At 69.2% G+C, this 52,998-nt stretch carries 61 protein-coding genes and 1 pseudogene (2 of these 62 only partly in view); 28 read left to right on the top strand and 34 right to left on the bottom strand.

What is annotated here, in order from left to right:
* Nucleotides 1-231, bottom strand: partial view of a hemolysin III family protein gene (locus ACFV9C_RS14495; protein ID WP_380193744.1) — the beginning only. 465 nt of this gene lie to the left of the window's left edge; the window shows 231 of its 696 coding nt (coding positions 1-231); the start codon lies at nucleotides 229-231; the stop codon falls past the left edge of the window.
* Nucleotides 232-492: 261 nt separating this feature from the next.
* Between ACFV9C_RS14495 and ACFV9C_RS14500 the strand changes: the two genes are divergently transcribed.
* A complete protein-coding gene (locus tag ACFV9C_RS14500; RefSeq protein WP_344192808.1) occupies nucleotides 493-1,272 on the top strand; it encodes an isoprenyl transferase in 780 nt (259 codons plus the stop codon).
* Nucleotides 1,273-1,402: 130 nt separating this feature from the next.
* On the top strand, nucleotides 1,403-4,798 hold the full coding sequence (locus tag ACFV9C_RS14505; RefSeq protein WP_380193745.1) for a phosphocholine-specific phospholipase C: 3,396 nt from the start codon (nucleotides 1,403-1,405) through the stop codon (nucleotides 4,796-4,798).
* On the opposite strand, the gene ACFV9C_RS14510 is transcribed toward ACFV9C_RS14505, so the two are convergent.
* A complete protein-coding gene (locus ACFV9C_RS14510; protein ID WP_380193746.1) occupies nucleotides 4,770-5,849 on the bottom strand; it encodes an NYN domain-containing protein in 1,080 nt (359 codons plus the stop codon). The two genes, ACFV9C_RS14505 and ACFV9C_RS14510, sit on opposite strands and share 29 nt — an antisense overlap.
* Before the next feature lie 403 nt (nucleotides 5,850-6,252).
* Here ACFV9C_RS14510 and ACFV9C_RS14515 point away from each other — a divergent pair, with 403 nt between their 5' ends.
* The 3 genes from ACFV9C_RS14515 (at nucleotide 6,253) to ACFV9C_RS14525 (ending at nucleotide 9,108) form a co-directional block, all read left to right on the top strand.
* Entirely contained in the window at nucleotides 6,253-7,584 is a 1,332-nt protein-coding gene (locus ACFV9C_RS14515; RefSeq protein WP_380193748.1) for a PhoH family protein, read from the top strand.
* 171 nt (nucleotides 7,585-7,755) lie between these two features.
* The gene (locus ACFV9C_RS14520; RefSeq protein ID WP_380193749.1) at nucleotides 7,756-8,457 is read left to right on the top strand and encodes a hypothetical protein; all 702 of its coding nucleotides are present in this window, start codon (nucleotides 7,756-7,758) and stop codon (nucleotides 8,455-8,457) included.
* A 9-nt stretch (nucleotides 8,458-8,466) separates the two neighbouring features.
* Complete coding sequence (locus tag ACFV9C_RS14525) at nucleotides 8,467-9,108, top strand: hypothetical protein (protein ID WP_380193750.1); 642 nt, start codon at nucleotides 8,467-8,469, stop codon at nucleotides 9,106-9,108.
* On the opposite strand, the gene ACFV9C_RS14530 is transcribed toward ACFV9C_RS14525, so the two are convergent.
* Complete coding sequence (locus ACFV9C_RS14530) at nucleotides 9,093-9,473, bottom strand: DUF3224 domain-containing protein (RefSeq protein WP_380193751.1); 381 nt, start codon at nucleotides 9,471-9,473, stop codon at nucleotides 9,093-9,095. The two genes, ACFV9C_RS14525 and ACFV9C_RS14530, sit on opposite strands and share 16 nt — an antisense overlap.
* Before the next feature lie 79 nt (nucleotides 9,474-9,552).
* Between ACFV9C_RS14530 and ACFV9C_RS14535 the strand changes: the two genes are divergently transcribed.
* The 3 genes from ACFV9C_RS14535 to ACFV9C_RS14545 are packed head-to-tail and all read left to right on the top strand — an operon-like array spanning nucleotide 9,553 to nucleotide 11,805.
* Nucleotides 9,553-10,953: a class II fumarate hydratase gene (locus ACFV9C_RS14535; RefSeq protein ID WP_380193753.1), complete on the top strand. Its 1,401-nt coding sequence runs from the start codon at nucleotides 9,553-9,555 to the stop codon at nucleotides 10,951-10,953.
* Nucleotides 10,950-11,615 (top strand): DUF402 domain-containing protein, encoded by a 666-nt coding sequence (locus ACFV9C_RS14540; RefSeq protein ID WP_380193755.1) that lies wholly within the window; start codon nucleotides 10,950-10,952, stop codon nucleotides 11,613-11,615. Before ACFV9C_RS14535 ends, ACFV9C_RS14540 begins: the two co-directional genes overlap by 4 nt.
* A 31-nt stretch (nucleotides 11,616-11,646) precedes the next feature.
* Entirely contained in the window at nucleotides 11,647-11,805 is a 159-nt protein-coding gene (locus tag ACFV9C_RS14545; protein ID WP_380193756.1) for a hypothetical protein, read from the top strand.
* 1 nt (nucleotide 11,806) lies between these two features.
* On the opposite strand, the gene ACFV9C_RS14550 is transcribed toward ACFV9C_RS14545, so the two are convergent.
* Both ACFV9C_RS14550 and ACFV9C_RS14555 read right to left on the bottom strand, forming a co-directional pair.
* Nucleotides 11,807-13,471 (bottom strand): fumarate hydratase, encoded by a 1,665-nt coding sequence (locus tag ACFV9C_RS14550; protein WP_380193757.1) that lies wholly within the window; start codon nucleotides 13,469-13,471, stop codon nucleotides 11,807-11,809.
* Between the two features lie 78 nt (nucleotides 13,472-13,549).
* A complete protein-coding gene (locus ACFV9C_RS14555) occupies nucleotides 13,550-13,858 on the bottom strand; it encodes a hypothetical protein (RefSeq protein ID WP_380193758.1) in 309 nt (102 codons plus the stop codon).
* A 93-nt stretch (nucleotides 13,859-13,951) separates the two neighbouring features.
* Between ACFV9C_RS14555 and ACFV9C_RS14560 the strand changes: the two genes are divergently transcribed.
* Nucleotides 13,952-14,647, top strand: a complete 696-nt coding sequence (locus ACFV9C_RS14560; protein WP_380193759.1) for a DUF1707 domain-containing protein — start codon at nucleotides 13,952-13,954, stop codon at nucleotides 14,645-14,647.
* Here ACFV9C_RS14560 and ACFV9C_RS14565 read toward each other — a convergent pair.
* The 4 genes from ACFV9C_RS14565 to ACFV9C_RS14580 form a co-directional block, all read right to left on the bottom strand.
* Nucleotides 14,633-15,127 (bottom strand): hypothetical protein, encoded by a 495-nt coding sequence (locus ACFV9C_RS14565; protein ID WP_380193761.1) that lies wholly within the window; start codon nucleotides 15,125-15,127, stop codon nucleotides 14,633-14,635. The genes ACFV9C_RS14560 and ACFV9C_RS14565 overlap by 15 nt on opposite strands.
* A gap of 314 nt (nucleotides 15,128-15,441) precedes the next feature.
* Nucleotides 15,442-15,948, bottom strand: coding sequence for a hypothetical protein (locus ACFV9C_RS14570; RefSeq protein WP_380193763.1), 507 nt, complete (start codon nucleotides 15,946-15,948; stop codon nucleotides 15,442-15,444).
* A gap of 129 nt (nucleotides 15,949-16,077) precedes the next feature.
* Entirely contained in the window at nucleotides 16,078-16,857 is a 780-nt protein-coding gene (locus tag ACFV9C_RS14575; protein WP_380193765.1) for an ABC transporter ATP-binding protein, read from the bottom strand.
* Complete coding sequence (locus ACFV9C_RS14580; RefSeq protein ID WP_380193767.1) at nucleotides 16,845-18,167, bottom strand: 2-isopropylmalate synthase; 1,323 nt, start codon at nucleotides 18,165-18,167, stop codon at nucleotides 16,845-16,847. The genes ACFV9C_RS14575 and ACFV9C_RS14580 overlap by 13 nt, the downstream gene beginning before the upstream one ends.
* Nucleotides 18,168-18,349: 182 nt before the next feature.
* Here ACFV9C_RS14580 and ACFV9C_RS14585 point away from each other — a divergent pair, with 182 nt between their 5' ends.
* Complete coding sequence (locus ACFV9C_RS14585; RefSeq protein WP_380193769.1) at nucleotides 18,350-19,018, top strand: FadR/GntR family transcriptional regulator; 669 nt, start codon at nucleotides 18,350-18,352, stop codon at nucleotides 19,016-19,018.
* Here the strand turns inward: ACFV9C_RS14585 and ACFV9C_RS14590 are convergent.
* The 3 genes from ACFV9C_RS14590 to glpX are packed head-to-tail and all read right to left on the bottom strand — an operon-like array spanning nucleotide 19,007 to nucleotide 21,455.
* Nucleotides 19,007-19,480, bottom strand: coding sequence for a hypothetical protein (locus ACFV9C_RS14590; RefSeq protein WP_380193770.1), 474 nt, complete (start codon nucleotides 19,478-19,480; stop codon nucleotides 19,007-19,009). The genes ACFV9C_RS14585 and ACFV9C_RS14590 overlap by 12 nt on opposite strands.
* Before the next feature lie 2 nt (nucleotides 19,481-19,482).
* A complete protein-coding gene (locus tag ACFV9C_RS14595; RefSeq protein ID WP_380193771.1) occupies nucleotides 19,483-20,424 on the bottom strand; it encodes a carbohydrate kinase in 942 nt (313 codons plus the stop codon).
* A complete protein-coding gene (gene glpX / locus ACFV9C_RS14600) occupies nucleotides 20,421-21,455 on the bottom strand; it encodes a class II fructose-bisphosphatase (RefSeq protein ID WP_380193772.1) in 1,035 nt (344 codons plus the stop codon). Before glpX ends, ACFV9C_RS14595 begins: the two co-directional genes overlap by 4 nt.
* 69 nt (nucleotides 21,456-21,524) lie before the next feature.
* Between glpX and ACFV9C_RS14605 the strand changes: the two genes are divergently transcribed.
* A complete protein-coding gene (locus tag ACFV9C_RS14605) occupies nucleotides 21,525-22,160 on the top strand; it encodes a DUF4245 domain-containing protein (protein ID WP_380193774.1) in 636 nt (211 codons plus the stop codon).
* Between the two features lie 172 nt (nucleotides 22,161-22,332).
* Nucleotides 22,333-22,977, top strand: a complete 645-nt coding sequence (locus ACFV9C_RS14610; RefSeq protein WP_380193775.1) for an NTP transferase domain-containing protein — start codon at nucleotides 22,333-22,335, stop codon at nucleotides 22,975-22,977.
* Nucleotides 22,978-23,064: 87 nt separating this feature from the next.
* Here ACFV9C_RS14610 and ACFV9C_RS14615 read toward each other — a convergent pair whose 3' ends face one another.
* Entirely contained in the window at nucleotides 23,065-23,385 is a 321-nt protein-coding gene (locus tag ACFV9C_RS14615; protein ID WP_380193777.1) for a DMT family transporter, read from the bottom strand.
* Nucleotides 23,386-23,448: 63 nt separating this feature from the next.
* On the opposite strand from ACFV9C_RS14615, the gene ACFV9C_RS14620 reads away from it, so the two are divergent.
* Entirely contained in the window at nucleotides 23,449-24,075 is a 627-nt protein-coding gene (locus tag ACFV9C_RS14620) for a TetR/AcrR family transcriptional regulator (RefSeq protein WP_380193779.1), read from the top strand.
* A gap of 24 nt (nucleotides 24,076-24,099) precedes the next feature.
* Here ACFV9C_RS14620 and ACFV9C_RS14625 read toward each other — a convergent pair whose 3' ends face one another.
* The 3 genes from ACFV9C_RS14625 to xseA are packed head-to-tail and all read right to left on the bottom strand — an operon-like array spanning nucleotide 24,100 to nucleotide 26,023.
* Entirely contained in the window at nucleotides 24,100-24,546 is a 447-nt protein-coding gene (locus ACFV9C_RS14625; RefSeq protein ID WP_380193780.1) for a GNAT family N-acetyltransferase, read from the bottom strand.
* Nucleotides 24,547-24,596: 50 nt separating this feature from the next.
* Nucleotides 24,597-24,812, bottom strand: coding sequence for an exodeoxyribonuclease VII small subunit (locus tag ACFV9C_RS14630; RefSeq protein ID WP_380193782.1), 216 nt, complete (start codon nucleotides 24,810-24,812; stop codon nucleotides 24,597-24,599).
* Entirely contained in the window at nucleotides 24,809-26,023 is a 1,215-nt protein-coding gene (xseA, locus tag ACFV9C_RS14635) for an exodeoxyribonuclease VII large subunit (protein WP_380193784.1), read from the bottom strand. Before xseA ends, ACFV9C_RS14630 begins: the two co-directional genes overlap by 4 nt.
* A 269-nt stretch (nucleotides 26,024-26,292) precedes the next feature.
* On the opposite strand from xseA, the gene ACFV9C_RS14640 reads away from it, so the two are divergent.
* Together ACFV9C_RS14640 and ACFV9C_RS14645 are read left to right on the top strand one after the other, a co-directional pair.
* Nucleotides 26,293-26,436: a hypothetical protein gene (locus tag ACFV9C_RS14640; protein WP_380193786.1), complete on the top strand. Its 144-nt coding sequence runs from the start codon at nucleotides 26,293-26,295 to the stop codon at nucleotides 26,434-26,436.
* A gap of 146 nt (nucleotides 26,437-26,582) precedes the next feature.
* A complete protein-coding gene (locus ACFV9C_RS14645; protein ID WP_380193788.1) occupies nucleotides 26,583-27,614 on the top strand; it encodes a 4-hydroxy-3-methylbut-2-enyl diphosphate reductase in 1,032 nt (343 codons plus the stop codon).
* Here the strand turns inward: ACFV9C_RS14645 and ACFV9C_RS14650 are convergent.
* The 3 genes from ACFV9C_RS14650 to ACFV9C_RS14660 form a co-directional block, all read right to left on the bottom strand.
* A complete protein-coding gene (locus ACFV9C_RS14650) occupies nucleotides 27,607-28,245 on the bottom strand; it encodes a hypothetical protein (protein WP_380193790.1) in 639 nt (212 codons plus the stop codon). The genes ACFV9C_RS14645 and ACFV9C_RS14650 overlap by 8 nt on opposite strands.
* Before the next feature lie 3 nt (nucleotides 28,246-28,248).
* On the bottom strand, nucleotides 28,249-28,761 hold the full coding sequence (locus tag ACFV9C_RS14655) for a SigE family RNA polymerase sigma factor (protein ID WP_380193792.1): 513 nt from the start codon (nucleotides 28,759-28,761) through the stop codon (nucleotides 28,249-28,251).
* Between the two features lie 201 nt (nucleotides 28,762-28,962).
* Nucleotides 28,963-29,325 carry a winged helix-turn-helix transcriptional regulator gene (locus ACFV9C_RS14660; protein WP_380193794.1) on the bottom strand — a complete coding sequence of 121 codons (363 nt, stop codon included), beginning with the start codon at nucleotides 29,323-29,325 and terminating at the stop codon, nucleotides 28,963-28,965.
* Nucleotides 29,326-29,404: 79 nt separating this feature from the next.
* Here ACFV9C_RS14660 and ACFV9C_RS14665 point away from each other — a divergent pair, with 79 nt between their 5' ends.
* Nucleotides 29,405-30,019 (top strand): NAD(P)-dependent oxidoreductase, encoded by a 615-nt coding sequence (locus ACFV9C_RS14665; protein WP_380193796.1) that lies wholly within the window; start codon nucleotides 29,405-29,407, stop codon nucleotides 30,017-30,019.
* On the opposite strand, the gene ACFV9C_RS14670 is transcribed toward ACFV9C_RS14665, so the two are convergent.
* The 10 genes and pseudogenes from ACFV9C_RS14670 to ACFV9C_RS14715 all read right to left on the bottom strand — a co-directional run bounded on the left by ACFV9C_RS14670 (nucleotide 30,003) and on the right by ACFV9C_RS14715 (nucleotide 37,874).
* Nucleotides 30,003-31,118, bottom strand: a complete 1,116-nt coding sequence (locus ACFV9C_RS14670; protein ID WP_380193799.1) for an aromatic ring-hydroxylating dioxygenase subunit alpha — start codon at nucleotides 31,116-31,118, stop codon at nucleotides 30,003-30,005. The genes ACFV9C_RS14665 and ACFV9C_RS14670 overlap by 17 nt on opposite strands.
* Before the next feature lie 7 nt (nucleotides 31,119-31,125).
* The gene (locus ACFV9C_RS14675) at nucleotides 31,126-31,575 is read right to left on the bottom strand and encodes an SRPBCC domain-containing protein (protein WP_380193800.1); all 450 of its coding nucleotides are present in this window, start codon (nucleotides 31,573-31,575) and stop codon (nucleotides 31,126-31,128) included.
* Nucleotides 31,572-31,910 (bottom strand): ArsR/SmtB family transcription factor, encoded by a 339-nt coding sequence (locus ACFV9C_RS14680; protein ID WP_380193802.1) that lies wholly within the window; start codon nucleotides 31,908-31,910, stop codon nucleotides 31,572-31,574. Before ACFV9C_RS14680 ends, ACFV9C_RS14675 begins: the two co-directional genes overlap by 4 nt.
* Nucleotides 31,911-31,949: 39 nt before the next feature.
* Entirely contained in the window at nucleotides 31,950-33,122 is a 1,173-nt protein-coding gene (locus ACFV9C_RS14685) for a glycoside hydrolase family 64 protein (RefSeq protein ID WP_380193803.1), read from the bottom strand.
* Nucleotides 33,123-33,239: 117 nt separating this feature from the next.
* Entirely contained in the window at nucleotides 33,240-33,785 is a 546-nt protein-coding gene (locus ACFV9C_RS14690) for a DinB family protein (RefSeq protein ID WP_380193805.1), read from the bottom strand.
* A 54-nt stretch (nucleotides 33,786-33,839) separates the two neighbouring features.
* A complete protein-coding gene (locus ACFV9C_RS14695; RefSeq protein WP_380194578.1) occupies nucleotides 33,840-35,009 on the bottom strand; it encodes a DNA recombination protein RmuC in 1,170 nt (389 codons plus the stop codon).
* 71 nt (nucleotides 35,010-35,080) lie between these two features.
* Nucleotides 35,081-35,308 carry a methyltransferase gene (locus tag ACFV9C_RS14700; protein ID WP_380194580.1) on the bottom strand — a complete coding sequence of 76 codons (228 nt, stop codon included), beginning with the start codon at nucleotides 35,306-35,308 and terminating at the stop codon, nucleotides 35,081-35,083.
* 22 nt (nucleotides 35,309-35,330) lie between these two features.
* Nucleotides 35,331-36,056 (bottom strand): annotated as a pseudogene (locus ACFV9C_RS14705) (methyltransferase); the annotation flags it as partial.
* 8 nt (nucleotides 36,057-36,064) lie between these two features.
* Nucleotides 36,065-36,850, bottom strand: a complete 786-nt coding sequence (locus tag ACFV9C_RS14710) for a polysaccharide deacetylase family protein (RefSeq protein WP_380193807.1) — start codon at nucleotides 36,848-36,850, stop codon at nucleotides 36,065-36,067.
* Nucleotides 36,851-36,926: 76 nt separating this feature from the next.
* Nucleotides 36,927-37,874 (bottom strand): DUF817 domain-containing protein, encoded by a 948-nt coding sequence (locus ACFV9C_RS14715; RefSeq protein ID WP_380193809.1) that lies wholly within the window; start codon nucleotides 37,872-37,874, stop codon nucleotides 36,927-36,929.
* On the opposite strand from ACFV9C_RS14715, the gene ychF reads away from it, so the two are divergent.
* On the top strand, nucleotides 37,864-38,940 hold the full coding sequence (ychF, locus tag ACFV9C_RS14720; protein ID WP_380193811.1) for a redox-regulated ATPase YchF: 1,077 nt from the start codon (nucleotides 37,864-37,866) through the stop codon (nucleotides 38,938-38,940). The two genes, ACFV9C_RS14715 and ychF, sit on opposite strands and share 11 nt — an antisense overlap.
* A 14-nt stretch (nucleotides 38,941-38,954) precedes the next feature.
* Here the strand turns inward: ychF and ACFV9C_RS14725 are convergent, their stop codons facing one another.
* The 3 genes from ACFV9C_RS14725 to ACFV9C_RS14735 all read right to left on the bottom strand — a co-directional run bounded on the left by ACFV9C_RS14725 (nucleotide 38,955) and on the right by ACFV9C_RS14735 (nucleotide 40,150).
* Entirely contained in the window at nucleotides 38,955-39,398 is a 444-nt protein-coding gene (locus ACFV9C_RS14725; protein ID WP_380193813.1) for a DUF3592 domain-containing protein, read from the bottom strand.
* A gap of 70 nt (nucleotides 39,399-39,468) precedes the next feature.
* Nucleotides 39,469-39,789, bottom strand: a complete 321-nt coding sequence (locus ACFV9C_RS14730; protein ID WP_380193815.1) for a hypothetical protein — start codon at nucleotides 39,787-39,789, stop codon at nucleotides 39,469-39,471.
* Between the two features lie 100 nt (nucleotides 39,790-39,889).
* Entirely contained in the window at nucleotides 39,890-40,150 is a 261-nt protein-coding gene (locus ACFV9C_RS14735) for a helix-turn-helix transcriptional regulator (protein ID WP_380193817.1), read from the bottom strand.
* A 45-nt stretch (nucleotides 40,151-40,195) separates the two neighbouring features.
* Here ACFV9C_RS14735 and map point away from each other — a divergent pair, with 45 nt between their 5' ends.
* From map to ACFV9C_RS14750, 3 genes are read left to right on the top strand one after another with little or no spacing between them, the layout of a single operon-like run.
* Complete coding sequence (gene map, locus ACFV9C_RS14740) at nucleotides 40,196-40,963, top strand: type I methionyl aminopeptidase (RefSeq protein ID WP_380193819.1); 768 nt, start codon at nucleotides 40,196-40,198, stop codon at nucleotides 40,961-40,963.
* Nucleotides 40,963-41,334 carry a hypothetical protein gene (locus ACFV9C_RS14745; protein ID WP_380193821.1) on the top strand — a complete coding sequence of 124 codons (372 nt, stop codon included), beginning with the start codon at nucleotides 40,963-40,965 and terminating at the stop codon, nucleotides 41,332-41,334. Before map ends, ACFV9C_RS14745 begins: the two co-directional genes overlap by 1 nt.
* Before the next feature lie 39 nt (nucleotides 41,335-41,373).
* Complete coding sequence (locus ACFV9C_RS14750) at nucleotides 41,374-42,075, top strand: GntR family transcriptional regulator (RefSeq protein ID WP_380193823.1); 702 nt, start codon at nucleotides 41,374-41,376, stop codon at nucleotides 42,073-42,075.
* A gap of 500 nt (nucleotides 42,076-42,575) precedes the next feature.
* Here the strand turns inward: ACFV9C_RS14750 and ACFV9C_RS14755 are convergent, their stop codons facing one another.
* Nucleotides 42,576-43,520 (bottom strand): carbamate kinase, encoded by a 945-nt coding sequence (locus ACFV9C_RS14755; RefSeq protein WP_380193825.1) that lies wholly within the window; start codon nucleotides 43,518-43,520, stop codon nucleotides 42,576-42,578.
* A gap of 128 nt (nucleotides 43,521-43,648) precedes the next feature.
* Between ACFV9C_RS14755 and ACFV9C_RS14760 the strand changes: the two genes are divergently transcribed.
* From ACFV9C_RS14760 to ACFV9C_RS14775, 4 genes are read left to right on the top strand one after another with little or no spacing between them, the layout of a single operon-like run.
* Complete coding sequence (locus ACFV9C_RS14760) at nucleotides 43,649-44,539, top strand: DUF2877 domain-containing protein (protein WP_380193827.1); 891 nt, start codon at nucleotides 43,649-43,651, stop codon at nucleotides 44,537-44,539.
* Complete coding sequence (gene fdrA / locus ACFV9C_RS14765) at nucleotides 44,536-46,071, top strand: acyl-CoA synthetase FdrA (protein WP_380193829.1); 1,536 nt, start codon at nucleotides 44,536-44,538, stop codon at nucleotides 46,069-46,071. The genes ACFV9C_RS14760 and fdrA overlap by 4 nt, the downstream gene beginning before the upstream one ends.
* A complete protein-coding gene (locus ACFV9C_RS14770) occupies nucleotides 46,068-47,492 on the top strand; it encodes a DUF1116 domain-containing protein (protein ID WP_380193831.1) in 1,425 nt (474 codons plus the stop codon). The genes fdrA and ACFV9C_RS14770 overlap by 4 nt, the downstream gene beginning before the upstream one ends.
* A 10-nt stretch (nucleotides 47,493-47,502) precedes the next feature.
* Nucleotides 47,503-48,777, top strand: coding sequence for a cytosine permease (locus tag ACFV9C_RS14775; protein WP_380193832.1), 1,275 nt, complete (start codon nucleotides 47,503-47,505; stop codon nucleotides 48,775-48,777).
* On the opposite strand, the gene ACFV9C_RS14780 is transcribed toward ACFV9C_RS14775, so the two are convergent.
* Entirely contained in the window at nucleotides 48,768-49,703 is a 936-nt protein-coding gene (locus tag ACFV9C_RS14780) for a helix-turn-helix transcriptional regulator (RefSeq protein ID WP_380193834.1), read from the bottom strand. The genes ACFV9C_RS14775 and ACFV9C_RS14780 overlap by 10 nt on opposite strands.
* 62 nt (nucleotides 49,704-49,765) lie before the next feature.
* On the opposite strand from ACFV9C_RS14780, the gene ACFV9C_RS14785 reads away from it, so the two are divergent.
* From ACFV9C_RS14785 to ACFV9C_RS14800, 4 genes are all read left to right on the top strand, one after another.
* Entirely contained in the window at nucleotides 49,766-50,734 is a 969-nt protein-coding gene (locus tag ACFV9C_RS14785; protein WP_380193835.1) for an ATP-binding cassette domain-containing protein, read from the top strand.
* A complete protein-coding gene (locus tag ACFV9C_RS14790) occupies nucleotides 50,731-51,483 on the top strand; it encodes an ABC-2 family transporter protein (RefSeq protein ID WP_380193837.1) in 753 nt (250 codons plus the stop codon). Before ACFV9C_RS14785 ends, ACFV9C_RS14790 begins: the two co-directional genes overlap by 4 nt.
* Complete coding sequence (locus ACFV9C_RS14795) at nucleotides 51,480-52,259, top strand: ABC transporter permease (RefSeq protein WP_380193839.1); 780 nt, start codon at nucleotides 51,480-51,482, stop codon at nucleotides 52,257-52,259. The genes ACFV9C_RS14790 and ACFV9C_RS14795 overlap by 4 nt, the downstream gene beginning before the upstream one ends.
* Before the next feature lie 131 nt (nucleotides 52,260-52,390).
* Nucleotides 52,391-52,998: the 5' portion of a class I SAM-dependent methyltransferase gene (locus ACFV9C_RS14800; protein WP_380193841.1), read on the top strand. 115 nt of this gene lie beyond the right edge of the window; the window shows 608 of its 723 coding nt (coding positions 1-608); the start codon lies at nucleotides 52,391-52,393; the stop codon falls past the right edge of the window.

Raw genomic sequence — 52,998 nt, forward strand, 5'->3', positions numbered from 1 at the left:
CCGGTGGTACAGCGCGGAGATGCCGAACAGCAGCATCGCGCCGACCGTGTACACCGCGGCCGCCCAGCGGGCGTTGGCGTGCGGTGCGAGGCAGATCAGGACGATGCCCGCGGCGGTGGCGAACGGGAACGTACCGGCGTGCAACCATCCGCGAAGTTTCGGCTTCAGTGGTCCGAGGCGGCCGGACAGCTTGTGGGCGAGTTCCTGAGGCTGGGCGCTGGTAGCGGACATCGCCGTCCTTTCGAGGGGTGCCGGGCGGGGGTGTACCTACGCCACCGTAACCTACGCAACCGTAGGTTCAATGGTCCAGAAGGATGAAATGTAGGCGACGTCACCCGGACGACGCGACACCTCCGCGTGTTCGATGCACGAACTTCAAGGAAAGTTCGACCTTGCTGACAGCTTGCTGTGAGGCACTCCAGGGCCTCTCCGGCCGGGGCGGATCTGGGCTAGCCTCGTGGTCGAGAAGTCATTGAGGAGAGCACCCTGCCCATGCGGACACCTGGCAAGCAGAAGCTGCGCGACGCGGTCTACGGACTGTACGAACGCCGGCTTACCCGATCGCTGTCGCCGGACCGGATCCCGCGGCACATCGGCGTCATCATCGATGGCAACCGGCGCTGGGCCCGGCAGGGCGGCGACCCGGTGTCGCGCGGTCACGAGGCCGGGGCCAACAAGATCTCCGAGTTCCTGTACTGGTGCGATGAGGTCGGGGTCAAGGTGGTCACGGTCTGGATGCTGTCCACCGACAACCTGACCCGGCCGGCCGACGAGCTGGAGCCGCTGCTCCGGATCATCGAGCAGGCTGTCGAGGAGCTGACCGCGATCGGCCGCTGGCGGATCCACCCGGTCGGCGCGCTCGACCTGCTGCCGGGCAGTACGGCGGAGGCCCTGAAGGCGGCCGAGACCGCGACCCAGGACGTCAACGGCATGCTGGTGAACGTCGCCGTCGGGTACGGCGGCCGCCGCGAGCTCGCCGACGCGGTCCGCTCGCTGCTCCTGGAGGAGGCCGCGAAGGGTATCTCGATCGAGGAGCTGGCCGACCGGGTCGACGTCGAGCACATCGCCCGGCACCTGTACACGAAGGGCCAGCCGGACCCCGACCTGGTCATCCGTACGTCGGGTGAGCAGCGGCTCGGCGGCTTCCTGCTCTGGCAGAGCGCGCTGAGCGAGTTCTACTTCTGCGAGGCGCTCTGGCCGGACTTCCGGCACGTCGACTTCCTGCGGGCGATCCGCAGCTACGCCCAGCGCGAGCGCCGCTTCGGCACCTAGAGTGCATTGGTCCGGACCTATTCACCAGTTGTCCGGACCAATTTCAGTGCCGTGATCGCCTCGCGTTCACGGCTTGTTCGCCTGCGCTGAACAGGCTCCTGGACGACCCCGTGAGATCGGAGAAGTCCGGATGACCACCGTTTCCCGCCGTACGGTGCTCGGCGGTGCCGTGGGTGCCGCCGTACTGGCCGCCCTGCCGCCCAGCCTCCAGCAGGCCCTCGCCGCGCCGAGCCGTCCCGGGCGGCTCGAGGACATCGAGCACGTCGTGATCCTGATGCAGGAGAACCGCGCCTTCGACCACTACTTCGGTACTGCCGCCGGCGTCCGCGGCTACGGCGACCGTACTGCGGTCCGTGGCGTGAACGGCCTGCCCGTGATGTACCAGCCCGACCCGTCTCGCCCGGAGGGCTGGCTGGCTCCGTTCAGCATGAACGCCGCGCACACCAACGCGTACCGCCAGGGCGCTGCCGACTTCGGGTACGCGACCTCGATGAGCGCCCGCAACGAGGGCATCGCCGACGGCTACGTGACCCGCCGTGGCAGCGGCTGGCTCGGTCAGGGGTACTACGAGCCCGCCGACATGCCGTTCTACGCCGCCCTGACCTCGGTCTTCACGGTCTGCGACGCCTACCACGCGTCCATGGAGACCAGCACGAACCCGAACCGCGAGCACTTCATGACCGGCACCAGCGGCGGTACCGTCCGCGACCTGCCGCTCTTCGACAACACGGAGATCTCCGGCGGCTACGAGTGGACGACGTACGCCGAACGGCTCGAGGCGGCCGGGATCACCTGGAAGACGTACCAGGCGCTGGACAACTTCGACGACAACGCGCTGGCCTGGTTCTCGGCGTTCGTCAAGGCGAAGCCCGGGTCGTCCCTGTACGAGCGCGGCATGCGGATGGTCGGTAACAGCAGCCAGCAGGGCGATGCGTTCGCGATGGGCGCCGCGCTGGTCAAGCAGTTCGCGGACGACGTACAGGCGGATCAGTTGCCGCAGGTGTCGTGGCTGGTCGCTCCTGCCGCGCTGTCCGAGCACGCGTCGTACACACCGCCGAACGGCGAGCACCTGACCGCACAGCTGCTGGCTGCGCTCGCCGACAACCCAACGGTGTGGGCGAAGACGGCGTTCATCCTCAACTACGACGAACACGGAGGCTTCTTCGACCACATGCTGCCGCCAACGCCGCCTGTGGCTGCTGGCCGCGGTAAGAGCACGGTCAGCCCGGACGGCGAGGTCGTCGTACGCGTCCAGCGTTCAAACGGCAACACGGGCTACCGCGTTGTGAGTCAGAGCGGTCAGTACCGCGTCCGTGCCGCAGACGGGACGCTGACGTGGTCGGACACGCTGCCAGCCGGCGAGACGCAAGTAGGCGGGCCCACCGCGCTAGGGCTCGGTACGCGCGTGCCGATGATCATCGCCTCGCCCTGGACCCGCGGTGGGGTCGTCGACTCGACCGTGTACGACCACACGTCGGTGATCCAGTTCCTGGAGCGGCGCTTCGGCGTACTGGAGCCGAACATCAGCCCGTGGCGCCGGGCGATCACCGGCGACCTCGTGTCGGCGTTCGACTTCTCCGGAGCCGAGCCGCAGTGGCCGCAGCTCCCGGACACGAGTGGCAACCGGAAGAAGAGCGACGACGCTGCGGGACGCCCTGCGCCGACCGTGCCGAGCCCGCAGACCCCGCCGCGCCAGCAGCGCGGTACGAAGACGTTGCGACCGCTGCCGTACTCGCTGACGCTGGCCAGCCGTGTCGAGGCCAACCGCGTCACCGTGGACTTCGCGAACCACGGCACGCAGGCAGCCGTCATCGCGACGTACCCGGAGCCGGGGGAGAAGCCGCGGTTCTACACCGTCGAGGGTGGCAAGCGGCTGGATGACGTGTGGAGCTACGGCCCCAACGGTTTCGACCTGCGCATGCACGGCCCGAGCGGCACGCTCTGGCACGTACGGGGTCGTGACGGGTCGCTGGACGCCACGGTAGAGCTCAACGACGCCGTACTGCTCGTGAAGCTCGTCAACCACGGCCGCAGGTCAGAGACGTTCCAGGTCGGCGATCTCGCGTACGGCGAGGGCATGCGAACCGTCGTCGTACCGGCCGGGGCGTCCCGGGCTGTGCCGGTCCGGATCGGCTCGCACGGCTGGTACGACGTGGCGGTGACGGTGACGGGTGACGCGTTCTTCCTGCGGCGGAGCGCGGGGCGGCTGCCTGGCCGCAGTACGGGCACGACTGACCCGGCGTTGGGGCTGCCGGACCCGGTGACCGCCTGGCTGAGGCTGCCCAGCATCGTCCCCGGCCGGCCGACGACCCTGATCGCCAACCTGTCGTACTCGGAGACCGTGACTGGGCTGACCGCCGTACTGGACGTTCCTGTGGGCTGGACCGCCAGGCAGACGGCGACGGCGACCTGGGAGGTGACTGCGCCCATCGGTACGACCGATCAGGACCTGCGACGGGTGCGTATGTTCCTGCACGGGCGGGCCGGTGAGCGCTTGGTGGTGACCGAGGCTGCGGCCATCCCGAAGGTCGCCGCTGTGCTGGGCGCTTCCCTGGGGTTGGGCAAGGTGTCGACGACCATCGACGAGCAGGTGATCGTTCCTGGCAAGCAGACGCCGGTTACAGCGACTCTGACCGCTGCTGACGACGTGACTGCGCTCTCGGCCGCCCTGACCGTTCCTGCGGGCTGGGCTGCCACTCTGGTCGCTGCAGCGCCCGCAACGCTCGCGGCGGGTCAGACGGCGACACCTACCTGGCAGGTCACCTCGCCGGCGAACCTGACCAACCAGGACCCGCGCGCTCTGCAGGTCGCCGTACAGGCACAGGCTCGCGGCCGGCAGGTCACGGCAACAGCCACGACCACACCGATGGTCGGGCCAGTGATGACCGGGCACCTGCTGGACGAGGACTTCGAGTCGCTGGGCGACCAGCTGCAGACGTCACTGGACCGCCCCGCGCCGGCGACGCTGCTGGGCTGGACAGCCACGCCTCCCGCGGGCTGGTCGGTAGTGAACGCGCCAGGAATGCCGCAGGGCACGCGTGAGCTGCAGGGCTGGACGTTCATGACCAAGCGGCTGCACAGCACCGGCGCACAGGACCGTGACAAGTTCACGCTTGGCCTGGGCGTGCTGGCCGTCGCGGACCCGGACGACTGGGACGACACCGGCAACCCGTCGGCCCGTGGCGCGTTCGACTCCACGCTGGTGTCGCCCGCGGTACAGGTCCCGAGCGGTACGTCGAAGCTGTACCTGGTCTTCGACTCGCACTACCGCCAGGAGGCGCCGCAGAAGGTGTTGCTGACGGCGTCGTTCGACACAGGTACCACGGTTGACCTGCTGCGCTACAGCAGCGATGCCACGGGCAACGACAACGCCGGCAAGGACGTGGAGAACAAGGAGATCCGCAAGGAGATCGCCGTACCGGCCGGAGCAACCGCTGTGACCCTACGGTTCCGCGTGTACGACGCCCGCAACAACTGGTACTGGGCGATCGACCACATCAGGCTGGACTCGAAACCGATCGGTTGAGCTCGACCAACGCAGGCGGTGCGGTCCCGCGACCGCACCGCCTGCACGTCGCCCGGCGGCGCAGGTAGTAGGCGTACGTCGCGGCACCCAACGCCGCGCCCCAGACGGTCCAGAGGACGCCCGGGGCATTGGTCGCCCAGTTGTCGCCATCGAGTGGCGCCTGGGCGTTCATCAGCCCAGCCGGGATCAGTACGACGGCCACCACCGACGCGGGCAGGATCGCCAGCAGCGGCGGGACCCTACGACCAGCCTTGAACCAGATCCACCGCGGGTAGACCTCGCCCCATCGGTGCACCAGTCCGTGCGTGAGTACGCCGCCGCCGAGGCCCAGCACGGCCAGCCCGAGACCCATTTCGAGCATCCCGGGCGTGTCGGCCATCATCCGATGGAAATCGTCGCTGATCCCGACCGGCCAGCCGAAGTACCAGGCGATCCGGGTGAACTCGTACGGCAGATTCGCCACCACCGCGACAGTGACCGCCCACTTCCCCCACCGCAGCGCAGCCTCCGGGCGAGTCCAGGCGTGCTCCGCGGCGCCGCGCCCGCAGGACACGCACAGGTCACGGCTGCGGCGGTGGTACGCGATCGCAGTCGCCGCCCAGAGCACACCGCCGACGAACAGGATGATCAGATTCACGCGGTGCCAGTACAGGATGTCACCGACACCGCCCTGAGGCCCCGGTACGCCGGTGAAGGCAAACACCACCAACGCCGGTGCCAACGCGACAACAGCGATCAGTGTGTAGTCAGGAATCACCAGGGCGAGCCCGACTGCGAGTACTGCGGCAACCGTCTGCAGGAGCCGTCCACGCGGTCGTGTACGCGTCATCACGAGCGACAGCACCGCACCGGCCAGGCCGATCGTTGCCATCACCGGCGCGACCACACGGTACGGCGTACCCTCCAGAATCGAGGCTGTGGCGCGGTCGTCCGGGACCGGCGCGAACGGGTAGCCCGCGCCGCCGAAGGACAAGTACAGGCCGAGCACGCCGTACCCGAAGGACCAGATCGCCGTGGCGTAGCCGGTCCACGCCGGCCAGTTCTTTCGCATGTACCGAGCGTCGCTGCATGGAGGCGGGTACCGGATCACCCAAGGGAGTGACCGAGCTCCCTCCGGCGGCTGAAGGTGTAACGCCGTGTTAACCCCGTGGCCGGGCGTGTCGGGCTGCGCCGTTTGCGGGAGCCTCCTACGCTGGCAGAGACGGTCGGAGGGGAAGCCGGCTGTCACGGGAGGCCCGATCAGTTTGAGAATCTCGTTCCAGCCGGTTGCCCCATGAGGGGCCGAACGGAGTCCCCGAGACCTGTGGTCTCGAACTCACTGATCGCCGTTGCCGCTCACGCGGCGGCGCGGACGGGGCCAACACCGGGCCCCGAGGGCGGCACCCGACCCATCACCTAACCACTGGCGGGCCGGGGCGAGGGTGTACGTCACGGCCTAGAAGAGGACGTGCGACATGGCCATCCACGCCAAGGCGTCAAGTACCTCATCCACACCGGACCAGCGCACCTTCGTGCTGGACACCTCGGTGCTCCTGTCCGACCCGCACGCGATGTTGCGGTTCGACGAGCACGAGGTCGTCGTCCCGGTGGTCGTCGTCACCGAATTGGAGGCCAAACGGCATCACCCGGAACTCGGCTACTTCGCCCGTACCGCGCTGCGACTGCTCGACGAGCTCCGGATCCTGCACGGACGTCTGGACGCACCCCTGCCAGTGGGGGAGAAAGGCGGAACGCTCCGGGTCGAACTGAACCACACCGACCCGGAGACGCTGCCGGCCGGGTTCCGGCTCGGCGACAACGACAGCCGGATCCTGGCCGTGGCCTGCAACTTCATGGCCGAGGGCAAGGACGTCACGCTGGTCTCGAAGGACCTGCCGATGCGGGTCAAGGCGTCGGCGTGCGGCCTGCAGGCCGAGGAGTACCGGGCCGAGCTGACCCTGGAGTCCGGCTGGACCGGGATGGCCGAGCTCGAGGTCGGTACCCAGGTCGTCGACGACCTGTACGAGAACGGCGCGGTGGAACTGCCGGAGGCCGGGGAGTTCCCGACCCATACCGGCCTGGTGCTGCTGTCCGACCGGGGCAGCGCGCTCGGCCGGGTGATGCCGGACAAGCGGATCCGGCTGGTCCGCGGCGACCGGGAGGCGTTCGGGATCCGCGGCCGGTCCGCGGAGCAGCGGGTCGCGCTCGACCTGCTGCTGGATCCCGACGTCGGGATCATCTCGCTCGGCGGCCGCGCCGGTACCGGCAAGTCAGCGCTCGCGCTCTGCGCCGGCCTGGAGTCGGTGATGGAGCGCCGCCAGCACAAGAAGGTGATTGTCTTCCGGCCGCTGTTCGCGGTCGGCGGGCAGGAGCTCGGGTACCTCCCGGGCAGCGAGGCCGAGAAGATGGGGCCGTGGGCACAGGCCGTGTACGACACGCTCGGCGCGCTCACCAGCGGTGACGTGATCGACGAGGTGATCGACCGCGGCATGCTCGAGGTGCTGCCGCTGACGCACATCCGCGGCCGGTCGCTGCACGACGCGTTCGTGATCGTCGACGAGGCCCAGTCGCTGGAGCGCAACGTACTGCTCACGGTGCTGTCCCGGGTCGGCGCGAACTCGCGGGTCGTGCTCACCCACGACGTGGCCCAGCGGGACAACCTGCGGGTCGGCCGGCACGACGGCGTGGTCGCCGTGGTCGAGCAACTGAAGGGTCACCCGCTGTTCGCGCACGTCACGCTGACCCGCTCGGAGCGCTCGCCGATCGCGGCGCTGGTCACGGAGATGCTGGACGACCTCCAGCTGTAAGGAGTGTCGTTGTAGTTCGGTCATAACTATCTGTAAAGCAAAGGTAAGAACGGTGCGGTCGCCACGCGGCGGCCGCACCGTTGTTCCGTGACCTGCTTGTGATCACGGACGGTTTACGCCAGAGTATGTTCTCGTTGCAGCCGACGGGGGTCGGGTTTCTCGGAAGGACAGATGAAAGCGAAGCGCTCCGTCGCGGTTCTTGCAGTCACCGGAATCGCCGTGGTCTCCGTTGTCGCCGGTGTCGACCTCTTCAGCTCTCCTGGGAGCAGCAGTGCGTCGGAACAGGTGTCCGGGCGGGCCGAGATGGCCGTCATCAACAGTGGCAAGGTGCTGGCCAGCGACGACAAGCCGTCAACCGGGCCGAAAGCCGCCGACGACGCGGCTGCTGACGCGGTCCGGATGCGGAACCAGGTCGAGGCCATCGCGCAGCAGCAGGTGGCGCTGCAGAACGCGGCCGACCAGAAGATGGCGGCCAAGAACATCGTGCGGAAACGCGACGAGGCCCTGGCCCGCGCCGCCCGCTCGTCGAGCGAGGAACGCGCCAGCCGGGACGCCGAGCGGAAGAAGTACGAGGGCACGCCGAAGGAGGTCGCGATGAACCTCCTCGCCGACCACGGCTGGAGCCAGGGCCAGTTCAGCTGCCTGGAGAAGCTCTGGAACAAGGAGTCCCGCTGGAAGGTCAGCGCGGCCAACCCCACATCCTCGGCGTACGGCATCCCGCAGGCCCTCCCCGGCAACCGGATGGCGGCGTACGGCTCCGACTGGCGCACCAACCCGGTCACCCAGATCAAGTGGGGCCTGGACTACATCGAGGCGACGTACGGCTCCCCGTGCAGCGCCTGGGCCCACTCCGTAGCCAAGAACTGGTACTAGTCAGCGGGCATGGAGCTGGCACGGGCAACCAGTGAGCGTGGTGAGCTGGTACTGCGCCGCCGCGAGGACGGGGCGCTGGAGTTGCGCGTCAACGGCGTGTTCGTGATGGACGACCAGGAGACCTCCAGCGAGGCGCTCCTGGCGTCGGCGGCGCTGGCGAGCGTCCGGCATCCGGATCGGGTGCTGGTGGGCGGACTCGGGCTCGGCTACACGGTCCGTGCGCTGCTCGCCGACGAGCGGCTCGGCGAGGTGGTGGTCGCCGAGATCGAGCCGGACCTGGTGGCGTGGATGCGCGCCGGCCTGGTGCCGTCGGTCCTCGACGACCCCCGGGTCGCGGTCGTCGTCGGGGACGTCCGGACCGTGGTCGCCGACCTCCCCGACGCGTCCGTCGACGCGATTCTGCTGGACGTCGACAACGGCCCGGACTTCCTTGTCTACAACGAGAACTCCGCCATCTACACGTCCGGCTTCCTGACCACCTGCGACGCCAAACTCCGCCCCGGCGGCGTCCTCACGGTCTGGTCCTCGTCCGCGTCCCCCGCCCTGGAATCAGCCGTCAAGACCGTCTTCAGCACGTGCGACGTGAAGCCCGTCCCGGTCCAGCTCCAGGGCCGCGACGAGCTGTACTACGTCTATCAGGGCAGCTCGTAGTCGACCGTGATCCGCGGGGCTCCGTCCTCGGTGTGCTCGTACAGGACAGTGCCGGTCAACCCGGCCAGGTCGCCCTCGGCCGCGACGATCGTGCCCGGCGCACCGTTCTGGTCGGCCGTCGCGCCGTGCAGCATCACGAACGACCCCTTCCGCCCGCCCAGCGTCCCGGTGAACCGCTCCAGCGCCGTGTACGCCGCCGGCCCGTCCGCGGTCCCCGCCATCAGCAGCTCGGCCGTACTCGTGCCCTCGAGCTCGCCGCCGGTGAACGTCTTGCCCACGCCGGCCCTGCCGAGCTGGATCGTGCCGGCCTCGTCGTACGCTGCCTGGTCCCACTTGGTGATCTCGAACGACTGGCTGAACTTCATGCCGTACCCCTCCTGTGGTGTTGTCCACAGCTTGTCTATCAGCCGGTTCCGACACATCCGATCGACGTACTCTGCAGGTATGGGTGATGACGCGGAGTTCAGGATCGAGCACGACACGATGGGCGAGGTGAAGGTGCCTCGGGACGCGTTGTGGCGGGCGCAGACGCAGCGCGCGGTGGAGAACTTCCCGATCTCGGGACGGCCGCTCGCGCCGGAGCTGGTGCACGCGCTGGCACAGATCAAGGCCTCGGCCGCGGTGGTGAACGCCTCGCTCGGTGTGCTCGACGCGGACCGGTCGGCCGCGATCGTCGCCGCCGCGGACCAGGTGGCCGCAGGGGAGTTCGACGGCGAGTTCCCGATCGACGTCTTCCAGACCGGCTCCGGTACGTCGACGAACATGAACGTCAACGAGGTGCTGGCCACGCTGGCGACCAGCGCGCTCGGGGCCGACGTACACCCCAACGATCATGTCAACGCGTCCCAGTCCAGCAACGACACGTTCCCGTCGGCGATCCACGTCGCGGCCACCGCGGGCGTCGTGCAGGAGCTGTTGCCGGCGCTGGAGCATCTCGCGGATTCCCTTGCCCGTAAGGGATCTGAGTTCGCCGAGGTGGTGAAGTCCGGGCGGACGCACCTGATGGACGCGACGCCGGTGACGCTCGGCCAGGAGTTCAACGGGTACGCACAGCAGATCCGGCGCGGGGCGTCCCGGGTGCGAGCGACGCTGCCGCGGGTCGCCGAGCTGCCCCTGGGCGGTACGGCGGTCGGCACCGGGATCAACACGCCGCCCGGGTTCGCGGCCGCGGTGATCACCGAGCTGAACCGGCGGACCGGGCTCGAGCTGTCCGAGGCCGAGGACCACTTCGAGGCGCAGGGCGCGCGCGACGGCTTGGTCGAGCTGTCCGGGCAGTTGAAGACGGTCGCGGTCAGCCTGACGAAGATCTGCAACGACCTGCGCTGGATGGGTTCCGGGCCGCGCGCCGGGCTCGGCGAGATCGCGCTGCCGGACCTGCAACCCGGGTCGAGCATCATGCCCGGCAAGGTGAACCCGGTGATCTGCGAGGCGACGCTGATGGTGGCCGCGCAGGTGATCGGCAACGACACCACGATCACCGTGGCCGGTGCCGGCGGCAACTTCGAGCTGAACGTGATGCTCCCGGTGATCGCCCGCAACCTGCTCGAGTCGATCACGCTGCTGGCGAACAGCTCCCGCCTGCTCGCCGACCGCTGCGTCGACGGCATCACCGCGAACGTCGGCCACGCCCGCGCGCTCGCCGAGTCGTCACCGTCGATCGTCACCCCGCTCAACCGCTACATCGGGTACGAGAACGCCGCCACGGTCGCCAAGAGTGCCCTGAAACAAGGGAAAACGATCCGCGAGGTCGTGATCGAGAACGGTCACGTCGACAAGGGAGACCTCACCGAGGAGCAGCTGGACGCGGCCCTCGACGTACTGTCGATGACCCGGCCCGGCTCGTGACGGAGTACTGGCAGCCGGGGACGACGATCGAATGGGTGTACGAGGGCAGCGGGAGGCACGCCGACAAGCCGAACGTGCGCCCGATGACGGTCGTGCGCGACGACGCCGACGGACTGGTCGCCTGGCTAGCGCCCGGTACACCGCTGCTCAAACCGGTCCTCGCGGACGGCCGCGAGACGCGCGAGGCCGGCCCGGTCGCGATGTTCACCGAGGAGCGAGTGCTGAAACTCGACGTCTGGCGCGGGACCGGGATCCTCAAGGCGTCGCCGGTCGGGAAGCCGTGGTCGGTCTGGTACTTCTGGGACGCGGACGGGACGTTCAGCGGGTGGTACGTGAACCTCGAGCGCGAACATGTCCGCGACCTCGCGGCGCGGCGTACGAGCACTGTGGATCACGTGCTGGATTTGTGGATCAACCCTGACCGCAGCATCGAGTGGAAGGACGAGGACGAGCTGGAGGGGGCGGTGACCGCAGGGCGGCACACGCCTGCCGAGGCGGAGCAGATCGTGGCGGACGCGTGGGCGGCGATCCGGGACGTGGACGCGTGGGTGGCGCCGTTCTCCGAGGACTGGCAGGCGTGGGTGGCGCCGGCGAGTTGGCGGGTGCCGGTTGCGCCGACGACGCACCAGCCGGTGTTGATCGCGGAGGAGCTGCACAGCTGACAACCGGTGGGCGCGGGATTAGCTTGGAGGTATGTACACCATCGAGCTGCAGGCCGAGGAGCTTCAGATGCTGCGCTCGGCCCTTGGGTGCTACCTCCAAGCCTTCGGCCACAACGAGGCAGACCTCGTCCGCGCCGCCAAGGCCCTCCTCCTCAAACTCCCCGAAGAAGTAGAGACCAAAGCCGGCTGAGTCAGCTGCGCGGACGGACCGTCAACGGAACGGGCTTCCTCGTGTCCGTGAAGAAGTCGTTCCCCTTGTCGTCCACCACGACGAAGGCCGGGAAGTCCTCGACCTGGATCTTCCAGATCGCCTCCATCCCGAGCTCGGGGTACTCGATCACCTCGACCGACTTGATGCAGTCCTGCGCCAGCCGCGCCGCCGGTCCGCCGATCGACCCGAGGTAGAACCCGCCGTGCTCCTTGCACGCCGCCGTCACCTTCGCCGACCGATTGCCCTTGGCAAGCATCACGAACGAACCACCCGCCGCCTGGAACTGGTCGACGTACGCGTCCATCCGCCCCGCCGTCGTCGGCCCGAACGACCCCGACGCGTAGCCCTCCGGCGTCTTCGCCGGCCCCGCGTAGTACACCGCGTGGTCGCGCAGGTACTGCGGCATCGGTTCGCCCGCGTCCAGCCGCTCCTTGATCTTCGCGTGCGCGATGTCCCGCGCCACCACCAGCGGCCCGTTCAGCGACAGCCGGGTCTTCACCGGCAGCTTCGACAGCTCCGCGCGGATCTCGCTCATCGGCCGGTTCAGGTCGATCCGTACGACGTCCGACGCGTCGTCGAGGTGCTCGTCGGTGGTGTCCGGCAGGAACCGCGCCGGCTCCTTCTCCAGCTGCTCCAGGAAGACCCCCTCCGGCGTGATCTTCGCCAGCGCCTGCCGGTCCGCCGAGCAGGACACCGCGATCGCGACCGGGCAGGACGCGCCGTGCCGCGGCAGCCGGATCACCCGCACGTCGTGGCAGAAGTACTTCCCGCCGAACTGCGCCCCGATCCCGAACTCCTGCGTGAGCTTGAAGACCTCCTCCTCCAGTTCCACGTCCCGGAACCCGTGCCCGACCGGCGAACCGATGGCCGGCAGCGTGTCCAGGTAGTGCGCGGAGGCGTACTTCGCGGTCTTCAGCGCGTACTCCGCCGACGTACCGCCGACCACGATCGCCAGGTGGTACGGCGGGCAGGCCGCCGTACCGAGCGACCGGATCTTCTCGTCCAGGAACTCCATCATCCTGCTGGGGTTCAGGACCGCCTTGGTCTCCTGGTACAGGAACGACTTGTTCGCGGAGCCGCCGCCCTTGGCCATGAACAGGAACTTGTACGCGGGGTCGCCGTGCTGCGGTGTCGAGTACAGCTCGATCTGCGCCGGGAGGTTGGAGCCGGTGTTCTTCTCGTCCCACATGGTCAGCGGGGCCATCTGCGAGTAGCGCAGGTTCAGCTTGGTGTACGCGTCGTACACGCCGCGGCTGATCCACTCCTCGTCGACCGCGCCGGTCAGCACGCCCTCGGACTTCTTGCCCATCACGATCGCGGTGCCGGTGTCCTGGCACATCGGCAGGACGCCGCCCGCGGAGATGTTCGCGTTCTTCAACAGGTCGAGCGCGACGAACCGGTCGTTCCCGGACGCCTCCGGGTCGTCGATGATCCGCCGCAACTGCTCGAGGTGCGCGGTCCGCAGATAGTGCGAGATGTCGTGCATCGCCTCCGCAGTCAACCGCTGCAGTACCTCAGGCTGCACCTGCAGGAACGTCCGGTCGCCGGCGGTGAACGTACTGACACCCTCGGTCGTCAGCAGCCGGTACTCCGTCCCATCAGCACCCAACGGCAACAGCTCGGAGTAGTTGAAGTCCGCAGACACCGCACATACCTCCACACAAACTGGACTGGACGTCCCAAGCCTAGTTCTCACCAACCGCACGCCCCGCCGCCCCCCGTGTTACTTCACCAACACCCGCCAAGCCCGCCCAAGCTCAACCCCCACCGTCAGCCGCCGATAGGCGCGAGTGCTGTTGCTCGACATCGCCGCCAACCGGCCGGTCGGTGGCGGCACGTGGTCGCGCAGCGCCGACGCGAGAACGAACATGGTGATCACACTCCCGGAGAACACGAAGCCGCCGAGCGCTAGCTGCTTCACCCCCGTCAATTGCGCGGCCAGCACACACGCCAGTCCTCCCCAGAGCCCGGCGAAGGCGACCAGGTACAAATCAGCCAGCAACCGTGCGCGGCGTACACCACCCCAGTTCATGGCGGACAGTATGCGGGTCAGGGGACGGTTCAGGGGTGAATCGGGGAGACAACCGGTCTGCGGGTGGGGGTGGTGCCGCGTATGGTTTCTGACGTGGCTCAGGATGACGTTCCCCAGGAGAACCGACCGCAGGACGCGGTGCCGGCACAGGTCGATCCGGCGTTGCTGCGGCGGGTGTCGGACCTCGAGCGGGAGGAGGTCGGCGAAGTACTGCGCGACGCCGCCGGCGAGGGCCGGTTGTCGTACTCCGAGCTGGAAGAGCGGCTCGAGACGCTGTACGCCTCCAAGACGTACGGCGAGCTCGTCGAGCTGACCGTGGACCTGCCCAACGGCCCCCGCGCACCCGGTGTGACGCAGGGCGTGCCGTCCACCACCCCGCAGTACGGCGGCGCGCTGGTGGAGACCGGGCCGGTGATCAACGTGTTTATGTCCGAGACCAAGCGGATGGGCAGCTGGCTGGTCCCGCAGCGCCAGGAGGTGAACGCGGTCCTCGGCGACGTCACGCTGGACTACACCGAGGCGCAGATCCCGTACGACGAGATCCAGATCGACGTGAAGTCGATCCTCGCCGACGTCAAGATCCGCGTCCCCCAGAACGCGGTCGTCCTCCTCGACAGCAACCCCATCCTCGGCTCCGTCACCGAACAGGAAGCCGGCCTCAAAGCCGTCCCCGACCCGAACGCCCAGCCCACCGCCCCCAAACGCTTCCACATCCGCGGCACCGCCATCCTCGGCGAAATCAAAATCAAACGAGGCCCCCGCCTCAGCAAACGCCTAGGCCTGACCTGACCCAGCCCAGTGCTCGGCGAGCACCGTCTCCAGCCAATGGCGGAAGGCCGGCATATCGCGAACGTTCTGCTGGAACAGCCGGAGACTCTTGGCGGACATGTCCCACGGATGAACCAGCAACGACCGACCCCCCGGGAGCCCGGACACGATCCCGATCCCTCGCACCGCGCCCCAGGGAAGGTATTTCCGCCGCCCGTACCGGACGCCCTCCTGGTCCACCACCACAACCGGGCGCTGCGCGATGAACCGGTACAACCCAGTGCCGATGAAGCCGGCGAACAACGCCGCCCAGATGAGATTCCCGACGAGGTCGGGCTGCACGCCGTCGAGCAACAAATACAGTGGTTGCAGCGCCAGTACCAGCACCAAGAGCGGGTACGTGACGAGCGTGACCCGCCGCCGCAACGGAAACACCACTCGTCCGGTCCGGCGCAGTTCGGCGTCCCAGACGTCTGCCGAAGCATCTCCCATGTCCCGCATCAGCCACCCTGTTCCTGTGCACCGTGCCGCGGCACGGTCCAGGCGTCGGGCAGCCGCTCACCCATCACCGCCACGTCGTCCCCCAGCCACACGACCCCACCCCCGGAGCAGAGACACTGTAGTGCACCGGATGCCCCGCGGACAGTGATCACGCACAGCCCTCGGGAAGCCGACGCGGACGGCGATCGCTAGGCAACCGACGTACCGCCGGCCGGGCTCGTCGAGCAGCCCCGTCAGCCGCCCCATCGGTCCGGCCGAGATCACCAGGAAGAACAGGTCTCCATCCCTGGAGCAGAGTCACCGCAATCGACGGCTCAGTCGATCGACGACGCAGTACCACGGTGATCGGCGAGGAGGTCTTCCAGCCAGTGGCGGAACGCTATGAGGTCGCGGATGTTCATGCCGCTGAGGAGAAGGTCCCGGCGCGCGGTGTTCTGCGGGATGATCGGGAGCGCCCGTGCCCACAGCGGACCGGTGGCGATTCCGATCGCGCCGATCTCGCTCCAGGCGATGAGCTTGCGCGAGCCGCGGCGGATGCCTTCGTGGTCGACGGTGACCGCCGGACGCCGGGCGAGGAATTGCCAGGCTCCTCCGATCAGTCCGAGCACGACCATGAACAACCACACGACGAGGGCGTGCCGTTCGGCCGTTGTCCCGTGCATCTCGTCGGGTACCAGGAACACGGCCATCACCGCGAGCGGCGCGAGCCCGAAGCCGAATTGCCAGAGCATCGGACGCCGCCGGAGGGGAAAGACCACTCGACCGGTGCGGCGCAGTTCGTCGCTCCAGTCCTCGGCGGGACGTTCCCCCATCACCGTCATGTTCCCCCAGCCAGTCGGTCGGCGCGGATCCGATGGCTCAGACTGACAGCATGCGCCGCACCAGGACAATCCTCGGCTGGGTATCTCTCCGTGCTCCGGCGGCGGACGCGTCGGCGGTGCTGGGGCTGCTCAGTGGGGGCGGCCGGTGGTGGCGGTCCAGCGGCCGGTGTGGTGGGTGATGGTTATGGGGTGGGCGAAGGTTTGGGAGATGAGGGGGGTGGTGATGACCTCGTCCACGGGGCCGGCGGCGAGGAGTTGGCCGTTGCGGATGAGGGCGGCGTGGGTGGTGCAGGTGGGGAGTTCTTCGAGGTGGTGGGTGACGAGGAGCCAGGCCAGGTGGGGGTGGGTGGTGTGGATGTGGTCGAGGACCTCGAGGAGTTGTTCGCGGGCGGCTACGTCGAGGCCGGTGGACGGTTCGTCGAGGAGCAGGAGCTGGGGGTCGGAGATGAGGGCGCGGGCGATCAGGGCGCGGCCGCGTTCGCCTTGGGAGATGGTGGTCCAGGGGGAGTCGGCGAGGGCGGTGACGCCGAGGAGGTCGATCAGTTCCGCGGCGCGCGCCGACTCGGCGGGCGCAGGTTCCCAGCGGGGCATGCGTTCGATGGTGCCGGTGAGCCCGGTCAGTACGACGTCCCGGATGCTCAGCGGCGACCGCAGCGGGTGCCGTGGGTTGACGTGACCGATGGACTCCCGCAGTGTGCGGATGTCGACCGTACCGAGACGGCGGCCGAGGATCTCGACCGTGCCGCGGGTCGGGTGCGTGACGGCGCCGCAGAGGCCGAGCATCGTGCTCTTGCCGGCGCCGTTCGGGCCGAGCAGGGCCCACCGCTCGCCTTCGCCCACGGTCAGCGTCACCCCGGACAGCAGCAGTTTGCCGTCCCGGACGAAGTCGACGTCCTTCAGTTCGAGCACCCGTAAACCTCCTCGTACAACGCCTTCAGCTCCGAAGCGGTCGCTTCGCGCCCGGTCTCGTCCGTCCGTCGCTGCACGTGCCGCGCGAACTCCCGTTCGTCAGACAGCTTGATCCCGTACACAGACTCCAGCACATGCGCGATCCCACCCTTACCCGACTGGCTGTTCACGCGGACGACAGCCTCGTACCCGCGCCCCACGTCGGCCGGATCGATCGGCAGATACGGCACCTCCCACAACCCGTCGTCCTGGACGGCGAAGCCCTTCCGGATCGCGTCCTGGTGCGTCCCCGAGAACGCCGTATACACGAGCTCCCCGACGTACGGGTGCCGTGGATGGATCGGCATCCGCGTGCAGTACTCGACCACGTCCCGGATCCCGTCGATGCCGGAGAAGTCGATCATCGGGTCGACGCCCTGCGCGTGCAGGTTGAGCGCGAGCGTGGCGATGTCGACGTTCCCGGTGCGTTCGCCGTTGCCGAAGATGCAGCCCTCGACGCGTTGCGCCCCGGCAAGTACGGCGAGTTCCGCGCAGGCGATGCCGGTACTGCGGTCGTTGTGCGGATGCACCGACAGGATGACTCCGTCCCGGCGCGGCAGGTTCTGGTGCATGTACTCGATCTGGTCGGCGTACACGTTCGGCGTCGCGGCCTCGATCGTCGCGGGCAGGTTCAGGATCACCGGCCGTTCCGGCGACGCGTCCCACTGCTTGGTGAGCCGGTCCGCGAGTTCGAGGACGTAGTCGGGCTCGGTCAGGTTGTACACCTCGGGCGAGAACTGGAACCGCGCCGAGTCGCCCGCGAGCCGTTGGATCTCCTCCGACCCGGCGTAGATCATCGACGCCAGTTCGTCCCGCGACTTGCGCAGTACGACGTCCCGCCACACCGGCGCGGTCGCGGCGTACATGTGGATGACCACGTCGCCGCGCATCCCCGCGACCGACTCGACCGTCCGCGCGATCAGGTCGGGCCGGGCCGGCGTGAACACCACGATCGTCACGTCGTCCGGGACGAGATCGGACGTGGCCAGCAGCCGCACGAAGTCGAAGTCGGTCTGCGACGCGGACGGGTACCCGACCTCGATCTCTTTGTAGCCGATGGCAACCATCAGCTCGAAGAACCTGCGCTTCCGTTCCCGGTCCATCGGCTCGGCCAAGGCCTGGTTGCCGTCCCGGAGATCGACCGGGACCCAGAGCGGCGCCGCGGTGATCCGGCGGTCCGGCCAGGTGCGGTCGACGGGCGCGACCGGGACCTTGGCGAAGATGTCGCGGTACCGGCGGCTGGGCATCGGGGAGGGCTGCTGACGGTTCATGGGAAGGTCCTTCCAAGCGGTAGGAGGACCGGCGGACGACTGCACTCCACGACGGGAGCGCCGATCGAATCAGCTCCCGCCGTGGCGGCCAAGAAGGAGGAGACCCGGGAGCAAGCGCATGCCGAGTAGGCTATCAACTCCTCAGACAAGCTGACAACTCAAAGCACCATAGACTGATCTGCATGATTCGCCGACACCCACTGGCCGAGCAGGCCGCCGAGGAGCTGCTGCGCCGGATCGGCAGCGGCGAGTGGACGCTCGGCGCCAGGCTTCCGGGCGAGACCACACTGGCCGCCCAGCTCGGCGTCGGCAGGTCGACGATCCGCGAGGCCGTCCGCGAGCTGGCCGGCCGGCGGGTGCTGGAGAGCCGGCAGGGCGCGGGCGTGTTCGTGGTCGCGCTCCAGGCCGCCGAGGACTGGGACAAGGTCCTGCGGAAGGCGGACATCACCGACGTACTCGAGGGACGGCTGGCGATCGAGACCGAGGGCGCCCGGCTGGCCGCGTCCCGCCGTACGCCGGGGGACCTGAAGAACTTCCGCTACACCCTCGCGGACCGCAAGCGGGCGGCGGCGAACGCGCCGGACGACTGGTACATCGAGGCCGACCTCGCGTTCCACCGCGCGGTGGTGACGGCCGCGCACAACGCCGTACTGACCGAGCTGTTCGACACGTTCGTGCCGCGGATCCGGCGGGCGATGATCGACATGCTCAAGCTGGACGACGAGCACCGGCACCGGCACGACCAGGCGGCGCACGAGGCGATCGCGGACGCGATCCGCGCGAAGGACCCCGAGCTCGCGGCGGCCCGGTCCCGCGAACACCTCAGCGCCGTCCGCAGCTCAGTCCGCTAGGTGCTGCCGGTGCAGTGCGCGTAGCCACGGGGTGAGGGCGTCCAGGTCCTCGACGTTGTCCTGCGAGATCGAGATCGGGCGGGTACGCCGGTCCGCCGGGCGTACCTGAACCGTGCGCGCGAACGGGAGGCCGGCCGGTTCGTCGATGCCGGTGATGCCCGACCAGGGCAGGCTCCGGCCGCGGGTGATGCCCTCGGCGTTCACCGTGACGACCGGGCGGTTCGTGACCAGCTGCCACGCGGTCAGCCCGGTCCCGTAGACGAACGCCGCGAGCGCGGTCAGCCGCAGTATGCCGAGCGCGCCGGACACGCCGTCCGCGCGCAGGTGGTCGACGTTCGTCCACGCCGACAGCACCATCAGCAGGCCGAACCCGAACAGCCGCACCCACAGCCTGCTCCGGCGCGGCGGGAAGTCCACACTGCCCTTGGACTCCAGCTCGGCGGACCACGCCTCGACGGACACCGTCAGGAACCCCAGGTCGCCGTGTACTCGGCCGCCGTCGGCGGGTCGGCGCCGTTCCGCGTGCAGGTGATCGCCGCCGCCCGTACGGCGTACTCCACGATGTCGTGGAGGTCCTCGGCCGTCAGCCCGGCCAGCCGCCGCTCGCCGAGCAGCCCGCGCTGCTCCAGGCCCGCGATCAGCGCGGCCATGAACGAGTCGCCGGCGCCGACCGTGTCGACGACCTGGATCGCCGGCGCGATCACGTCGACCTGCGCGTCCCGGCTGACCCCGAGCGCGCCCTTGCCGCCGCGGGTGATCACCACGCACTGCGTCCGCTCCGTGGTCAGCAGCTCGGCGGCGATGTCGGCCGGCTCGATCCCCGGACGCAGGAACTCGCAGTCCTCGTCGCTCAGCTTCACCAGGTCGCTCAACGCGGCCAGCTGCCGTACGGCGGCCCACGTCGACACCGGGTCCGGCGTGATGCTCGGCCGCGCGTTCGGGTCCAGCGTCACGGTCACGGGCTGGTCCGCGACCGACTCCAGGAATGCCCGGATCGCCGCCGCGCCCGGCTCGAGCACAGTCGCGATCGACCCGGTGTGCACGGCCGGGCAGCCGCGGGACAGCGACAACGCCGGCGGCTCCCAGGAGATGTCGAACTGGTACGTCGCGACACCCTCCGCGTCGAGCGTCGCGGTCGCCGTACTGGTCCGGAAGTTCGGGTCGACGGACCCGGGCGCGAGCTGTACGCCGTTCCCGAACAGGTGCGCGCCGAGCTGGTCGCCGTACCCGTCCGTCCCGAACCGGGTGACCAGCTCGGTCGGCACCCCGAGCCGCGCCAGCCCGACCGCCACGTTCGCGGGGGACCCGCCCGGCGTCGCCTTGGTCTTCCCGTTGCCGTTGCGCTTGACCGCCGTACCGACAATGTCCACGAGAGCCTCGCCGATGACGAGGACGGGTGCGCTCATCGGGCGTGCTCGAAGTCGATCGCGGAGTACGCGCGGAGCTTCTCCAACTGGTGGACGCTCTCGATCGAGCGGATCGTGCCGCTCCGGGAGCGCATCACCAGCGAGTGCGTTCGGGCCGTCGAGCGGCCGTACCGGACGCCGCGGAGCAGCTCGCCGTCGGTGATGCCGGTCGCGACGAAGAAGCAGTCGTCGCCGCTGACCAGGTCGTCGGTGTCCAGCACCCGGTCCAGGTCGTGCCCGGCGTCGAGTGCCTTCTGCCGCTCGGCGGCGTCGCGCGGCCAGAGCTTGCCCTGGATCTTCCCGCCGAGGCACTTCATCGCGCAGGCCGCGATGATGCCCTCCGGCGTACCGCCGATGCCGAGCAGCATGTCCAGGCCGGTGTCCGGGCGGGCCGCCTCGACCGCGCCGGCCACGTCGCCGTCGGAGATGAACTTGATCCGCGCACCGGTGGCCCGGATCTGCTGGGCCAGCTCGTCGTGCCGCGGCCGGTCCAGCAGTACGACGGTGACGTCGTCGACGGTGGAGCCCTTCGCCTTCGCCACCCGGCGGATGTTCTCCGCGACCGGGAGCCGGATGTCGACCACCTCGGCCGCCTCCGGGCCGACCACCAGCTTCTCCATGTAGAAGACCGCGGACGGGTCGTACATCGAGTTCCGCGGCGCGACCGCCATCACCGCGATGCCGTTGTTCATGCCCTTCGCGACCAGCGTCGTACCGTCGACCGGGTCCACCGCGACGTCGCACTCCGGGCCCTCGCCGGCGCCGACCTGCTCGCCGTTGAAGAGCATCGGGGCGTTGTCCTTCTCGCCCTCGCCGATCACCACCACGCCGTTCATCCCGACGGTGCCGATGAGCGTCCGCATCGCGTTCACGGCCGCGCCGTCGGCGCCGTTCTTGTCGCCGCGGCCGACCCAGCGCCCGGCCGCCATCGCCGCGGCCTCGGTGACCCGGACCAGTTCGAGGGCGAGGTTCCGGTCGGGCGCGTGCGCCTCGACCTCCAAATGGGCCGGTGGCGATGTCGGGTCCGTCATGTCCACGGATCGTAGCCAACGTCCTTGGGCGGTGTTCGGGCGGATTGCGCAACGCGAGACACTGTGGGCATGAGTTCGACAGGTCAGGACGCTCCCGGCGACGCCGAGGCCCAGGAGAAGGCCCAGGAGAAGGCCCAGGAACGCGCCCAGATCCAGGCGGAGGCGAACGAGTACCGGCAGGCGTACCGGCGGGACAAGGCGAAGTCGCAGACCGTCGGCAACATGGTGTTCGCGATGGCGATCTGCCTGGCCGTGGTCGCGTTCCTGATCGTCGTCACCTGGCGGCCGAAGCACGAGGAAGTCAAGCCGGTCGAGTACACCGCCCAGCTGGAGGACGCCCGCAAGGTCGCGCCGTGGGTCCGCGGCCCGGAGCCGATGCCGGCCGGCTGGACCGCGAACAGCGTCGAGTTCCTCGCACCGCAGCAGGAGCCGATCACTTGGCACCTGGGCACCGTGACCGACAAGAAGCTGTACGTCGGCCTCGAGCAGTCGAACATGGCGACCGGGAAGTTCCTCGCCGACAGGCTCGGCCGGACCGCCGATGATGGCACCGCGACCGTGGCCGGCGCGACCTGGCAGCGCAAGGTCCTGCTGGACCGGAAGAACGAGAACGCCTTGGTCCTGGTGACGTCCGGCGTGACCACCATCGTCACCGGAAACGCCGGGTACCCGGCCCTCGCAACCTTCGCTACCGCCCTGCACTGAGGGCTACCGCCCGGTATTGACCAGTTCGTGGGCACTTGCGCCCACTTTCCGGACGGTCGTTGACACCTGCCCGGAGCAGGCGCTTCCATCGAAGCTCGGCTTTGTACGCTCGGGGACCAGCGAATCGAGTCTCGGATGCGCATGCCATCCCGGCCGGGGAGTTGACCCGGTCATGTTCATCACGGGGCTGTTGCTGGGCGCTGACGCCGCACCACATCTGGGTGCGCCCTGGCAGTTGCTGGCCTATCGCGGCGGGACGTTGTTCGGTGCGGCGCTGGACGGGGCGCGGGACTGCGGGTTCGACCAGTTGGTCGTGACGCTGGGCAGCGCGTCCGGGCAGATCCGCGACCGGATCGACCTGGACGGGGTCCGCGTGGTCGAGTCGCCGCACGCCGACACCGGCAGCGCGTCGATCGTGCCGGCGCTGGACGCGGTCGACCGGCGCGCCGACGGGATCGTCGTACTGCCCGGTGACCAGCCCGGGATCACGTCCGCCGCGGTCTGGTCGCTGGTGGCGGAGGTCGCCACACCGATCGGTGTCTGCCGGTACGACGACGGCGAGAGCTTCCCGTGCTGGTTCGGCCGCGAGCTGTTCGGCGAACTCCGGGAGCTGCGCAGCGACGCCGATCTGTGGAACCCGGTCCTGGACGGCAGCCACCCGGTCACCAGAGTCGATGCCATCGGCAACGTTCCGCCGCGGGCGACGAGCTGGCCGACGTACCACCAACTGCTCTCCGGCTCGCCGGTCCCGGCCGAGGAACTGCATCCGACCCGCCCGAGCGCCTACGCCCGCCGCCGGCGCCGTACGACCAGTTGAGAAGCGGCCCAACCACGCCCGCCCCGAAGCCGCACGCTCAGCGCGCAGTGCGAGGCGGCCGTGGGCGCGGTTTGGTGCAGGGTCCGCTCAGTCCGCGCCGGCGAGGCGGAGGCCGACGACGCCGATGACGATCAGCGCGATGCACGCCAGGCGTGCGGGTGTCACCGGCTCGTGGAACAGGACGATCCCGAGCGTCACCACCCCGACCGATCCGATGCCGGTCCAGATCGCGTACGCCGTACCGACCGGCAGCCGGTCCAGCGTCCTGGCCAGCAACGCCACCGAGATCACGCCGAACACCAGGACGCCGAGCGTCGGCCACAACCGGCTGAAACCTTCGCTCGGCTTCAGGCTGAGCGCGAACGCGATCTCGAACGCCGCCGCCGCGAGCAACACGATCCATGCCATCAGCCGGTCACCGCACCCCTCATGAGCTTCCTCCCACGCCGTGAGCGGACTACAGTCCGTCTCATGCACGACAGTACCGGACCGAAGTCCGTTTCACCACGCGAGCTGCCGGTCGTGGGCGCACCGCGCCCGGAGCGGGCCGACGCCCGGCGCAATCGGCTGCGCGTGCTGGAGGCGGCCGAGCGGCTGTTCACCGAGCACGGGGTGCGGAACGTTTCGCTCGACGCGATCGCCGCCGCGGCCGGGGTCGGGAAGGGGACCGTGTTCCGCCGGTTCGGTGATCGTGCCGGGCTCGCGGTCGCGCTGCTCGACGAGCGCGAGCAGGAGCTGCAGGCCAAGCTGCTCACCGGCCCGCCGCCGCTCGGCCCGGGTACGTCGCCGGTCGTGCGGGTGCTGGCGTTCCTCGACGCGTACCTGGACCTGCTGGACCGGCACGTCGAACTGTTCATGGACAGCGAGAACGCGTCGGACGGCGCGCGCTACCGGATCGGCTCGTACCACCTCTGGCACCGCCATCTGTCGCACCTGATCGAGTCGGCCCGCCCGGACCTCGACGCGGACTACACGGCCCATGTCCTGCTGGCACCGCTGGCCGCCGACCTGCACAACGCGTTGCGAAACCAGGGATTCGAGCTCGAGCGGATGAAGACCGGACTGACGGCCGTCGCCAAGGACCTGCTCAGCGTTTGAACTCCCATGCACCTCCAGGAACCCTCAGATCAGCGGCGCGGTCAGCCTGATCTCCGGGAGGTTCCCGAGCGAGGAGCAGGTGCGATCGGAGGTCTCGGAGAACCCATAGCGCGTGTAGAACGTGCGCGCGCGGATGTTTGCCTCGAGCACCCAAAGTTGCACAGTGGTACAGCCCGCGGCCCGCAGATCGGTGCAGGCGGCGTCGGTCAAGGCGCGGCCGGCGCCGGACCCCCAGTGGTCCGGGTGCACGAAGAGCGCGTACAGCTCGCCGGTGTACGGCGGGGCTTGTGGGTCGCGCTCGGGGCCGACGCCGGCGTACCCGATGACCCGGTCGTCACGTACGGCGACGTGGATCCGCGAGCGTCCCGCCGCGATGCTGTCCGCCCAGGAGGCGGCGATCGCGACCGGGTCCATCGCGTCGAGAAAGTCCTGTGGGACGAGCCCGGTGAACGTCCCACGCCAGCTGGCCACCCGCGCCTCGGCAGCCCCGTACAGATCCTCCGGTTGTGCGGGCCGGGTGATCAGCTGGACTTCTCCTCGTGCGCGGCCTGCGCCTTCGTGAGGCGTTCGCGGGCGCCGTCCAGCCAGCGTTGGCAGGTGGTGGCGAGCTCCTCGCCGCGTTCCCACAGTGCCAGCGACTCCTCGAGCGTGGTGCCGCCGGCTTCGAGCTTGCGGACCACCTCGACGAGCTCCTCGCGGGCCTGCTCATAGGTGATCTCGGGTCGGTCGCCGCTCACTTCTTCTCCTCGGACTTGACTTCCACCGCGAAGCGGCCGTCGGTGACCCGCGCCTGCAGCAGGTCCCTGGGCGCCACCTGCGCCATCTCCCGGACGGCCGTACCGTCGGCCAGTTGCAGCACGGAGTACCCGCGCTCGAGCGTCGCCTTCGGTGACAACGCCCGGACGCTCGCCAGCCGGTGCGCGAGGTCGTCGCTCGCCCGGTCCAGCCGATGCGTCAACGTCCGCCGATTGCGTTCGACCAGCGCCGAGATCTCGTCGGCCCGCCGCTGCAGATCGCTGACCGGCGCCGCCAGCGCCGGCCGCGAGCGGATCGCCGCCAGCGCGTGCGCCTCGCGATCCAGCCACGACCGGACCGCCCGCAGCCCGCGCTCGCGGAGCAGCCGGACGCCGTCCAGCTCCTCGCGTACGTCGGGCACGATCCGCTTCGCCGCGTCCGTCGGCGTCGACGCGCGCAGGTCCGCGACCAGGTCGAGCAGCGGCGTGTCCGGTTCGTGCCCGATCGCGCTCACCACCGGCGTACTCGTCTTGGACACCGCCCGGATCAGCCCCTCGTCGGAGAACGGCAGCAGGTCCTCCAGCGATCCGCCGCCGCGGGCGATCACGATCACCTCGACCGCGTCGTCCGCGTCCAGCTTCCGCAGCGCGGTCATCACCTCGGCGGCCGCCGACGGCCCCTGCACCGACGCGTACTCGATCCGGAACGCGACGGCCGGCCAACGGCGCTTCGCGTTCTCCAGCACGTCGCGCTCGGCCGCGGAGTCGCGCCCGCAGATCAGGCCGATCGTGTGCGGCAGGAACGGCAGGCGCTTCTTCCGGTACGGCTCGAAGAGGCCTTCCGCGCCGAGCAGCTGCTTCAGCCGCTCGATCCGCGCCAGCAGCTCGCCGATGCCGACGTGCCGGATCTCGCTGACCGCGAGCGCGAGCGTGCCGCGCCGGGCGAAGAAGTTCGGCTTGGCGTGCACGAGCACGCGGGAACCATCGCGTACCTCGACCGTCTCGAACACCCGCCGGTTGCAGGTGAACCGCAACGAGATGTCCGCGTCGGTGTCCCGCAGCGTGCCGAACACGGTCGTCGTACCGCGCCCGATCGAGACGTCCGTCAGCTGCCCCTCGACCCACACGGACCCGAGCTGGTTGATCCAGCTCGCAATCCCGTTCGCAATCGTGCGAACGGCCGCGGGCGCTTCCGGCGACGTCTCCAAAGCCACCCCCAGACCCTACGACCTGTCACCGACAATCGAGGGATGCGCCCACTCCTGCTGCTGGATTTCGACGGCCCACTCAACCCACACGCGGCCACCTTCGACCTGGTCTGGCAACCAGCTGGGAGCACGGTGCGAATCGCCTGCTCTCACCGCTCCTCGGGTTGCCCACGGACCTCCCGACGATCCTGTGGCCGGAGCGTTCGCCGGCACGCCGGGGGTCGTGGAAGGCGGCGTACGTCGCGGAGTGGGTGGGGGAGCGGTCGTTCGCGTGGGTGGACGACGAGGTGGGTGACGCCGAGCGGGAGCGGTTTCCGGGGCAGCTGATCCTGCCGGTCGACGCGCGTACCGGGCTGACTGCCGAGCACTTCGCGGCACTTAAATCCTTTGCGGACAAGGGTTTTCCCGGGCATTCTTGAGGCCTGGTAACACCTCCCGCGGGGGAGCCGTCCGGACAGGGCGGACGGCTCCTCGTCGTGATGCTGCTCACAAAGCCGTTTCTGCACGTGTGCGCGGGCGGTGTACGGATCCGGAGGGGTTGAGTCCCGCCCCGTACGATGGGGCCGTGACTTCCCAGCCTGACGAGACCGGTGCTCCGACCGTGACGAAGACCAAGCGGGTGCTGCTGGCGGCCCCGCGGGGGTACTGCGCGGGCGTCGACCGGGCCGTCGTCGCGGTGGAGAAGGCGCTCGACCTGTACGGGCCGCCGGTGTACGTGCGCAAGGAGATCGTGCACAACAAGTACGTCGTACAGACGCTGCAGAAGCGCGGCGCGATCTTCGTCGACGAGACCTCCGAGGTGCCTGAGGGCGCGACGGTGATCTTCTCGGCGCACGGCGTCGCCCCGGTGGTGCACGAGGAGGCGGCCGCGCGGCAGCTGAAGACGATCGACGCCACCTGCCCGCTGGTCACCAAGGTGCACCACGAGGCGAAGCGGTTCGCCGCCACTGACTACGACATCCTGCTGATCGGCCACGAGGGCCACGAGGAGGTCATCGGCACCTCCGGCGAGGCCCCCGACCACGTCCACATCGTCGACGGGCCCGACGACGTACCGAACGTGACCGTCCGCGACCCCGAGAAGGTTGTCTGGCTGTCCCAGACCACACTGTCGGTCGACGAGACGATGGAGACGGTACGCCGGTTGCGCGAGCGCTTCCCGCACCTGCAGGACCCGCCGAGCGACGACATCTGCTACGCCACCCAGAACCGGCAGGCCGCGGTCAAGAAGCTCGCCCCCGAGGCCGACCTGATGCTGGTCGTCGGCTCCCGCAACTCGTCGAACTCGGTCCGCCTGGTCGAGGTCGCGATCGAGCACGGCGCCAAGGGCGGCTACCTGGTCGACTTCGCCGACGAGATCGACGAGGCCTGGCTGGAGGGCGTCGACGCGGTCGGCGTCAGCAGCGGCGCCAGCGTCCCCGAGGTCCTCGTCCGCGACGTCCTCCGCTGGCTCGCCGAACGCGGCTACGCCGACGTCCAAGAGGTCACCACCGCCGAGGAAAGCCTCACCTTCGCCCTCCCCCGCGACCTCCGCACCGACCTCAAAGCCGCCGGCCTCCCCACCACCGGCACCTCCGACCACGCCTGGACTATTTGACCACCACGCGCGTGGTCGCGGTGGTGGGGAACCAGCCCTTCGTGCCGCAGTACTGGATCGTGTACGTGAACTTGTAGGTCCCCGGCCGCTTGAACGTGTGTGGGTCCGGGATCACGTACGTCTGGGACCCGACCTTCAGCTTCTTGGTGGTGCAGCTGATCGACCCACCGTCGGAGCCGCTCTGATAGCCGTCGCCGTAGGAGTAGACGGTTCCGGCTGACAGGTTCATGAACGAGTTGTCGGGGAGCAGCGTGCCCTCAGGGATGCCGCTTGGGATGAACGCCTTCCCGGACACGGCGACCGTCATATTGACCGTGCGGCCGTTGACCGTCGGCTTCAGAACGACCTTGATCGGTGGTGCTGGTTTCGGGGTGGCGGTCGGGGGGCCGGTGATGGCTGTTTTCGGGGCGCCGGGGGTGTTGGTGACCGGCGGGGCGCCGCCGATGTCCGTGACGTTGCCGAGGGCAAGGGCTATCGCGAGGACGCAGGCGGCGGCCAGGGTCATGACGCCGGCTGCGCGGCGGCGGCGCACCTTACGGACGCGGGCGAAGACGGCTTCGCTCGGAGGTGCGCTCGGGGGCGGCGGGTCCGCGACCAGTTGGGTGAAGCGGGTCTTCAGGTCGTCGGTCATGGCTCAGGCCTCCTTCGGGACGGAGACGGCGGCTACCAGGTGGTGTTCGCGGAGCTTCGCGAGTCCGCGGGACACGTTGCTCTTCACGGTTCCGAGCGAACAGCCCATGATGTCGGCGATCTCGGCCTCGGGCAGGTCCTCGAAGTACCGCAGTACCAGCGTCGCGCGGGTCCGGCGGGGGAGGGTGGCGAGCGCCCGGAGCAACAGGTCCCGGTCGTCGACCACGCCGTACTCCGACTGCGTTTCCGGCTCGGGCAGATGCTCCGTCGGGGTCTCGCCCTTCCACTTCCGGCGCCACCATTGCGTGCTGGTGTTCACCATCACGGTGCGGGTGTAGCTCTCCAGCGCGTTCGCGCTGCGCAACGAGTTCCGGTGGAACCACACCTTGGTCAGCGAGGTCTGCACCAGGTCCTCTCCCAGATGCCACTCACCCGTCAGCAGATACCCGAACCGCTGCAACGCCGTGAACCTCCCGTCCACGAAGTCCGCGAACTCCCGATCCCGTCCTGGATCCATCCCAACCCCCAGCTTGTATCCGACCAGGAGTGTGATGAGCCCAGGGTCCCGAAAGGTTGAGCCGTGACGGGACCGAGCGGGGGTTGTGATGTTCAGGCCACGGCCACCGGCCCCTTGGGCGCCTGTGGATAACTTCAGCTGTCCAAGGCCGCCCGCTTGTACGCTTAGGACAAAGGAACAGCACGCGCCGCAAACCCGCGTTCAGCTGACGGCGTCGTACTGCTCCTGTGACCGGGTGATGGCGGGCATGTGGGTCTCGGCCCAGTCGGTGAGGACGCTGATGGGGTCGATCAGCGAGGCGCCCATCGGGGTCAGGGTGTAGACGACGCGCGGCGGGATCTCCGGGAAGACCTCGCGGGTGAGCAGGCCGTCGCGTTCCATCCGGCGCAGGGTCTGGGTGAGGACCTTCGGCGCGACCTGGCCGATGGCGTCGCGGAGCTCGGTGAAGCGCTGCGGGCCGGAGCGCAGCCGCAGCACGACGAGGACCGTCCACTTGTCGCCGAGCCGGTCCAGGATCACCCGGGTCGGGCAGTTCGGGTCGAACACGTTTCCTTTGGTTACCACAAGGTACTTATAGCACGTTGAAGTAGCCAGTTACCAGTGGATACCGTCGAGGTCAGACCGAACAAGACGGGAGTTGGACATGAAGATCGCGGTGATCGGGGCCAGCGGGATGGTCGGCAGCCGGGTGGCGGCCGAGGCCGTCGGCCGGGGCCACGAGGTGACCGGCGTCACGCGCTCCGGCGGCGAACTGCCGGCCGGCGTCCGCGCGGTGCGGGGCAGCGCGAACGACGTCGCGACGGCGAAGGAACTCGCCGGCGACGCCGACGTACTGGTCGCGGCCATCGGCCCGAGCCGCACCGGCGGCGACCACCAGGAGTACCTGGACGCGGTCGGCAATCTGATCGGCGCGGTGCGGGGTACGGCGACCCGGCTGTTCGTGGTCGGCGGCGCCGGCAGCTTGGTTGTCGACGGCAACCGGGTGGTCGACGGGCCGGACTTCCCGGCCGAGTACAAGAATGAGTCGCTGACCGTCTCCCAGGCGCTCGAAGACCTCCGCGCCACCGGCGGCGACGTGAACTGGACGATGCTCTCGCCCGCGTTCGTGATCGCCCCCGGCGAGCGCACCGGCACGTTCCGGCTCAGCGGTGACGAGCCGGTCGGCGAGCACATCTCGGCCGAGGACTACGCCGTTGCCCTGGTCAACGAGATCGACACGCCGGCGTACAACCGGAAGCGTTTCACGCTGGGCTACTGAGGTCCTTTCCGAGGTACCCGCGGGCGAGCATCGTCACCCACTGGTAGACGGCGTCCTCCGCGGGTGCCAGCGGACCGGGCCGGAAGTGCGGGGACTCGGCTCCGCGCTGCACCGACTCGCAGGCCGCCCAGTCCTCGCGGTTCGTGACGTCCCAGAACTCCACGGCGTACGTCGGGTCCGTCGTCTCGGCCCGGAAGTACCACGAGCACTCGATCGTGGTCAGCCCCGGCGTCCGCGGGTCGAGGCGATGGGTCAGCACGTAGTCGGGGTGCAGCGAGATCAGCAGGTTCGGGAACAGGCCGACGTAGTTCACCCGCCGCGGGTCGACGCCGTCCAGCATCACGCCGTGCGAGCGGCCGTCGAGCGACATGGTCTCGGCGTCCGGGCGGAGGTCCATCAGACCGCCGACCCAGGCGCCGGGCAGGTTCCAGTTGTCGCCGGACGTCGGTGGCGACACCTTGCACAGCTCGGGATGGATCAGCGGGCAGTGGTAGCACTCGTGGTAGTTCTCCACGATCGTCTTCCAGTTCGCCGCCACGTCGTACGTTGTCCGGTATTTCCGGACCAGGGTTTCCGGCGCGTACGGCGCGACCAGGCCGGTGAGCCCGCCGACGTGGTCCTCGAACGCCTCCGCCGTACCGGTCGCGTTCACGAACAGCCACCCGTGCCACACCTCGGCCGGTAGTTCGACCAGCCCGTACGGCGTGGTGTCGAACCCGTCGCCCATCCGCGGCGCGTTCTTCACCGACCCGTCGAGCTCGTACGACCAGCCGTGGTACGGGCACACCACCGCCCGCCGATCGCCGGCCTCGTCCCGCTGTAGCAATTCGTGCCCACGATGCCGGCACACGTTCGCGAACGCCCGCGGCCGCTCCCCGAACGTCAGCACCGTCGCGATGTCGCCGACGGTCACCTCGCGGTACGTCGTACCGCTCGCCAGCTCGTCGGCGCGGCCGAGGCAGGTCCACGTACCGGCGAAGAAGTGCCGGCGTTCCCACGCGAGTACGTCCGGATCGACGTACGCCGCCCGCGGCAGCATCACCGATTCGCCGTGCGGCCGAAGTGTGGCTTCCAGAGCACGAGGGTCGACAGGAGGCATGCACCAACTATCGGGCGAACTCCACATACTTGCCCAGGACGTAGTCCCAGCCGGTGTCGTAGCTGAGTCGCGCCCGGCCGCCGTCGCCACGGCGTTCCCAGCCGGCGTGGACCAGCTTCACCTCGGTACCGTCGCCGGTCGCGGTGAACGTGACGGTCACCTGCCCCGCCTCCGCTGGATCCTGCCCCGGGTGCCAGCTGAAGCTGAGCGACGCCGGCGGGTCCCACTCCGACAAGGTGCCCCAGGTGGCGAGCATGCCCTCGGCGCCGTACTCGACGATCCGTCCGCCGACGGCGCCTTCCAGCCGTACCTCGTTCGCCGCCTCCTCGCCGACCGAGTGGCTGAACAGCGGCCACCACTGCGACGTTTCCGCGGTGAACGCCTCGAAGGCGCGGTCGACGCCGACCGGCACCGTGACGGTCTTCACCAACGGTGAAAGGTCTTGTTCCACAGTCATTTCCGTTCCTCCTCGGTCCGCCGCACGTGGTCCGCGTACGCCTGCAGCGTGTCGCCCCAGAACTGGTCGAGCCAGCCGCGCAGCTCGTCGAGCCCCGACCGGTGGACGCGGTAGATGTTCCGCGTCCCGCGCGACTCGTGCCGCACGAGGCCGACCGCGCCGAGCACCTTCAGGTGCTGCGAGATCGCCGGCCTGCTGACGGGCACGCGCTCGGCCAGTACGCCGACCGAGCACGGCCCGCCGGTCCGCAGGGTCTCCAGGATCACCCGCCGGGTCGGGTCGCCGAGTGCGTCCAGCACCGGTCCGACCGCTTCCAGTGATCCGTAAGTGTCCACGAACGGTAAGTTGCCACTAACGGAGCGAGGAGTCAACCCTCAGTTCAGCGGATCGAGGATCAGTGCCGCCTGCTGCGGGTTGCCGTCGTGCACGAGCGCCTCGTGGTTGCCGACGTCGTCGAACGCGAAACCGTACGCGCGGCCGTCCGCCATCTGCGCGTGGATCGTCTTCGAGTACTGGTTCGTGGTCGCGTCCTGGTAGAAGCCGGCGTCGTTCGGGTCCGGCTGGTTCGGGTTGGTCAGCAGGGTCGAGCGGTTGTACCCGGCGCAGAGCGTGCGCGAGATCGGGCCGCGGACCTGGTCGTTCGGTGCGTCCAGCAACTTGAAGCAGCCGAACACGCTGGCCGAGTCAGGCTTCTGGAACGACGTGACGACCGCGCCCGCGCTGTTGGTGAAGTTCATGACGTCGCCCGATACGTGACCGAAGTACTTTGTGTCCGGCTGGTCGCCGAACGGTGTCACGGTCAGGGTGTCCGAGCTGTACTTCGACCACACACGGTTGATGTAGTCGTCCATCGCGCTTGCCGGCAGTGCGCCGGTCTCCACGCCGTACAGCGGGGACAGTGCACGAAGGGTCGAGCCGTCGGGCGCGGTCTGGATCAGCCCGCCCCAGTTGGCCGAGCGCAGTCCGTTGTAGACGGCGGCGTACCCGCCGGACTTGAGGTGGCCGGTGGTGCTGGAGTTCACGCTGACGGCGTACGGCGCCGAGAACATGTCGACCTGAGTGCTGTTGATCCACAGTCCGTCGTTGTTCAGCGTGTACTCCGACCAGTTGAACAGGATGTTCCGGTTCGGGTCGGACGGGTTCTGTACGGCGGGCTGGACGAGGCCGCCGGTGGTCAGCTTGAAGACGAGCTTCTGCCCGTACGAGAAGTACACGCGGCCGGAGAACTTCGGCATCTGGATCGTCACCGACTGACCGTTGGCCGGACCCGCGATCGAAGCGTCCGGTGCCGGGGTCGGCGGATCGCCGCCGGCCGGCCAGGCGTGGAAGGTGCCGGAGGCGTCGGCCCAGCCCTGCTGCCCGGTCGCCAGGTTGGTGCCCAGGTTGTAGAGGTACACGGCGTCGCCGCGGCCCGAGTTGTTGGTGATCGTCAACGGGATGGTGTCCGGCACGGCCGCGTCGGCCTGCCGGTGCGGGGCGGCCGACAGCACGCCCGCCACCGCCACCGCGGCTGCGGCGACACTCAGCATTCGCAGTCTGAAGCGCATCAGTTTTCTCCTCACGTCCGCCTGAGAGAGCGCTCTCATCGTTGCGTGAGGAGGCCACTGCGTGTCAACAACCCATCACTGTCGGCTTTCCGACAGCGTCCGGCAACTCGGGTGGGTCTACTGCGGGATGCCTTCGCCGGTGAGGCCGTCGATGGCTTCGCGGATCAGGTCGGCGTGGCCGGTGTGCCGGGCGTACTCCTCGATCAGGTCGACGAGGATGTAGCGCAGGCTGGGGGAGTCGCCGTTGCGGCCCTGCCAGTTCGCGAGCTGGTCGACGCCGCCGCGCGTGAGTACCTCGGCGACCGCGGCGCGGGAACGCTCCACGGATGCCCTCCACAGATCCATCAGTTCCTCGGGAGAGTCGTCGGCGGCGCTGTGCCACTCCCAGTCCGGGTCGGCGTCCCAGTCCACGCCGTCCCACGGGGCGCCGAGGTCCTTCCCGAGCAGGCGCCGGGTGAAGTACTCGTCCTCCACCAGCGCCAGGTGCTTGAGCAGTCCGCCGAGCGTGACCGTCGACGGTGGATGCTGCTTGGTCAGCCCGGCCGAGTCCAGCCCGCCGCACTTCCACGCGAATGTCCGCCGGTTGCGTTCGAGCGCCCCCACCAACGTGTCGGCCTCACTCCCGGCAACAGGCGGCCCGGTCAACGGTGTCGTCGTCTCCATGGCGGCCACGCTATCCCGTGTTCCGGACGATCCCCGTCCGGAACACCGCCGAGGTCAGCCGGCCTGGGACGGGGGCCAGTGGCGGGTCGAGGGAGGTTCTTCGAGGGCGAGGAATTCGGGGGCGGTGAGGGGGCGGACCGACGCCTCGATCGACTCCATCGCGGTGAGTTCGGATTCGGTGACGTGGAGGTCGCGGAGCTTCCGGGCGGTGATGAAGACGCGGCGCTCGAACGAACCCACGGTGCCGTTGTACGCCTCGACCGCGGACGTCAGGGATCGCCCGACCCGCCCGAGGTGTTCGCCCATCGTGCCGAGGCGCTCGTACAGCTCGCGGCCGAGCTCGAAGACCTGTTGCGCCGACTCGGTCAGCGCCGACTGGTTCCACGCGTACGCCGCCGCGCGGAGCGTCGCGATCAGCGTGGTCGGAGTCGCCAGGATCACCCGGCGCTCGGCGGCGTACTCCAGCAGCGACGGCTCGACGTCGAGCGCCGCCGACAGGAACGACTCGCCCGGCACGAACAGGATGACGAACTCCGGTGACGGCGACAGCCTGGTCCAGTACGCCTTCGACGACAGCTGATCGACGTGCGTCCGCATGTGCCGCGCATGCGCCCGCAACCGGTCCTCGCGGAACGTGGCGTCGTCGGACTCGCTCGCGTCCAGGAACGCGGCCAGCGGCACCTTCGAATCGACGACCAGGTTCTTGCCCTCGGCAAGTCGCACCACGAGATCCGGCCGCAGCACGCCGTCCTCGCCGAACGTGGTCGTCTGCTCGGTGAAGTCGCAGTGCGCGACCATCCCCGCGAGCTCGACCGTACGGCGCAGGTGCAGCTCGCCCCAACGCCCACGGACCTGCGGCTTGCGCAACGCGGTCGACAGCGACGCGGTCTCTCGCCGCAACGACTCGCCGCTCATCCGCACCTCGTTGACCTGCTGATGCAACTGGCTCTGCCAGGCGGCCCGCCCCTGCTCGAGCTGGTTCAGCTGCGCGTGCAGCCGGTCGAGCGCCTCCTTCACGACTGCCTGCCCGCCCAACTGCTGCCCGACCGACGTCCGCTCCTGCGTCAGCTCGACCACCCGGTCCTCGGCCGCGTCCCGCTCGGCCGTGATCCGCGCCAGTTGCGCGCCGTCCCGCCCGCGCACCCACAGCACCCCGAACACAGCACCCAGCAACAGCCCGACCACCAGGAAGAGCAGGATCAGCAACACAGTCGAACCGGTCATGTCACCGATAGTGCCCAACCGCACCGACAGTTTTGGGCTCAAAGCGCCCGGAGTTCCGGAAAAGTGCCGATTCAGTTCCGGTCGGGTTCCGCTTCGAGCACGAACACGTCCGAGGAGGTCGGGATCGTCTGCGTCAACCGCAGCCCGGCCGCGGCCAGCAGCGCGGCGTACTCGGCGGTGGTCCGTTCCAGGCCGCCGGTCATCACGAGCATGTTCAGGTCGGTGAACGCGGTCCGGACGGGATCCGGTGCCTGATCCAGCAGTTGTTCGAGGATCAGCAGCCGGCCGCCGGCGGGCATCGCGCGGCGGAATGCTGCGAAGGATCGCGACGGCTTCGTCGTCCGCCCAGTCGTGCAGGACAGACTTGAGGAGATGCAGCGAACCGGACGGGACTTCCTCGAAGAAGTTGCCCCCGACCACCTCGCAGTCGGCAACCGCCTCCGCAACCACCGCGGGCTGGTCGAAAAGGATGCCCTGCACCGACGAGTACCGCTCCAGCACAGCGCCGAGCAGCAGACCGCGCCCGCCGCCGACGTCCACGACGGTCGGGAAGCGGCCGAAGTCGTACGCCGACACGATCGCCTCGGCCTGTGTCTTCGACACGGAGAGCATGGCCGCGTCGAACAGTTCACGTTCGACCGGGTGCTTACCGCGGTACGACCAGAGTGACTCGCCGTGCACCGACGTGAAGGCCGTCTCGCCAGTACGGACGCTGTGCTCCAAAGCTCCGTACGCCTGCCACTGTGAGCCCTGGCCGACGTACCGCGCCCAGCCGGCGATGGACTGCGGTGCGTCGGTCCGCAACGCGTCGCCGAGGGAGGTGTTCACGTAATGGCCGTCGTTGACCTCGTACAGCCCCAGCGCGGTCAGAGCGCGCATCAGACGGGTGAGCGCGGCCGTGTCCGTTGACGTGAGCTCAGCGAGCGAGGTCAGGGTTTTCGGGCCTTCGGCGAGCAGGTCGCTCAGTCGCAGTGCGGCCGCGACATGAACGGCCTGCGTCACCTGGAACCCGGAGACGAGGCGGTACAGCTGCCGGGAAGCATCCATACGTCAATTCAACGCTGCTGGCAGTTCATCGCCGGGAACGTGTACCCCTGCGCCTTCAGCACCGGCAGCACCTGCTCGAGGGCCGCGACGGTCTGCGCGCGGTTCCCGCCGCCGTCGTGCATCAGGACGATCCTGCCGCTCTTCGCGTGGGTCAGGATGTTGTGCGCGATCACGCTGGTGCCCGGGCGGGCCCAGTCCCGCGGGTCGACGTCCCAGAGCACCTGGACCATGCCGGCGGCCTTGATGTCGGCGCGGACCTTCGCGTTCGTCGCGCCGTACGGCGGCCGGAAGCAGGTGGACCGCGGACCGTCGAAGATCTGGTGGTGCCGCTGCGCCGCCGACAGCTTGGTCAGCTGCGGGTGGCTGATCGAGTGGCTGCCGATCGCGTTGCCCGCGGCAAGCACCTGGTCGCGCAGACCCGGGTGCTCCTCCTGCATCTCGCCGAGCTCGAAGAACGTCGCGTGCGCACCGTACTTCGCCAGCGTCGCGAGCACCTGCGGCGTCCAGGTCGGGTCCGGCCCGTCGTCGAAGGTCAGGAACAACACCTTCTTGCCGGCGGCAACAGAAGTGGTGGGGTTCGGCGGCACCGGGCCGACCGATGTCGTCTTCTGCGTCGGCGTACTGCTCGGAGTGGGAGCACTGGTCGGCGTACCGGACGGTGTCGTGGTCGCCTTCGTGGTGGCGGCGGCCGCGTGCGGCTGCCGTTGCTGCCCGACCGCAGCGGCCATCATCCAACCGCCGAGTGCGGCGAGCGCGACCAGAGTCGTGACGAATGCGGCGAACTTGCGGGTCATGGCGTTTCCCCTTGTATTTCAGGCGGTTCTTCCCCAGTGCTCCCCCTCAGGAGCGCCTCACACCACAAGAGACGCCTCATCCCGCGGAATGGTTGGCCCCGTCATGTTGCGGTGAGATCTCGACTGTCGCGGACGCGCCGCGGTGGTACAGCCGGCCTTCCAACGCCTTGACACTCGAGACCAGCACGAAGCTCATGCTGACCAGCAACGACCACGCACCGAACTTCGCCGGATGCACCAGCCGCCACACACTCACCTGGTCCGGGTAGTTCCAGGCGTCCAGGAAAGTGCCGAAATTCTCCGCGATCCAGAGGAAAAACCCGATCAGCGCGAACGCCACCGCGAGCGGCATCCGGTACCGCCGTACGCCGACCGTGAAGAACACCCAGGTACGTCGCAACACGACGAGCAGGCCGAGTGCGATCGGGATCCGCAGGTCCGGGATCCAGTGATGGGTGAAGAAGTTCGCGTAGATCAGCACCGCGAGGACCGTGGTCGGCAGCGGCCGGTAGTTGCTGACCCGCAGGTCGAACCGGCGCCACGCCTGGCAGATGTAACTGCCGACCGCCGCGTACATGAACCCGGCGAACAGCGGTACGCCGCCGAACTTCGTCACCGCGTCGCCCGGGTACTCCCACGAGCCGACCCTGACCTTGAACAACTCCAGCCCGAGTCCCACGAGGTGGAACCCGAAGATCACCGCCACCTCGCGCCACGTCTCCAGCCCGACCGCCCAGAACAGTACGGTCAGCGCGACGCAGTAGATCAGCAGCGCGTCGTACCGCGCGATCGGCAGGTCGACGTACTTCGAGATCGCCAAAGCCGCGAACAGGCAGACCGGGAACAGGCACGACACCAGCTCCAGCCACCCGAACCGGAACAACTGCAGGCAGCCGAACACGAAGCGTGAAGGGATTCCGGTCCGATCTGTCCAGGTGGTCACGCAGGGGCTGACGCTCCCCGCGGCCGCCTGGTTGGGCAGGATCCGGTCACGCCGCGTACCCTTGCCTCCCGTGGCACTCACCATCGGAATCGTCGGACTCCCGAACGCGGGCAAGTCCACCCTGTTCAACGCACTGACCAAGAACGACGTGCTCGCCGCGAACTACCCGTTCGCGACCATCGAGCCGAACGTCGGGGTGGTCGGTGTGCCGGATCCGCGACTCGCCAAGCTGGCCGAGGTGTTCGGGTCCCAGAAGCTGATTCCGGCCACCGTGCAGTTCGTCGACATCGCCGGGATCGTCCGCGGCGCGTCCGTCGGCGAAGGGCTGGGCAACAAGTTCCTCAGCCACATCCGCGAGTCGGACGCGATCTGCCAGGTCACCCGGGTGTTCCGCGACGACGACGTCACGCACGTCGACGGCAAGGTCTCGCCGGCCGACGACATCTCCACCATCCAGACCGAGCTGATCCTCGCCGACCTGCAGACCGTCGAGAAGGCGATCCCGCGGCTGGAGAAGGAAGCCCGGCTGAAGAAGGAGAGCGTCGCCGTCCTGGACGCGGTCCGGGAGGCGCAGAAGCACCTCGAGGCCGGTACGCCGATCATCGCCACCGACCTGGACCGGGACGCGCTCCGCGAGCTGATGCTGATGACCGCGAAGCCGTACCTGTACGTCTTCAACTGCGACGCCGACGAGCTCGCCGACGAAGAGCTGAAGCAGAAGATGCGGGACCTGGTCGCGCCGGCCGAGGCGATCTTCCTGGACGCAAAGTTCGAGGCCGAGCTGGTCGAGCTCGGCGACGAGGACGAGGCCCGCGAGATGCTCACCGAGATGGGCATCGACGAGCCCGGCCTCGACGTACTCGCCCGGGTCGGTTTCGACACCCTCGGCCTGCAGACGTACCTGACCGCGGGCCCGAAGGAGTCCCGCGCCTGGACGATCAAGCGCGGAGCAACCGCTCCGGAGGCGGCCGGCGTGATCCACACCGACTTCCAGCGCGGCTTCATCAAGGCCGAGATCGTGTCCTTCGAGGACCTGATCGAAGCGGGCTCCATGAACGCCGCCCGCTCCGCCGGCAAGGTCCGCATGGAAGGCAAGGAATACGTGATGCAGGACGGCGACGTGGTCGAGTTCCGCTTCAACGTCTGACGGTGGAGTTGCGGTCAGGTGCCGATGAGGAGGCGGACGAAGAAGAACGATCCGAGGCCGAACGCGGCCATGGCGGCGAGCGCGCCGCCGAGTGCGGCGCGGTTGGTCTTCTCGACCGGGTACGACTCCGTGGGCTTGCCGGGGTTGACGCACACGGCCAGGCACTGATGTAGGGGGAGCGGGTGGTACCTGCTCCAGACCGTCTCGCCGTGATAGGTGCGGCCGTCCGGGCCCGCGTACTGATAGATGCTGACGTACGAGTTGGACGTGGACAGGTCGCTGCTGGAACCCGCATCGGGAACGGCCTTGTGACCGACCACGACCGCCTGGACGTGCGGCCAGGTGCGCATTCCGAACTCGCGATGCCTGAGCTTACGCAGCTGGAACAGCGAGACCAGGATCACCAGCAGGAAGAACCCGCCCCAGCAACTCCACACCACGGTCTGAACGGTCGTCATTAGTTGGTCTTCCCTCCGTAGGGGCGACTTGCCGGGGTGCGACGTTCGCGCAACCGCCATCAATGACCGGTCATCTCCCGGTCTCCTTGTCCCTGGCGACGTACCGGATGAGCAAGCCGAGTACGCCGAGAACCATCGCGAGGCCGAACACGCGGGAGCCCCAGAGCGCCCAGTCGACGGTGGTGTGGCCGGTGATCGCGAGGACGATGACGTCATAGGCTCCGGCGTACGGCGGCCAGCCACCGGGTGCGCCTGCGAGGGCGACGATCGAGCAGGTGATCCAGCCGGCCCAGGCTCCGAACAGGCACCACAGCGCTGTTCTCGTCGCACGGCTCGTCCGCCGGTGCGGGGCGTCACGGTCAGGTGGCGTGCCCGCCTCGTTCGCTGTCACGCGCTGTCCCTTCAGGAGCCATGAGCTGCACGACGAACGATGCCCGGACCATCGACGACCAGGCGGCGACCCGGTTGGCCGGGCTCGCGGTTGGACGCGGTCAGGAGACCAGGCGTTCCGGTTGGGTGATCTCGGACCAGAGGGTGTCGAGGGACAGGCCAAGGACGTCGGCGATGGCGGCGATCGTCGGGAAGGCGGGAGTGGCGACCCGGCCGGACTCGATCTTGCGGAGGGTTTCGGGGGAGACGCCGGCGTCGAGGGCGGTCTGCAGCATCGAGCGGTTGCCGCGGGCGCGGCGGAGGAGGGCGCCGAGGCGTTCGCCGCGCTCGACTTCCGCGGGGGTGAGCGGGAGCCTGACCATGATCCGATAATAGTACCGGGATAATATGGCCGGTATAGTTATTGCATGATCGAGATCCTGGACACCCGAGAGTTGGCGCAGGCGAAGCAGACCGGCGCGCTGGTCGGCGGCATCCTGCAGGACCTGAAGAGCCGCACCGCGGTCGGGACGAACCTGCTGGACATCGACCAATGGACGAAGGAGTTGATCGTCGGGGCCGGCGCGCAGTCGTGCTACGTCGACTACGAGGCGTCGTTCGGGCGGGGGCCGTTCGGGCACTACATCTGTACGGCGGTGAACGACGCCGTGCTGCACGGCAAGCCGTCCGACTACAAGCTCGCCGACGGGGATCTGCTGACGCTCGACCTGGCCGTGTCGCTCGGCGGGATCGCGGCGGACGCGGCGATCAGCTTCGTCGTCGGCGAGACCGCCGCGCCGGAGGATCTCGCGATGATCGACGCGACCCGGCGGGCGCTGGACGCGGGGATCGCGGCCGCCGTACCGGGCGCGCGGGTCGGCGACATCTCGCGCGCGATCGGCACCGTGCTGGGGGAGGCGGGGTATCCGATCAACACCGAATTCGGCGGGCACGGGATCGGGTCGACGATGCACCAGGACCCGCACGTCGCGAACACGGGCCGTCCCGGGCGCGGGTACAAGCTGCGCCCCGGTCTGCTGCTCGCGCTGGAGCCGTGGGTCATGCAGGACACCGCCGAGCTGGTCACCGACGAGGACGGCTGGACCCTCCGCAGCGTCACCGGCTGCCGCACGGCCCACACCGAACACACCATCGCCATCACCGACAACGGCCCCGAAATCCTCACGAGGGCGTGATGCTCACACCGATCCTCGCGACCCCTGACCCGTACGCGGCTGCCGACGAGTTCGTCGCCAACGGGTGGACGCTCGCCTACGCCACCCCGACGGACTCCGATGACCGGATGGCCGTCGTCGAGCTGTACGGCGGGCGGGCGATGCTCGGCGTCGATACCGAGCGGTTCCTGGCGGCCGCGGCCCGCGAGCACCGTGGTGCGGGCGTGCAGTTCTACGTCGAAGTACCGGCCGGCGTGATCGGGGTGGTGCATGCCGCGCACCGGGATCCCGGGCCGATCGAGCCACGCGCGTGGGGCGTGCGGTCCTTCGTGGTGCGGCTGGCGTCGTACAACTTCATGGTCGCGACTGCCCAGGGTGACGCCAGTGGGTAGGGTGTGAGGAATATTGTCGACCATCGGAGGAGTCGGCGGGTGCCGGTGCAGGACGGGCAGTCTCTGGGGGCGCGGTTCCGGTCGTTGGGGCACCACGCGGCCGAGGAGCTTCGGGAAGCGATCATCGACGGGGACCTCGCAGCCGGGGAACGGCTGGTCGAGCGGGACCTGGCGGGGCGGCTCGAGGTGTCGCGGATCGTCGTCCGGGACGCGTTGCAGCAGCTCACCAACGAAGGGCTGGTCGAGCTGCTCCCGCGGCGCGGCGGGGTCGTCACCGCGCTGACCGCGCAGGACATCCTCGACCTGGTCGAGGTCCGCGCGAGCGTCGAAGTACTGGCGGCCCGGCTGGCGGCGGTCCGGCGTACGGACGCTGACCTGGAGCGGCTGCGCTCGGCGATCGAGGACGCCGCCGCGGCGGCGGTCGGGCTGAAGGATCAGCGGGCGGCCGCGCGGGCGAACGTCGCGTTCCACGAGGAGCTCGTGCGGGCGTCGGGCAACGCGCTGCTGGAGTCGATCGTGCTCGGGTTCAGCAGCCGGCTGCGGCGGATGTTCCAGCTCACCCGGCGCCTGGACACCGACCGGATGGCCGATCACCAGGCGCTGTACGACGCGGTCGCGGCCCACGACCCCGACCGCGCGGCCGAGGTCGCCCACCACCACATCCTCACCACGGCCGCCGACACCCTCACGGCCATCGGCGAACCCCACGACCGCCTCACCGCCATCACCACAAACCTCTGAACCAGCGCCGAGTCGTGCGAATCGGCTGCGAATCGGCCTGATCCACAGCCGACATCCACGACTCGACGATCGGGGCCGGAGCCATCCGCCACGACTCGGGGTGGGGCCGGGGCGGGGCTGAGGTCCGGCTGGGCGGGGCCTGAGGTTGGGGCGGGGGCCGAGGTGGCGGCTGGGGTGTGGCGGGCCTTGGGGTGAGGGCTGAGGTGGGGCGGGCCTTGGGGTGAGGGCTGAGGTGGGGCGGGCCTTGGGGTGAGGGCTGAGGTGGGGGCGGGGTCGATGGCTGAGGTCGGGCTGGGGCAGGCTGTGAGCGAGGTCCGTGGGCGAGGGGTGGGGCTGGGCGGGGCCTGAGGTGGCGGCTGAGGTGTGGCAGGCCCTGGGGCGAGGGCTGGGGCGGGCCGTTGGGCGAGGGCTGGGGCTGGGGCGGGCCGTGGGGTGAGGGCTGAGGTGGGGCGGGCCGTGGGGCAGGCCGTGGGATGAGGGGTGGCTGGGGCGGGGTTGGGTCAGTTGTCGGTGGTTGGGTAGTACTCGATGGCGCCGGGGACCTCGGCGCGGACCTCGGTGCCGGTGGTGCGGTCGAGGAGTTCGGTGAGCTTGTCGAGTGGGCCGATCAGGGCGCGGCCGCCGCGCTTGGCGAACCGGATCGCGGCGTCGACCTTCGGCTGCATCGACCCTTCCTCGAACGGGAACTCCGCCAGCGCCTCCGGTGTCGCGGTCTTGATCGCGCGCTGGTCCGGCGTACCCCAGTCGACGAACACCGCGTCCGCGTCGGTCAGCATCACGAGTACGTCGGCCTCGATCTCCGCGGCCAGTACGCCGCTCGCGAGGTCCTTGTCGACGACCGCCTGGCTGCCGAGCTGCCGGCCGCTCGCGTCGACCCGCACCGGTACGCCGCCACCGCCCACGCACACCACCAGGTGGCCGAGGTCGAGCAGTTCCTTGATCACCGGCGTCTGCAGGATCCGGATCGGCATCGGCGACGGCACCACCCGGCGGAACTGCGCGCCGTCCCGGGCGATCGTCCAGCGGTACTCCGCGGCGGCCTCGGCGGCGTCCTGCGCCGAGTACTGCGGGCCGATCAGCTTGGTCGGCCGCTCGAACGCGGGGTCCTGCTCGTCGACCTCGGTGTTCGTGATCAGCGCGACGATCTGCCGGTCGCCGCCGAGCGCATTGGTCAGCTCCTGCTGTACGACGTACCCGATCATGCCCTGGGTCTCGGCGCCGAGGATGTCCAGCGGGTACGCCGCGACGTCGGAGTACGCCAGGTTCTGCAGCGCGAGCAGGCCGACCTGGGGTCCGTTGCCGTGGGTGATGACGAGCTCGTGCTCCTGCGCCACGGTGGCGAGGGTGGCGCACGAGCTGCGCACGTTCTTGCGTAGGTAGTCGGCGGTCATCGGCTCGCCCCGACGGGCGAGCGCGTTGCCTCCGAGCGCGACGACAATCCGCACGTTCGCGTCCTTTCAGCGGTGGTGACGCGTCCAGGTCGCTTCCTGGCGCAGCTCCAGCATAGGCGAAGTTGGTATATGGTCTACCATCGACCAAGACTCCCGCGACTTTCTGAAGGTCTCCCGCCGCCATGAGCACCTGCACCGCACGCACACTGACCGCGCTGAGCGCGGACGCGCCGCTGCTCGACGCGCTCGGCGGAGAGGCGCTGAGCGGGCGGGCGCTGAGCGGGCGGGCGCTGAGCGGGGAGGTGCACAGCGTCTTCGAGCGGGTGGTGAACTTGGTCACGCCCGACGGGTGGTTGATCACGCTCGCTGCCCGGACGATGGATGACGCGCCCAACACCGTTCGCGTCGACGAGGCCTCGTGGACCGAAGTACGTGCGGGCGAGCTGTTCACGGCGGCGGACGGGCGGCTCGAGATCGCTGGGCTGACGGTCGACCTGCGGCACGCGAACCGTTGGCAACCACAGCTCCCACCCCTGGTCGCAGGGTCGTGTGAGCCCGCCGTGGTGACCATCGACGAGGTGTTGGGGGCGGTCGGCGTCGCCGGCGGAATGGTTGCGGTGGGGGCGACCGCGTTCGAGCGTGAGCAGGCTCGACTGCTGCAGGCACACTCGGCCGGGCTGGTCGCGGCGCTGCGTCTCGGCGATGCGGCCGCGGTTGCCGTGCATGTTCGAGGGCTGGTCGGCCTGGGGCCGGGGCTGACGCCGTCGGGGGACGACTTTTTGACCGGGCTGCTGCTGAGTGCGGCGTCGGTCCGGCGGCTGCTGGCTCCGGCGGTCGCCGCTCAGGTCCATCGGACCACCGCGGTCAGTGCGGTCACGCTGACCGAGGCGGCCCGCGGCCGGGTCCGCCAGTCGCTGGTGGACCTTCTCCGTGCCGTTGCCAACGGCAACCAGCCGGACGTACGTACGGCGGCGCGGAGGGTGCTCGTGATCGGCCGGACGTCGGGCACGGACATCTTGTCGGGGGTGCGGGCCGGCCTGCACCTGGAACTACTGCTGAGAGGTTCAGCGTGAGTATCACCGTCGTACGCAAGAACACCTACTACGACTCCGTGTCGCTGATGTCGGTCTCCACGCGGGCCAATCAGCTGGACGGCGTGCACCAGGCCTTCGTCGCGATGGCCACCGAGATGAACAAGGAGGTACTGCGCAACCTCGGCCTGCTGACCGCGGAGCTGGACGCGGCCGGCGGCGGCGATCTGATGATCGTGCTGGACACCGCGGACGGCGTCGACGACGACGCCACGCTGGTCGCCGTGGACGAGCTGTTCACCGCGAAGAAGCGCGCGTCCGGGCAGACCGAGAGCTACCGCACGATCGACGCCGCGGCCCGCAACCGCCCCGGCGCGAACCTCGCGGTGATCGCGGTCGCCGGGACGTTCGCCGCCCGCGAGGCGCGCAAGGCGCTGGAGAACGACCTGCACGTGATGGTCTTCAGTGACAACGTCAGCATCGAGGACGAGGTCGCGCTGAAGACCCTCGCGCACGACAAGGGCCTGCTGATGATGGGCCCGGACTGCGGTACGGCGATCATCGACAACGTCGCGCTCTGCTTCGGGAACGCCGTACGCCCCGGCACGATCGGCATCGTCGCCGCGTCCGGAACCGGCAGCCAGGAGGTCAGCGTCCGGGTGCACGCGCTCGGCGGCGGTGTCTCGCAGCTGATCGGCACCGGCGGACGCGACCTGAGCGAGCAGGTCGGCGGCGTGATGATGATCGACGGCCTCCGGGCGCTGGCCAAGGACGCCGGTACCGACGTGATCGTGCTGATCTCGAAGCCGCCGGCGCCGTCGGTGGAGCAGAAGGTGCTGGCCGAGATCGCGGGAGCCGGCAAGCCGGTCGTGGTCTGCTTCATCGGCGGATCGCAGGACGCGGTCGTCGCCGCGGGCGGGACGTTCGCCGCGAACACCGACGAGGCGTCGCGGGCCGCGATCCGGCTGGCGGGTCTGGCAGTGCCGGCCGAAACCCCCGACTCGATCGACGTCGAGGCAATCCGCGCGAAGCTCACGCCGCAGCAGCGCTACATCCGCGGCCTGTTCTGCGGCGGGACGCTCTGCGACGAAGCGATGTACGCCGCGCTCGAGGTCTTCCCGGACGTGTACAGCAACATCCAGAAGGACCCGGAACGGAAGCTCGACGCGTCGAGCAAGAGCGTCGCGCACACGTTCCTGGACTTCGGGGACGACGACTTCACCAACGGCCGGCCGCACCCGATGATCGACCCGACGCTGCGGATCGCCCGGCTGCTCGAGGAGGCCAAGGACCCCGAGGTCGGCGTGATCGTGATGGACTTCATCCTCGGTTTCGGATCGCACGAGGACCCGGTCGGCGTCCTGCTGCCCGCGATCGCCGAGGCGAAGGAACTCGCCGTCGCCGACGGTCGGCACCTGGAGATCGTCGGGTACGTGCTCGGCACCGACCAGGACCGTCCGGAGCTCGGTGCGCAGCTCGAGAGTCTGCGGTCGGCCGGAGTCACGGTCGCCGCCAGTAGCGCGTCGACCGGACGGCTCGCGCGCGCCATCGTCCGGAAGGGAGACGACGCATGAGTGGGATCGAGGAGCTGTTCGCGGCCGACCTCGAGGTGGTCAACGTCGGCCTGCAGATGTTCGCCGACGACATCACCGCGCAGGGAGCAGCGGTGACGACGCTGGACTGGACCCCGCCGGGCGGTGGCAAGGCGGACGTCGTCGCGGCGCTCAACGCGCTGGAGGACCAGGAACTGGCGGCGAAGATCGAGGCCGCGAACGCCGAGGCGGTCGAGCGGATCACCAGCTCGCAGCCGATGCTGGCCGGGTTCGGCAAGGCGCTCGACGTGGTGCCGGGGATGACGCCGACGACGATCCTGCACGCGGGGCCGCCGATCGAGTTCGAGCGGATGAGCGGCCCGATGAAGGGCGCGGTCACCGGTGCGCTGGTGTTCGAGGGCCTGGCCGCGGACCTCGAGGAAGCGGCGAAGGTCGCGGCGTCGGGACAGATCACGTTCGCGCCGTGCCACGAGTACGGCTGCGTCGGGTCGATGGCCGGGGTCACGTCCGCGTCGATGTACATGCACGTCGTCGAGAACGCGACGTACGGGAACAAGGCGTTCACCAACCTCAGCGAGCAGCTGTCGAAGGTACTGCGGATGGGCGCGAACGACGAGTCCGTGATCGACCGGCTGGTCTGGATGCGCGACGTACTCGGACCGATCCTCAAGGAAGCGCTGGAGATCGGCGACCCGATCGACCTGCGGCTGATGCTGTCGCAGGCGCTGCACATGGGCGACGAGTGCCACAACCGCAACGTCGCCGGGACGACGCTGCTGATCCAGGCGCTCGCGCCGATGATCCTGCAGACGAGCTTCACGACCCAGCAGAAGAAGGAAGTCTTCGACTTCGTCGCGAGCTCGGACTACTTCTCCGGCCCGACCTGGATGGCGATGGCGAAGGCCGCGCTGGACGCCGCGCACGGGATCGAGTACTCGACGATCGTCACCACGATGGCCCGCAACGGCGTCGAGTTCGGCATCCGGGTCAGCGGGATCGGCGGCAACACCTGGTTCACCGGGCCGGCCCAGCCGGTGATCGGGCCGATGTTCGCCGGGTACAAGCCCGAGGACTCCGGGCTGGACATCGGCGACTCGGCGATCACCGAGACGTACGGCATCGGCGGGTTCGCGATGTCCGCGGCGCCGGCGATCGTCGCGCTGGTCGGCGGCACCGTCGACGAGGCGGTCGAGTTCACCCGGCGGATGGGCGAGATCACCACCACCGAGAACAAGAACGTGACGATCCCGCTGCTCGACTTCCAGGGCGTCCCGACCGGGATCGACGTCCGTTCGGTCGAGCTGACCGGGATCCTGCCGGTGATCAACACCGCGATCGCGCACAAGGAACCCGGCATCGGGATGATCGGCGCCGGCATCACCAACCCACCCGTGGACTGCTTCGACAAGGCCGTCGTCGCGCTCGCGGACCGTTACCGGTAAGGCAGGATCGATGACTAGTTCGGTCGACGACAAGCAGGGCGGGCTGGAGTCGGAGTTCGAGCACAGCCCGGTGCCGCAGTCGCACCGCAAGGGCCTGGCCACGGTGGCCGCGGTCTGGTTCGGGTTCCCGATGATCCTCACCAACGCCGTACCCGGTGGTGTGGTGGTCGCGATGCTCGGCTTCTGGAAGGGTCTCGGCGCGATCGCGGCCGCGAACCTGGTGATGCTGCTGTACGTCGGCCTGCTCAGCCACCGCGCGGGCAGTACCGGCCGGAGCTTCGCGCTGCAGGCCACCGAGACGTTCGGCAAGGTCGGGTACATCATCGCGTCCGGGTTCCTGGCGACGATCGTGGTCGGCTGGTTCGCATTCAACACCGGGGCGACCGGCGCGACGCTGAACAGCTCGTTCGGCTGGAACAAGGACATCGTGATCGTGGTCGCGGGGCTCGCGTTCATCGCGATCACGTACGCCGGGATCCGCGCGCTGTCGTTGCTCGGGGCGATCGCGGCGCCGTTGTTCATCCTGGTCGCGGTGATCGCCTTGGTGATCGTGGCCCGGAGCAACGATCTCGGCAAGGTGTTCAGCTACCAGGGCGTCGGCGGCGGGGCGATGACGTTCGGGGTCGCGGTGTCGGTGATCATGGCGACGTTCGCGGACTCCGGCACGATGACGGCCGACTTCACCCGGTGGTCGCGGAACGGGCGGGAGGCTGTGATCGCGTCGGCGACGGCGTTCCCGGTGGCGAGCATGATCGCGCAGGTGACCGGTGGGCTGGTGGTCGCGGCCGGGGCGATCGCGGATCCGGCGACGGACGGCGGGAACTTCCTGCCGATTCTCACCCACGGGCACGGGGTCGCCTTGAGTGCGTTGGCGGCGGTGTTCGTGTTCGTGAACCTCGGGTCGGTCTGCAGCCACTGTCTCTACAACGGTGCTGTTGGGTGGTCCCACATTCTGCGCGGGCGGATGCGGATCGTGACGCTCGTACTGGGTGTGGTCGGGCTGATCGTCGCGCTGGCCGGGGTGTGGAGCTTCTTCCTCAGCTGGCTGGTGATCCTGAGCGTGTTCGTACCACCGTTGGGTGGGGTGCTGATCGCGGACCAGTTCCGGCGGCACGGGCCGCGGGACGAGACGTTCCGGCCGACGGCGTTCGTCGCGTGGGGGATCGGGGCGGCCGGTGCGGCGTTGGTGCACTGGGTGGTGCCGCAGTTCTCGGACGCGGTGACCGGTCTGGTGGTCGCGATCGTCGCGTACCTGGTGATCGAGCGGGTCCGGGTTCAGGCCTGACGGTGCTGGTCCGCGAGCTGCACGGCGGCTTCGCGGACCAGGCCGATGAGTTCCTTCGGTGCGACGACCTGGGCGGCGCCGGCCTGGGCGAGGACGGCGGCCTGGGCTTCGTGCGGGTTTTCCAGGTCGGCGTGGACGATCCACCAGCCGTCGTCGGTGGGCAGCATCGGCTGGGTCGGGCGGAAGCGGCGTACGGCGTGGTCGCGGACCTTGAGGACGATCGGGTACGACGGGCGGGAGGCCTGGAACTCGCGCTGGGACTGGGCCCAGTACGCGGCGAGGTCGAAGCCGGGTGGGCGGGTGAAGGTGTCGGTGGTGAGCTCGGCCGAGGTCAGGCGGGACAGGCGGTAGGTGCGCAGGCGCCCGTCGGTGCGGGCCGCCACCAAGTACCAAGTACGCGCCTTCGCCACCAGCCCCAAGGGCGAGTTGAGGAACGGCTCGGTCCCGTCGCCGTACGTGATGGTGATCCAGCGTTCTTCCCAGACCGCTTGGCGGCAGAGGGAGAGCCAGCGGGGGGTTTCGCGGTGGTCGTCCCAGCCGGCGTGGTCGATCAGGAGGCGTTGGCGGGCGTACTCGGCCTCGCGGCGGGTGCCCTCCGGCAATGACGCGATCAGCTTGGTGACGGCGAGGTCGCTGGAGGCGTCGAGCCCGAGGTCGGCGAGTACGTGCGCGGTCGCGCCGACGAACACCGACATGACCTCGGACGGCGTCAGCCCGGTCAGCCGGCTGCGGTAGTCCGGCAGCAGCGCCCACCCGCCGCCGCGCCCGCGGATCGAGTACACCGGCACGCCCGCCAGGCTCAGCACCTCCAGGTCGCGCTGGATCGTCCGCGGCGACACGTCCAGCGCCTGCGAGAGCTGGTCGACGGTCGTCTGGCCGCGCGTCTGCAGGTGCAGGAGCAGCCGGAGGAGCCGTTCCGCGCGCATCTCCCGAGTATCGCAGGAAAATAAGTCATAGATGGGCGTCTTTTGTTCCTACGGTCGGCCCCATGACTGCTGTCGAGGTGGAAAACCTCTCGATGTCCTATCAAGCCCCGGTCCGCAAAGGCGGGCTGCGGGCGGCCTTCCGTTCGCTGATACGCCGTGAGTACAAGACCGTCCAGGCCCTCGACGAGATCTCGTTCGGCATCGCCCCGGGCGAGGTGGCGGGTTTCATCGGTCCGAACGGCGCCGGCAAGACCACGACCATGAAGATCCTCAGCGGAATCCTGCACCCGACCGCCGGTCAGGTCCGGGTACTCGGCAGCGTCCCCTGGCACCGCCGGTCGCCGTTCCTGAAGCGGATCGCGTTCGTCCGCGGCAGTCAGCCGGTCGGCGGATCGCAGGAGCTGACCGTGATGGACTCGCTGGAGTACCAGCGGCTGCTGTACGACGTCCCGCGCCCGGCGTTCCGCAGTACCCTCGCCGAACTTCAGGCGCTCCTCGACCTCGAGCCGCTGGTCGAACGCCAGCTCCGCGCGCTCAGCCTCGGCGAACGGATGCGGGTCGGCCTCGCGATGGCGCTGATCTACCGCCCGGAGGTGCTGTTCCTCGACGAGCCGACGATCGGCCTGGACGTCAGCGCGGCGAGCCTGATCCGCGAGTTCGTCCAGGAGTACGTCGAGCAGACCGGCGCGACCGTACTCCTGACCAGCCACTACATGGCCGACGTCGCGTCGCTCTGCCCGCGGCTGATCCTGATCGACCACGGGCAGGTGCAGTACGACGGCCCGCTGGTGGAGCTGTCCGCGCGGCTGTCGCCGTACAAGCTGATCCGGATCTCCACCCGCGACGACCCGTCCGCGTTCGGCGAGGTGGTCGAGAAGGCCGACGGCCAGTGGGTACTGCGGGTGCCGCGGGACGAGGTCGCCGGTACGACGGGCCGGCTGCTGCAGGCGCTGGAGGTGGTGGACCTCGCGGTGGAGGAGCCGCCGCTGGAGAAGGTCATCGACCAGGCGTACCGGGAGGGGCTGCGATGAGGACCGCCGTACTGCTGGGGTTCCGGCTCCGTCAGGACGTGCTGGAGTGGTCGGGCGCGTGGTGGTTCCTGCTGACGCTCGTGGTGCAGGCCGTGGTCGCGCCGCTGATCGGGCTTTTCGTCTGGTCGGCGGTGTACCCGGGGGATCCGGCGATCGGGCGGTACTACGTCGCGGTCATCCTGGTCACGCTGATGACCGAGTCGTTCGAGCAGCACACGTTCTCCGAGCGGATCTACGACGGGACGCTGAGCCACGAGCTGCTCCGCCCGCAACCCGTCGTACTCGGCGTGATCGCGACGAACCTGGCGGTCCGTGCCTGGCTGACGTTGCTCGGGGCACCGATCGTGCTGGTGACGGCGGTCGCGCTCCGGGTCGGGTTCGACTGGTGGGCAGTGCTGCGGGCGGCGCCGTACCTCGTTCTCGCCGCGGTGCTCGTGTTCCTCTGGACGTTCCTGCTGTCGTTGACCGCGTTCTGGACGGATCGGGTGCACTCGGTGGTCGGATTCGGCGGGCAGGTGATGTTCCTGCTCGGCGGTACGGCGGCGCCGATCAGCGTGCTGCCGTCCGGGTGGCAACGGGTCGCCGAGGTTCTGCCGTTCTACGGGATGAACGGGTTGCCCGCCTCGGTCGCGGCGGGGGTCGGGACCGGATCGGTCGGATTTCAACTGGTGTGGGTGGTGGTGCTCGTGGGCGCGGTCGTGGTGTTGTGGCGGGCCGGCGTACGGCGGTACACGGCGGTGGGGTCGTGAAGCTGCTGCGGCTGTTCGGTGCGGGGTTCTCGATGTCGCTGCGGCGGAGCGTGGCGTTCCGGATCAACCTGTTCTTCGACGTACTGCTGGCGTTCACCGGTCTCGGTACGGCGATCGCGGCCGTGCTGATCGTGTTCACCCGCGCGGATACGTTGGCGGGCTGGTCGAAGGCGCAGTTCCTGGTGCTGATCGGGACGTACCAGCTGATCACGGGGCTGCGGTCGGCGTTCATCGATCCGAACCTGTCGTGGTTCCCGGAGACCGGCATCCGGAACGGGAAGCTCGACGGGTACCTGTTGCAGCCGGCGTCGAGCCTGTTCCTGTCCAGTCTGTCGTTGTCGTCGCCGTTGCAGCTGATCCAGTTCGTGCTCGGTCTCGGCGTACTCGGGTGGGGGATCGCGGATCACTTGCCGTCTGTGGGCGGGGTCGTGAGTTGGTTGGTGCTCGTGGTCGCGGGGGTGGTGGTGACGTGGGCGTTGAGCGTATTGCTGGCCTGCTTGGCGTTCTGGGCGCCGAAGCTGCAGTTGGACGTGTTCTACCACTCCGCCTGGCAGCTCGGGCGCTACCCGATCGACGTGTTCGCGCGCCCGCTCCGCATCATCCTCACGTACGTGTTCCCGATGGCGCTGATCGCCAGCGTCCCGTCCGCCGCACTGCTCCGCGGGCCTGAGCCAGGCGTGCTGGTCGCCGGAGTTGCGGCTGCGGGCGGCGCGGCCGGCCTGGCGGTGCTTGCGTGGCGGGCCGGGTTGCGGAGGTACACGGGGGCTACGTCGTGATGGGGGTACAGGAGGACAGGAGATGTCGCCGGATCGGCGGTTGCCGGGGCGACGGTCACGCTCACGGCGGGGTATACGTAGACGACTACGTCCTGTCGTTCTGTACCCGAAGCCGGGTTAGTGTCGCGGGCATGGTTGATGCGTTGTTCGGGGTGCCTCGGTTGGCGGCGGTGTACGACGCGCTGGATCCGGATCGGGGAGATCTGGAGCACTACGCGGCGATCGTGCGGGAGTTCGGTGCCGGGCGGGTGCTCGACGTCGGGTGCGGGACCGGCGAGTTGAGTTGCCTGCTGGCGGGCGCCGGGGTGGACGTGACGGGGGTGGATCCGGCGGCCGCCTCGCTGGAGGTTGCTCGGGGCAAGGAGTTTGCGGATCGGGTGCGGTGGTTGCACGGGGACGCGACGACGTTGCCGCCCCTGCAGGTGGAGCTGGCGTTGATGACCGGGAACGTTGCGCAGGTGTTCCTGACCGCCGAGGAGTGGGGGGCGACGGTGCACGGGGTCCATGCGGCTTTGACGCCCGGTGGGCGGTTCGTGTTCGAGACCCGGATCCCGGCGCGGCGCGGGTGGGAGGAATGGACCCGCGAGAACACGCATCAGGTACGGGAGATCGACGGCGAGGCGGTCGAGGTCTGGACCGAGCTGGTGGAGGTCGCGTTGCCGTACATCACCTTCCGCGCGACGTACAACTTCTCCTCCGACGGTGCCGTGCTCACGTCCGACTCGACGCTCTGGTTCCG

Origin of the sequence: Kribbella sp. NPDC059898 (assembly GCF_042730855.1) — a bacterium.
GTDB lineage: Bacteria > Actinomycetota > Actinomycetes > Propionibacteriales > Kribbellaceae > Kribbella.

What these genes read in the sequence shown, in the direction of transcription:
- ACFV9C_RS14620 (WP_380193779.1), top strand. Translation starts at nt 23,449, where the DNA reads ATGCACGACAGTACCGGACCGAAGTCCGTTTCACCACGCGAGCTGCCG.
- ACFV9C_RS14505 (WP_380193745.1), top strand. Translation starts at nt 1,403, where the DNA reads ATGACCACCGTTTCCCGCCGTACGGTGCTCGGCGGTGCCGTGGGTGCC.
- ACFV9C_RS14780 (WP_380193834.1), bottom strand. Translation starts at nt 49,703, where the DNA reads ATGCGCGCGGAACGGCTCCTCCGGCTGCTCCTGCACCTGCAGACGCGC.
- ACFV9C_RS14670 (WP_380193799.1), bottom strand. Translation starts at nt 31,118, where the DNA reads ATGCCTCCTGTCGACCCTCGTGCTCTGGAAGCCACACTTCGGCCGCAC.
- ACFV9C_RS14665 (WP_380193796.1), top strand. Translation starts at nt 29,405, where the DNA reads ATGAAGATCGCGGTGATCGGGGCCAGCGGGATGGTCGGCAGCCGGGTG.
- ACFV9C_RS14565 (WP_380193761.1), bottom strand. Translation starts at nt 15,127, where the DNA reads ATGCGGGACATGGGAGATGCTTCGGCAGACGTCTGGGACGCCGAACTG.
- ACFV9C_RS14595 (WP_380193771.1), bottom strand. Translation starts at nt 20,424, where the DNA reads ATGAGCGCACCCGTCCTCGTCATCGGCGAGGCTCTCGTGGACATTGTC.
- ACFV9C_RS14570 (WP_380193763.1), bottom strand. Translation starts at nt 15,948, where the DNA reads ATGACGGTGATGGGGGAACGTCCCGCCGAGGACTGGAGCGACGAACTG.
- ACFV9C_RS14580 (WP_380193767.1), bottom strand. Translation starts at nt 18,167, where the DNA reads ATGAACCGTCAGCAGCCCTCCCCGATGCCCAGCCGCCGGTACCGCGAC.
- ACFV9C_RS14770 (WP_380193831.1), top strand. Translation starts at nt 46,068, where the DNA reads ATGAGTGGGATCGAGGAGCTGTTCGCGGCCGACCTCGAGGTGGTCAAC.
- ACFV9C_RS14555 (WP_380193758.1), bottom strand. Translation starts at nt 13,858, where the DNA reads ATGAACTGGGGTGGTGTACGCCGCGCACGGTTGCTGGCTGATTTGTAC.
- ACFV9C_RS14510 (WP_380193746.1), bottom strand. Translation starts at nt 5,849, where the DNA reads ATGCGAAAGAACTGGCCGGCGTGGACCGGCTACGCCACGGCGATCTGG.
- ACFV9C_RS14605 (WP_380193774.1), top strand. Translation starts at nt 21,525, where the DNA reads ATGAGTTCGACAGGTCAGGACGCTCCCGGCGACGCCGAGGCCCAGGAG.
- map (WP_380193819.1), top strand. Translation starts at nt 40,196, where the DNA reads ATGATCGAGATCCTGGACACCCGAGAGTTGGCGCAGGCGAAGCAGACC.
- ACFV9C_RS14785 (WP_380193835.1), top strand. Translation starts at nt 49,766, where the DNA reads ATGACTGCTGTCGAGGTGGAAAACCTCTCGATGTCCTATCAAGCCCCG.
- ACFV9C_RS14535 (WP_380193753.1), top strand. Translation starts at nt 9,553, where the DNA reads ATGGGTGATGACGCGGAGTTCAGGATCGAGCACGACACGATGGGCGAG.
- ACFV9C_RS14545 (WP_380193756.1), top strand. Translation starts at nt 11,647, where the DNA reads ATGTACACCATCGAGCTGCAGGCCGAGGAGCTTCAGATGCTGCGCTCG.
- ACFV9C_RS14530 (WP_380193751.1), bottom strand. Translation starts at nt 9,473, where the DNA reads ATGAAGTTCAGCCAGTCGTTCGAGATCACCAAGTGGGACCAGGCAGCG.
- ACFV9C_RS14710 (WP_380193807.1), bottom strand. Translation starts at nt 36,850, where the DNA reads ATGACCCGCAAGTTCGCCGCATTCGTCACGACTCTGGTCGCGCTCGCC.
- ACFV9C_RS14700 (WP_380194580.1), bottom strand. Translation starts at nt 35,308, where the DNA reads ATGCCCGCCGGCGGCCGGCTGCTGATCCTCGAACAACTGCTGGATCAG.
- ACFV9C_RS14775 (WP_380193832.1), top strand. Translation starts at nt 47,503, where the DNA reads ATGACTAGTTCGGTCGACGACAAGCAGGGCGGGCTGGAGTCGGAGTTC.
- ACFV9C_RS14520 (WP_380193749.1), top strand. Translation starts at nt 7,756, where the DNA reads ATGAAAGCGAAGCGCTCCGTCGCGGTTCTTGCAGTCACCGGAATCGCC.
- ACFV9C_RS14725 (WP_380193813.1), bottom strand. Translation starts at nt 39,398, where the DNA reads ATGACGACCGTTCAGACCGTGGTGTGGAGTTGCTGGGGCGGGTTCTTC.
- ACFV9C_RS14525 (WP_380193750.1), top strand. Translation starts at nt 8,467, where the DNA reads ATGGAGCTGGCACGGGCAACCAGTGAGCGTGGTGAGCTGGTACTGCGC.
- ACFV9C_RS14685 (WP_380193803.1), bottom strand. Translation starts at nt 33,122, where the DNA reads ATGCGCTTCAGACTGCGAATGCTGAGTGTCGCCGCAGCCGCGGTGGCG.
- ACFV9C_RS14500 (WP_344192808.1), top strand. Translation starts at nt 493, where the DNA reads ATGCGGACACCTGGCAAGCAGAAGCTGCGCGACGCGGTCTACGGACTG.
- ACFV9C_RS14585 (WP_380193769.1), top strand. Translation starts at nt 18,350, where the DNA reads ATGATTCGCCGACACCCACTGGCCGAGCAGGCCGCCGAGGAGCTGCTG.
- glpX (WP_380193772.1), bottom strand. Translation starts at nt 21,455, where the DNA reads ATGACGGACCCGACATCGCCACCGGCCCATTTGGAGGTCGAGGCGCAC.
- ACFV9C_RS14675 (WP_380193800.1), bottom strand. Translation starts at nt 31,575, where the DNA reads ATGACTGTGGAACAAGACCTTTCACCGTTGGTGAAGACCGTCACGGTG.
- ACFV9C_RS14655 (WP_380193792.1), bottom strand. Translation starts at nt 28,761, where the DNA reads ATGGATCCAGGACGGGATCGGGAGTTCGCGGACTTCGTGGACGGGAGG.
- ACFV9C_RS14735 (WP_380193817.1), bottom strand. Translation starts at nt 40,150, where the DNA reads ATGGTCAGGCTCCCGCTCACCCCCGCGGAAGTCGAGCGCGGCGAACGC.
- ACFV9C_RS14615 (WP_380193777.1), bottom strand. Translation starts at nt 23,385, where the DNA reads ATGGCATGGATCGTGTTGCTCGCGGCGGCGGCGTTCGAGATCGCGTTC.
- ACFV9C_RS14690 (WP_380193805.1), bottom strand. Translation starts at nt 33,785, where the DNA reads ATGGAGACGACGACACCGTTGACCGGGCCGCCTGTTGCCGGGAGTGAG.
- ACFV9C_RS14695 (WP_380194578.1), bottom strand. Translation starts at nt 35,009, where the DNA reads ATGACCGGTTCGACTGTGTTGCTGATCCTGCTCTTCCTGGTGGTCGGG.
- ACFV9C_RS14760 (WP_380193827.1), top strand. Translation starts at nt 43,649, where the DNA reads ATGAGCACCTGCACCGCACGCACACTGACCGCGCTGAGCGCGGACGCG.
- ACFV9C_RS14650 (WP_380193790.1), bottom strand. Translation starts at nt 28,245, where the DNA reads ATGACCGACGACCTGAAGACCCGCTTCACCCAACTGGTCGCGGACCCG.
- ACFV9C_RS14610 (WP_380193775.1), top strand. Translation starts at nt 22,333, where the DNA reads ATGTTCATCACGGGGCTGTTGCTGGGCGCTGACGCCGCACCACATCTG.
- ACFV9C_RS14515 (WP_380193748.1), top strand. Translation starts at nt 6,253, where the DNA reads ATGGCCATCCACGCCAAGGCGTCAAGTACCTCATCCACACCGGACCAG.
- ACFV9C_RS14790 (WP_380193837.1), top strand. Translation starts at nt 50,731, where the DNA reads ATGAGGACCGCCGTACTGCTGGGGTTCCGGCTCCGTCAGGACGTGCTG.
- ACFV9C_RS14745 (WP_380193821.1), top strand. Translation starts at nt 40,963, where the DNA reads ATGCTCACACCGATCCTCGCGACCCCTGACCCGTACGCGGCTGCCGAC.